The organism is Kineosporia succinea (assembly GCF_030811555.1).
GTDB lineage: Bacteria > Actinomycetota > Actinomycetes > Actinomycetales > Kineosporiaceae > Kineosporia > Kineosporia succinea.
The window spans coordinates 7,803,319-7,858,871 of record NZ_JAUSQZ010000001.1 but is presented as its reverse complement, the minus strand read 5'-3'; the positions used below and the strand labels follow the sequence as shown (position 1 = coordinate 7,858,871).

The window sequence follows — 55,553 nt, the reverse complement described above, 5'->3', positions numbered from 1 at the left end:
TTGGCCAGGGCGGCGTGTGCGTGGCTCTGACGGTCTTCGTCCTCCATGCGCGAGACCTGCACGCACATCGCCAGGCAGGCGGTGATGTTGCCCAGGCACTGCGCCAGCCGGTCCTGCACGAGCTGGTACGAGGCCAGGGGCTTGCCGAACTGCTCGCGTTCGCCGACGTAGCGCAGCGCGGTCTCGTAGGCGCCGATCGCGACGCCGACCGACTGCCAGGCCACGCCGGCCCGGGTCAGGCGCAGGACGGTCGCCACGTCGTCGAAGCCGAGAATGAGCGGCAGCCGGTCGCTCTCGTGCACCTCGACGTTCTCGAGCGTGATGTCGGCGTTCTGCACGATGCGCAGCGACTGCTTGTCGTCGATCTTGGACGCGTGGAAGCCCGGGGTTTCCCGGCGCACCAGGAAACCCTTCACCTGCCGGTCGGCGACGTCGCGCGCCCACACGACCACCACGTCCGCCATCGTCGCGTTGCCGATCCAGCGCTTGGCGCCGTGGAGAACCCAGGTGTCACCGCGGCGTTCGGCCGTGGTGCGCAGACCGCGCGCGGAGTCGGAGCCGGACAGCGGCTCGGTCAGCGCGAACGCCCCGATCAGCTCGCCCCGGCTCATCGGCGGCAGCCAGGTGCGGCGCTGTTCGGGCGAGCCGCCCCGGGCGATCGCGTTCATCGACAGGCCGCTCTGCACGCCGACGAACGTGGCGGTGGACGCGTCGACGCGTCCGATCTCCATCGCCACCCAGCCACGGAACACGGAACTGTTCTCGAACCGGGCGGTCTCGGGGATCTGCATCCCGAACAGGCCGAGTTCGGCCAGCGGCTTGACGATCTGGTGCGGGAACTCGGCACGGGCCCAGTAGTCGTTCGCGATCGGCCGCACCTCGTGCTCCAGGAAATCCCGGATCTGCAGGGCCTTCTCCTGCTCGAGCGGGCTCAGGTCGGCCTGGAAGCCGTAGAAGTCGGCGTGGAGCGTGGAAGGTACCGCCATGATCCCCTCGATCGTCGTCGTCCGAGCCGGGCGTGCATCACTTCGCAGAATGTTGCACCACGCAGGTGTGCGCGGTCTAGAGTCGGTCCATGCCGCTGAGCGACGACCTGGCCGAACTCCCGGGCTTCCACGGCACCTCCCTGGCCCTGATCGGCACCGCGAGCGCACCCTCCTGGCTCTCGCGGCGGCTCGAGAGCGGCGAGCACCCGCACACCCGGGCGGCGTTCCGGGCGGCCCGGGAGACGTTCATCGCCGGTGACCGTATCGACATGGGACGTCTCGCGTCCGGTCTCGGGGTCGACCGGACGTCGCTGTTCCGCTGGGTGGGCAACCGGGACAGCCTGCTGTCCGAGGTGCTGTGGTCGCTGGCGGTGCCGACGTTGTCCCAGGCCGACGGTGTGCCTGCCGCGCCGGGGGCCGAACGGGTGGTGGCGGTGCTGACCTCGTTCGCCCAGAACCTGATCTCGGCCACCTATTTCCGCACGTTCCTGCGCCGTGAACCGGCCCGGGCCCTGCGGTTGCTGACCACCGACGAGAGCGAGATCCAGCGCCGCTACGTCGCGGTGGTCGAGCACCTGGTGCGCTCCGAGCTCGGTGAGCAGCCGTTCGGTGCGGCCATCACCCCGCACGACCTGGCGTATCTGCTGGTGCGGATCTCGGAGTCGCACACCTACGCCGACCTGATCACCGGTGACGAGCCCAGCACCGAGCGGGTGCGGGCGGCCTTCGCGTTCGTGATGAGGCCGGCATGAGCGCCCACGAACAGCTCTTCCCGACCCGCTGGAACGACAACGACCAGTACGCCCACGTGAACAACGTCGTCTACTACGAGGCGATGGACACCACGATCAACACCTGGCTGATCGGGGCCGGGCTGCGGGAGAGCGGAACCATCGCCCTGTGCGTGTCGTCGGGATGTGAGTACCACGCGCCGATCTCGTTCCCCGACGTGATGCGGGTCGTGCTGCGCACGGGCCGGGTGGGCACCAGCAGCGTCACCTGGAACCTGGAACTCCATCGCGGGGGAGACGGGGACCCGGTCGCGACCGGTCGCTTCGTGCACGTCTTCGTCGACCCGGGCACCCGCCGCCCGGTGCCGATCCCCTCGGCCCTGCGGGAGGCCGTCGAGCGGCTCGTCTGAGAACAGGACTCCTCCGCAAACCGACCGCGCGGTATGCTAGCCGGGCGACGACGCGTCCCCAGTTCCACGCGGGAGGATCAAGGATGATCGAAGGCCCGACGCCCGGTCTCGACGTGCCCCTCTTCGAGTCCTGGCTGAGACAGGCCCACCCCGCCCTCGGTGGCGCCGGGCCGCTCGCCGCCACCCTGATGACCGGCGGGCGCTCCAACGTCACCTACGGCATCACCGGCGCCGCGAGACCTCTGGTGCTGCGCCGCCCGCCGCTCGGGCACGTGCAGGCCACCGCCCACGACATGTCCCGCGAGCACCGGGTGATCAGCGCCCTGCGCGGCACCGCCGTGCCCGTGCCCGAGGCGCTGGCGCTGCAGGCCGTCCCCGACGCGTCCACCGGTGTCGACGCCCCGTTCTTCCTGATGAGCCGCGAACCCGGTCACGTCCTGGCCCGGCGTCACCACAACGCCGGCCACACCCCGGAGCAGCTGCGCCGCGTCAGTCTCGAGCTGGTCCGCCTGCTCGCCGAACTGCACCGGCTCGACCCGGCCGCGGTCGGGCTGAGCGACTTCGGCCGTCCCGGCGGTTACCTGGAGCGTCAGCTGCACCGCTGGGGCCTGCAGTACGACGGCTCCCGTTCCCGCGACCTGCCCGCCCTCGACCGGCTGCAGCGGCGACTGCGCGAGCGGGTGCCCGGCACCGTGCGAACCGGTCTGGTGCACGGCGACTTCCGCCTCGACAACACCCTCGTGCAGGTCGACGGCGACGCCTCGCCGATCCGTGCGATCCTCGACTGGGAGCTGTCGTCGCTGGGCGACACCGCCGTCGACATCGGCCTGCTCGGGCTGTACTGGGAGATCAACCTGATCAGCCCGCACGCCGCGTTCAGCGCCGTCGACCCGGAGGCGGGGTATCCCTCGTTCGCCGAACTGCTCGACACCTACGGCGAGATCCTCGGCACCCGCGTCGAGCACCTGTCGTGGTACCGCGCCTTCGCCGCCTACAAGCTCGCCGTGATCCTCGAGGGAGTGCACTTCCGGCACCGGGCCGGCGGCACGGTCGGCGAGGGCTTCGAGACGGTCGGCGACCTGGCCGTCCCGCTCGCCGAGCACGGCCTGAGCGTTCTGTCGCAAGCCTGAGGAGACCAGCGTGGACTTCGCACCGGATCCAGCCAGCCAGGAGATCACCGAGCGGGCGCGCCGTTTCGTCGCCGAGCAGGTGCTGCCCGCCGAACCGGAACTGGAGAAACAGCTCGCCGCCGAACCGGCCCACTGGGGCCGCACCCCGATCATTCACGACCTGCAGGACCGCGCCCGGGAGGCCGGGCTGTGGAACCTGTTCCTGCCCGGTGCGCACGGCGCCGGTCTCACGCAGCTGCAGTACGCGCCGATCGCCGAGCTCACCGGGCACTCGCCCCAGCTGGCCCCGGTGGCGATGAACTGTGCCGCCCCCGACACCGGGAACATGGAGCTGCTGGCCCAGTTCGGCACCCCGGCCCAGCAGGAACAGTGGCTGGAACCCCTGCTCGAGGCCCGGATCCGCTCGGCGTTCTGCATGACCGAGCCCGGTGTCGCCTCCTCGGACGCCACGCAGATCGCGACCCGCATCCGCCGCGACGGTGACGACTGGGTGATCACGGGGCGCAAGTGGTGGTCGACGGGCGCCATGAGCCCCGACGCACGTCTGCTCATCGTCATGGGCGTCACCGATCCGGACGCCCCGCGTCACCGGCAGCAGAGCATGGTGCTCGTGCCCCGCGACGCGCCGGGGGTCCGGGTCGTGCGTCCGCTGAGCGTGTTCGGGTACGACGACCGTGACCACGGAGGTCATGCCGAGGTCGCCTTCGACGAGGTGCGGATGCCCGGTGACGCGATCCTCAGTGCGCCCGGCGAGGGGTTCGCGATCGCCCAGGCCCGGCTCGGGCCCGGGCGCATCCATCACTGCATGCGGGCGCTGGGCGGCGCTGAGCGGGCCCTGGACCTGATGCGCGAACGGGCCTCGTCCCGCTCGACGTTCGGGCGTCCGCTGGCCGACCAGGGGGTGGTGCGGGAGTGGATGGCGCAGGCCCGGATCCAGGTCGAGGCGCTGCGGCTGCTGGTGCTCAAGACCGCCTGGCTCATGGACACGGCCGGGAACCGGGCCGCGATGACCGAGATCCAGGCCATCAAGATCGCGGTGCCCCGGGCCGTTCTGGGCATCCTCGACCACGCCGTGCAGCTGTTCGGTGCCGCCGGGGTCTCGGGCGACGCGCCCCTGGCGGCGCTGTGGGCCGGGGCCCGCGCGCTGCGCCTGGCCGACGGGCCCGACGAGGTGCACCTGTCGTCGCTGGGCAAGGCCGAGCTCCGCCGCGCACCCGTTCTGTAAGGACCCACCCTCAAGGACGAGACAGGGGATCCAAGGATGAGCAAAGACGAAGCCCTGACCGGCCCGGGGCACGGCACCCTCTCGGTCGCCGCGATCCTGGCCGAGACCGCCCGCCGCACCCCCGACCGCACGGCGCTGGTCATCGGCGAGCACGCGGTGCGCTACGGCCCGCTCTGGGACCAGACCCGTTCCTACGCGGGCGCTCTGGCTGCTCGCGGGATCGGGCCCGGAAGCCGGGTGGCCCTGCTGATCCCGAACGTGCCCGACTTCCCGCGGGTGTACTACGCGGTGCTGTCGCTGGGGGCGGTGGTGGTGCCGGTGCACCTGCTGCTCAAGTCGGGCGAGATCGAGCACGTGCTGCGGGACAGTGGCGCCTCGCTGCTGGTGGTGGCCGCGCCGCTGCTGGCCGAGGGCCTGCCGGCGGCCGCGGCGGCCGGGGTGCCGGTGGTGACGGTGATGCTGCCCGACGGGAACCCGGGCCCGCGCCTGGAGGACGAGGCGCGCGAGAGCACACCGATCCGCCATTATGTCTCGGTCAATCCGCTGGCCCCGGCCACGATCCTCTACACCAGCGGCACCACGGGGCGCCCGAAAGGCGCGGTCTCGAGCCATCTCGCGCTGGTCGAGCAGGTGCACGTCGCGCTGATCGACAGCGGAGAGGTGGGGCCGGACGACGTGATCTTCGGCGGGCTGCCGTTCTTCCACACCTTCGGCCAGTCGTCCGTGCTGAACATCGGTTTCCGGCGCGGAGCCTGCGTTCTGCTGCTGCCCCGCTTCGACCCGGACGAGGCCCTGGCGCTGATGGTGCGGCACGGGGCGACGATCTTCACGGCGGTGCCCACGATGTTCCTGGGCGTGGTGCAGGCGGCGGCCCGTACCGAGGCCAGGCCGCCGCTGAAGTATGCGGTCTCGGGCGGTGCGGCGTTGCCGGTGCCGTTGCTGGAGGCCTTCGAGAAGACCTACGGCGCCGAGGTTCACGAGGGCTACGGCCTCACCGAGACCTCCCCGACGGTGTCGTTCAACTACGTGGGGGAGCCGACCCGGCCGGGCACCGTCGGGCGCGCGCTGTGGGGGGTGGACGTGGAGATCGCCGACCCGGTCGTGGAGGACGCGATCGTGTACCTGGAGCGCGGGCGGCTGGGGGAGGTCGTGGTGCGGGGGCACAACCTGTTCAAGGGCTACCTGGGCAACCCGGAGGCGACCGCGTCGGTGCTCGTCGACGGCTGGTTCCGCACCGGTGACCTGGGAACCCTGAGTGCGGACGGCGTGCTCACGATCGTCGACCGCAAGAAGGACATGATCGTGCGCAACGGCTACAACGTGTACCCGCGCGAGGTCGAGGACGTGATGGTGCGGCACCCGGCGGTCGCCCAGGTCGCGGTGTTCGGGGTGCCCGACGACGCGCACGGCCAGGAAGTGCAGGCGGCCGTGGTGCTCGCGCCGGGTGCGGAGGCCACGGCGCAGGAGATTCTGGACTTCACCCGGGAGCGGGTGGCGGCCTACAAGTACCCGCGGGTGGTGCACGTGCGGGAGTCCCTGCCGACCGGTGTGAGCGGCAAGCTCCTCAAGCGCGAACTGGTCGCGCAGTACCTGGCCTGAGAAGAAGCCCCCGGCGCGGGTTCTGGCCCGCACCGGGGGCATCTTCGTGGGGTGGGAGGTGTGACTACGGGGCCGGGACGCCCTCGCCGCTCAGAGGGACGGCCTGCCCGGAGAACGGCTCGACCGGGCCGCCCTCCGCGTCGGTGGTGAACACCTGCCCGTCGACGTAGGCCTGAACCCCCTTGCTGACGACGGTGATTCCCGCTCCGGCGAACGGGTCGTGGTTGTCGGCGGAGAATCCGGCCGGGGTGATGCCGTTCGACATCACCTCACCCGATCGCAGGGCCTCGACGATGCTCTCGCGGGTGGGACTGTCGCCGGCGCGGCTCAGGGCCTCGGCGAAGGTGTAGGCCATCGACATGCCGTAGACGGTGTTGCCGGTGAACGGGGCGTCGGCGTTGTACTCGGTGTTGATCTGCCGGAACAGCTCGACCCATTCGTCGTCGGCGTCGAAGGGCAGGTAGTTCGCCGCGACCAGTCCCTCGAGCAGCTTGGGCCCGATGTCCTCGCCGAGATAGCCCACCAGGCTGGGGTAGTCGCCGCCGGAGGACGAGGCCGCCCACTGGGCGGGGTAGCTCATCTTGGCGGCGGTGCCGAGGGCGATCGCGGTGAACGGGGTGACGGTGGCCAGGAGGTTGACCGTGCAGCCGGCCGCCTTCAGGGCACCGATCTGGGCGGTGAGCGACTCGTTCGAGACCGCGTACTCCTGCTCGGCGGTGAGGTCGCCCAGCACCTGCTTGATCCCGGTGGTCAGGTCGGCGCCGAAGTCGTCGTCCTGGCGCAGCACGCAGAACTTCGCGTCCGGGTTCTTCTCCTTCAGGTAGTGCGCCAGGATCTTGCCCTCGCGCACGTAGTCGAGGTTGAATCCGAAGGTGTAGGGCGACTTCTCGGGCTGGTTCCAGAGGCTGGCGCCGGAGGCGACGAACAGGTCGGGCACCTTCTGCTGGTTGAGGTAGTCGACGACGGCCGAGTGCGTGGGGGTGCCGAGCCCGTTGACGATCGCGAAGACCTTGTCCTGCTGCACCAGTTCGCGCACGACGGTGGACGTGGTGGCCGGGTTGTAGCCGTCGTCGCGCACCACGTACTCGATCTTCCGGCCGTTCACTCCTCCCTTCGCGTTGAGGTAGGCGAAGTAGGCGGACGCGGCCTTGGAGATCGGGGAGTACCCGGCCGCCGCGGGGCCGGTGAGCGGGGTGTGGGTGCCGATCTTCACCGAGGTCCCGGTGATGCCGGGGGTGTCCTGGGTCTGGGCGCCACCGTTCGAGTCGGCGGGCTTGCTGCAGGCGGCCAGACCCGCCCCGAGCAGGCTCAGGGTGATGAGCGCGATGGCCGGACGGCGGACTGCGGACCGTGAACGCGACGTCATTGTCTGTCCTTTTCCAGTGTGGGGATGGGCGTTACGGATGGTTCGGTGGGACTCGTGCGGGACCTTCGGGCGGGTCGTCGGAGCAGGCTGACCAGCCCCGCGGGGGCGGCGAGGGTGAGCCAGATCAGCAGCAGCCCGAAGAGCAGCACGGCGAGGTTGCCGTCGAGTCGCCGGGCGAGCTCGGGCGAGAGGTCGACCGCGGACGTGGCCTGGCCGATGAGCCAGGGCAGCAGCACCACCAGGGCGGCGCCGATCGCGGCCCCGGCGAGGCGGCCGGTGCCCCCGACGACGACGGCGACGACCAGGAGCAGCGACAGGGACACGCCGTAACCGCCCGGCCGGACGCCGGAGTCGACGAAGCACAGCACGCCGCCACCGGCCCCGGCCGACGCGGCGGACACGACGAAGGCCAGCACCTTGGTGCGCCCGGGATGCACACCGGCCAGGGCGGCCGCCACCTCGTCGTCCCGAACGGCCCGCATGCGCACCCCGGTGCGCCCCGCGTCCACCATCGACAGCACGGCCAGGACCACGGCGGCGACGGTGAGTGCGACCCAGGCCTGCCACTGCTCGAGAGCGATCAGGCGGGAGAGGCTTTCGGGAACGGAACGGAAGGCCACCATGAGGCCCTGGTCACCGCCGAGTCCACCGATCTCGTTCGTGAGGGCGGGCAGCGCCATGACGACGGCGAGGGTGAGCCCGGCCAGGTAGGGCCCGTGCAGGCGCGCGCCGGCGGTGCCCAGGAGCAGGCCGACGACGGCGGCGGTGATCACCGCGGCGGCGAGACCCAGCACGGGCTGGAGCGGCCCGGGAACACTGGTCTCGGTGGCGTTGACGGTGAGCGCGTAACCGTAGCCGCCGCAGGCCATCAGGGCGGCGTGCCCGAGGGAGAGCTGCCCGGTGCGGCCGATGAGCAGGCCGAGTCCCGCGATCGCGCACAGGTGGGCGGCGATCAGGGCCAGGAGATAGTTGCGGTACGGGTCGAGCAGGAAGGTGCCGCCGATCGCCAGGACCAGCCCGGCGACGGTGAACAGGAGGATGCGCTGCTTCATACCCGTCGCGCCTCCGCCCCGGCGAAGAGCCCGGCCGGTCTGAGCAGGAGCACGGCGATGAGCAGGGCGAGCACGCCGAGCGGGGCGACGCCCGCGCCCAGGTAGCCGGTGACCAGACTGATGAGGACGCCGACGAGAAGCCCTCCGATCACGGCGCCCTCGGGGGAGTCGAGGCTGCCGATGACCGCGACGGCGAACGCGCTGACGAACAGGGCGTCACCGGCGTGCGGGTGCAGGCCGAGGTCGCCGGGCAGGGCGAGCATGACGGCGAGCGCGCCCACGGCGGTGGCCAGGATCCAGCCGATGGTGCGCATGCGGGCGGCGGGAACGCCGAGCAGGCGGGACATCTCGGGGGCGAAGGCGGCGGCGCGCATCTGCAGGCCGAGGGAGGTGCGGGTGAAGAGCAGGCGCAGGGTGGTCATGAGGAGGACGGCGACGGTGATGGCGAAGAGGTCGTAGGGGGAGAGGGTGGGGACGCCGGCGACGGAAAGGGGGCGGTCGTCGAAGGGGGTGGGGACGGGGCGGTACTCGGGTCCGGCGAGGATGCCGGTGAGGGCCTGGAGCACCATGACGGTTCCGATGGCGAGAATGACGCCGGCGAGGGGGTTCTGGGTGGTGCGCATGATGCCGCGTTCGACGGCGGCGCCGAGGGCGGCACCGGTGAGGACGGCGGTGAGCAGGCCGATCCAGTAGCTGCCGGTGAGGGTGGTGGTGGCCAGGGCGAGGTAGCAGGCGGCGACGGCCATGGCGGCGGCGGCGAAGTTGATGATGCGGGTGGAGCGCCAGATCAGCACGAGGGAGAGGGCGAAGAGGGCGAAGACGACGCCGTCGGCGGTGCCGGCGGCGACCAGGAAGACGAAGCGTTCCATGCGGTGGCCTTTCGGTGGCCGGGTCAGTGATGGTCTATGGCGTGCGGTTGCTTTCGGTGCCCTTTCAAGGCCCTTTCAGTAACCGAGGTAGGCGTGTCGGAGGGCGTCGTCCTGGGCGATGTGGGCGGCGGGGCCGTCGGTGCGGATCCGGCCGAGGTGCAGCACGACGCCCCGGTCGGCGACGGAAAGGGCGCTGGCGGCGTTCTGTTCGGCGAGCAGGACGGTCAGGCCGGTGCGGTCACACTCCTGGCGCAGGGTCTGCATGATGGTGTGAACGACCTGGGGGGCGAGGCCGAGCGAGGGCTCGTCGAGCAGGAGCACGTCGGGGGTGGCCACGAGGGCGCGGGCGAGGGCGAGCATCTGGCGTTCGCCGCCGGAGAGCTGGTGGCCCAGGGCGTGGCGGCGACGGGCGAGGGGTTCGAAGCGTTCGTACTCGGCGTCGATGTGCTGGCGCAGCGTGGTGCGGTCGTGGCGCCACAGACCGCCCAGGCGGAGGTTCTCGTCGACGGTGAGCTCGGTGATGACGCCGCGGCCTTCGGGGACGTGGGCCAGGCCCTGGCGCACGCGCTGCTCGGGGTCGAGCCGGCTGATGTCGCGGCCGCGCAGGTGCACGGAGCCGGTGGTGGGCATGAGGCCGGAGACGGCGCGCAGCAGGGTGGTCTTGCCGGCGCCGTTGGCTCCCAGGAGGGTGACGACCTGGCCGTCGGGGATGCTCAGGTCGAGGTCGTGCAGCACCGGTTCGGCGCCGTATCCGGCGGTGACGGAGCGTATGTCGAGGGCCGCGCTCATCGGTTCACCGTGATCCCGAGGTAGGCCTGCTCGACGGCGGGGTCGCGGCGCACGTCGTCGGGGCGGCCGGTGGCGATGACGCGGCCGAAGTCGAGCACGACGACGCGGTCGCACACGCCCATGACGAAGTCGACGTGGTGCTCGACCAGGAGCACGGCGCAGTCGTCGGTGGCGACGTCGCGGATGGTGGTGGTGAGGTCGTGGACGTCGTCGGGGCCGAGGCCGCCGGCCGGTTCGTCGAGCAGGAGCAGGTGGGGGCGGGTGGCCAGGGCGCGGGCGAGGGCGACGCGTTTCTGCTCGGGATAGGGCAGCGCGCCGACCGGTTCGGCGGCGCGGTGGGTCAGGCCGGCTCTCTCGAGGGCGGCTTCGGCGTGCCCGGGGCGGTCGAGCACGCCGACCAGGACGTTCTCGCGCACGCTGAGGCCGGGCAGGACGCCGAGACCCTGCAGGGTGCGGGCGACGCCGGCGGCGGTGAGCTGGTGCGGGCGGCGGGGAGCGGGGGCGCCGGAGATCTCGATCGTGCCGGTGCGGGGGCGGGTGAGGCCGCACACGGCGTTGAACAGGGTGGTCTTGCCGGCGCCGTTGGGACCGATGAGGCCCACGACCTCGCCGTCGTGGACCTCGAGGTCGACGTCGACGAGGGCGTCCAGGCCCCCGAAACGCACGCCGAGGGCCTGGATCCGCAGGCGGGGCGGGTTTTGCTTCGACACCATCGACACCTCATCGAGTCGGGTGTCGACAGGTTACGACCTAAACCGACCGGACGGTATGTGTTTGTCCGAAGTAGGCGGATCCAGGGCCGGGCGGTCAGTCGGTCCGGATGGAACGCAGGAACATGTCCGTCAGCTGATGGGCCAGTGTCGTCTTGTCCTCCGCGCCGGCCGGGGAGTACCACGACGACAGGTAGTGCAGGTCGGAGAAGAAGTGGGCCGTCATCACGGTCACCGGGACGTCGGTGCGGTACAGCCCCTCGGCCTGGCCCTGGGTGAGCAGACCGGTGAAGACGTCGTGGTAGGCCCGGCGGCGGCGGGTGACCTCCTGCTGGCGCGGTGCCGAGAGCATGTGCTGGCTGCGGAAGAAGACGGTGCCCTCGAGCAGGAAGTCGACCGAGGTCTCGACCACGTCGACACAGACCCGGCGCACCGTCTCCTCGACGCCGAGGTTCTTCTCGACGATGGCGTGCAGGTGCTCGGTCTGGACGGTCAGGATGCGCTCGTAGATGGCGAAGAGCAGGTCGTCCTTGGACTGGAAGTAGTGGTACAGGGCGCCTTTGGTGACACCGGCGGCCTCGACCAGCTGCTGCACCGAGGTGTTGGCGTACCCCTGTTCGGCGAACAGCTCCAGGGCTGCCCGCATCACGTCGTCCACGACGCTCTTCTGCCTCATGGGGACATCGTGCTTCACCGGGGTTCGCGCGGTCCATGCGCCCTCTGCGGGGGTGGCGCGTCCGTGAGACGCTGCTGTGCATCATGAACGAGCACCTGACCACGCGCCGCTCGCTCACGGGCACCGTGGGCGACCTCGTGGTGCGCCACCCCAAGACCCTCCCGGCCGGCATCACGGTCGGTCAGGCGCGGGCGGCGTTCGGTGACCACGTGCACATGCTTCTGCTCACCGAGCACGGGGTCCTGCGGGGCACTCTCGTGCGTGAGGACCTCACCGGTGACGCCGGCTCCCCGGCCCTCGACCGGGCCCGGCTCGAGGGTCGCACGATCCCCGCCGACGTCCCCGCCGACCAGGCCCGCGAGCTGCTCGTGCGCCGGGGCGCACGCCGCCTCGCGGTGGTCGACGACACCGGTCACCTGCTCGGCCTGCTGTGCCTCAAGCGCCGCCTGCACGGGTTCTGCAGCGACGCGGACGTCGAGGCCCGCGCGGCCGACCCGCACCGAACGCCCTGACTGCTGCGGGGAGACCTGGATCACAGCCGGATCGGCGCATTTTCCGTCGCTCGGCCGCCTCCTGTGCCGACGCGCGTCCCGTCGCGTCGCATTCAGAACGTCGCATCCAGGTGACAGGAGACCGAACATGACCGAACAGCAGCCCGCACTGATCCAGGCACTGGGTGCCCGCGGCGTGGTGCGTGAATGGGCCCGCGGCGCGCAGACCCTGGCCGTGGTCGAGGCCGCGCACCGTCTGGGCTGGCTCGAAGCGCTTCGGGAGCCGGTCACGGTGGACGCGCTGGTCGGCCCGGGCTGGTCGGCGAACCGGGTGCGGGTGGTCACCGACGTGCTGGCCGAGGCCGGCGTGATCACGCGGACCGAGGCCGGCCTGCAACTGACACCCCCGTTCGCGGCCTTGCTGAGCGGCCCCTCGGGGGTGGGGCTGGACGTCGTGCTGGCCTCGGTGCGCCAGGACCTGCAGGCCCTGGCCACGCTCGACCGGGACGCGCCCCGGCCCGTCGACGGGGAAGCGGCCCTCGTCGTCGCCCGCGACGCCGGGGTGCGGGCCGACCCGGTGACGCAGGCGCTCTACCGATCCGTCTACGACGCGCTCCCCGAGGTCGCCGAGCTGCTGCGGGGTGGTGGCCCGATGCTCGACCTCGGCAGCGGCGTCGGCGGTGCCCTGCTGACCACGGCCCAGCTCTACCCGAAGCTGAAGCTCGTCGGCGTCGAGATCGTGCCCGAGGTCGCCGCCGAGGCCGAACGCCGCCGTGACGACCTCGGCCTCGCCGACCGGGTCGAGATCCGCTGCGCCGACGCCCGGGACCTGGCCGACGACAACGCCTTCCGCGTCGCGTACTGGGCCCAGTGCTTCTTCCCCGACGACACCCGCGAAGGCACCCTCGCCGCCCTGCGCCGGGTGCTGACCGACGACGGCCTGCTCATCCTGCAGGAGCAGCTGTCCACCCCGTACGACGCCGTGCAGCTGGCCCAGCGGGGGATCAGCGCCGGGCACACGACCTCCGAACTCGCCCGGGAGGCCGAGAAGGCCGGCTTCCGTCTCGTCCGTGAGGTGGCCACCCACCTCGGCAACCTGACCCTGGTGCGCAACCAGTCGTGACCCCGAAGCGGGCGGGCGCCGGACCGGCGCCCGCCTGTACGATCCATGATGTGCAGGCCGGAAAGCTTTACGCATCGACCGGGGATCCGCTGACGGACGTCATCCGCCTCCTCCGGCCCCGCACCGTGATCGACCCGGCCGTCCGCACCGCCGGCCCCTGGGCCGCGCGCTTCGAGCCGTTTCCGCACGTCAAGGTCGGCGGCGTCGTGCACGGCGCGTGCTGGCTCGTTCTCGACGGCGACGATCACGACCCGGTCCGGCTGAGCGCCGGTGACTTCTACCTCCTGGGCAACCCTCCGCCCTACCTGCTGGCCACCGGTCTCGGCGCCGAACCGATGACGGCACAGCAACTGTGGGACCGGCGCGAGCCCGCGACCGGCACCGTGCGCATCGGGTCCGAGGCCGACGAGGACACCCACCTCTTCCAGGGGCTCTTCTCGTTCGACGAGGCGAACTCGCCCCTGCTGCTCGACCATCTGCCGCCGCTGACGGTCGTGCGGGCCGACGACCCCGGGGGAGAGATCCTCACCCACATCACCGCACTGATGCTCGCCGAGGCCCGGGCCGCCACCGTCAGCGGCCCCCTGGTGCAGCAGCACCTGGCCCAGATCCTGCTCGTGCACATGCTGCGGGCCCACGCCGAAAACACCCGCCCGCGCCGCCGGTCCGGCCCCGACCCGGCCGGCGACGCGGCCGGTCTCGTCACCGGGCCGCGCCCGGGGCGGCCGGCGGGATGGCTGGCCGCGCTCAACGACGACGGCGTCGGCGCCGCCCTGCGCGCGGTGCACGCCGACGTCTCCCACCGCTGGACCCTCGGCGAGCTGGCCGCGGTCGGCCACCGGTCCCGCACGTCGTTCGTCGAGGCGTTCCGGCGTCAGGTCGGCACCACACCGCTGGAATACGTGATCCAGTGGCGGATGCTCCTGGCCCGCGACGCCCTCCGGCACGGTACCCACACCATCGGCGAACTCGCCGCGCTCATCGGTTACGAGTCCGAGAGCTCGTTCAGCACGGCCTTCCGCCGGGTGACCGGTCACTCACCCCGGCAGTTCCGCGACCGCGAGGGTGACCACGAGGTCACCCGCCGGCAACCGCCTACTCGGTGATGTCGTCGGCACGCTTCTCGACGAGAACCCCGTCGCGGAAACAGAACACGAAGTGCACCTCGACCGCCTCGGCGCTGCGGGGCTCCACCGACGGGCTCGCCATGTAGTACTCGCAGACCTTCCCGTCGCCCACGTCGTCCTCCGTCCACCACGACGAGCGCGGCGTCATGTCCCGCACGTCGGACTCGGGCGCGCCGACCGCGAACCGGTCGAACTCGTTCTGCGACACCGTGTCCGGCGGGATCGGGACCACGATCGACCCCACGCACGAGCCCAGGCTCAGCACGATCGACGTCACCACCGCCACCGCCCCGATCTGCTGACGGCGGGTGCTGCGTCGCAGCTCACCCGGGAAGTCGCCCTCCGGCTCGGGCGCCGCCTCGGGCACCTCACCCTCGTACGGCAGCACCGCGCCCACCCGGAAGCCGCCCCCGGCGGAAGGTTCGGAGATCAGCGGCCCCGACGACAGCACCCCACCGGCCAGACGCACCCGCTCGGCCAGCCCCGCCAGGCCCTGACCCGTGCTCTGCCCCTCGTAGGCACGGCCCGGCCCGTTGCGCACCTCGACGAACAACGCGTCGTCCTCGTACCGGACCTCCACCCGGATCGGCGCACCCCCGGCGTGCTTGAGCGCGTTCGTGATCCCTTCCTGCACGACCCGATACGCCGCGTGCTCGGCCAGCAACGGCAGCGGACGGGCCTCGCCGACCCGCACCAGATCCACCCGCGTCCCCGTGCCCCGCGCCGAGGCGACCGTGTCCTCCACCTGCGCCAGCGAACGTCCGCCCTCGGGGTCCGCACCGTCCTGGTGCAGGATCCGCAGGATCTGCCGCAGCTCACCCATCGCCTGCGCCGAGGTGTCCCGCAACAGCCCCAGCGCCTGCTGCCGCTCCGGGGCGGGCGCGTCCCCGGCCACCGCCGGAGCCTGCGCCAGACCACCCGCGTACAGCGAGATCAGCGTCAGCCGGTGCCCCAGCGAGTCGTGCAGCTCGGCCGCGATCCGGTTGCGCTCGCGGGTCTGCGCCTGACCCACCGCCAGCCTGCGCTCGGCGTGCAGCTCCAGGTTGCGCTGGTGCATGGTCATCACCAGCAGACGCCGCTGCGCGACCATCGCCGCGACCGCCCCCGGCAGCAGCACGAACGCGCTGAACTCCATCAGGCCCAGCAGGAACGACGTCAGCAGCGGGAAACCCGTCACCCGGTAGATCCCGCCGACGCACCCGACCAGCACCGTCAGATAGGCCAGCACGATCGGCACCGACCGCCACGCCCGGTAGCCCACCGACGCGCTCAACGGCACCAGCGTGAGACTGAACCCGCCCATCGCGACCGACAGCAGGCCACAGATCATCAGCGCGCTCAGCGGCCGCACCAACCGCAACGGCACGAGCGCCACCGAGGCGAAGAACCCCAGCACCGCGAACCCGATCGCCGAGGCCATCGAGTCCTGCGGCGGGTCGTAGGTCAGCTCCAGATGCACCACCGCGGTGCCCAGACCGCAGAACAGCGCCAGCCCGATCTCATAGGTCAGCCGCTGCCAGCTCGCCCCGCGCACGACCAACCCCTGGAACTTGAATCGAATGGTGACGTATAAGGGTATTCACCCCGGCCCGAGGAGTGTCATGCGCGCCCTGGTTCTCGAGGACTTCCACCACCTGAGCGTCACCGAGCGTCCCGACCCGCAGCCCGGGCCCGGCGAGGTCGTGCTCGACCTCGCCTACACCGGCATCTGCGGCTCCGACCTGCACGGATACACCGGAGCCAACGGCCGCCGGCAGCCCGGCCAGGTGATGGGCCACGAAACCGTCGGCCACGTCCGCGCCACCGGCCCCGGCACCGAGGGCGTCCGCCCCGGGCAACTCGTCACGCTCAACCCCGTCGTGCGCCCCGGCACCCCCGGCTGGATCCGGGGCGAGCACCACGACCCCGGCAAGTACGTCCTCGGCGTCCGCCCCGACATCGACGCCGCCTTCGCCGAGCGGATGCTCGTGCCCGCCGCCAACCTCGTGCCCCTGCCGGAGGGCCTGCCCGTCGAGCACGGCGCCCTCGTCGAACCGCTCGCCGTCGCCGTTCACGCCGTCGGCCGCGCCGGCGCCGAGGGGGCGAGCACCGCCCTGGTCGTCGGCGGCGGCCCGATCGGCCAGTCCGTGGTGCTCGCCCTGCGCCGCGCCGGGGTGCAGCATGTCCTGGTGAGCGAGATCGACCCGGCCCGCCGCGAACTCACCGAGCACCTCGGTGCCGTCGCCATCGACCCCGCCACCGGCCCCCTCGCCGAACGCGTCGAGGCCCGCTTCGGGCGCCTCGCCGACATCGCCGTGGACGCCGTCGGCATCGACGCCAGCCTCGCCGACGCCCTCACCTCCACCCGCGTCGGCGGCACCGTCAGCCTCGTCGGCATGGGGAAACCGGCCGTCCAGATCGACGCCTACGCCATCAGCACCATGGAGCGCTCCCTCGTCGGCAGCTTCACCTACTCCGACGACGACTTCCGTGCCGCCGTCGACCTGGTCGCCTCCGACCCGGCCGTCTCGGCCGCCCTGATCAGCCGCATCGTCGCGCTCGACGAGGCCCCGCAGGCCTTCGCCGACCTCGCCCGGGGCGACGGCACCCCCGGAAAGGTCCTGGTACGACTGTGAAAGCGTTCGTCATCACCGCTCCCGGCCAGGCCGAGGTCCAGGAGGTCCCCGACCCGGTCGCCGCCCCCGGCCAGGTCGTCGTCGACGTCGAGCGCGCCGGTGTCTGCGGCACCGACGCCGAGTTCTTCTCCGGCCACATGTCCTACCTCGCCACCGGCCACGCGTCCTTCCCCATCCGCATCGGCCACGAATGGTGCGGCCGCGTCAGCCAGACAGGCCCCGGTGTCGACGAAACCTGGCTCGGCAAACGGGTCTCCGGCGACACCATGCTCGGATGCGGCACCTGCCCCCTGTGCTCGACCGGCCGCCAGCACCTGTGCGCCGACCGCCACGAGATCGGCATCCGCCGCGGCTGGCCCGGTGCGCTCGCCGAGAAACTCCCCGTGCCCGCGTCCGCCCTGGTCGAACTGCCTCCAACGGTGGACGAGGTGGCCGGCGCCCTGATCGAGCCCTCGGCGAACGCTCTGCGGGCGGTCCGGGCCGCGGCGGCCGGGCCCGGCACCCGGCTGCTCGTCGTCGGCCCGGGTGCGATCGGCCTGCTGTCGGCGATGATCGCGCGGGCCGCCGGGGCCACCGTCAGTCTGCTCGGCCGCACCCCCGAATCCCTGAAGTTCGCCGTGGACCTCGGTTTCCAGCACGTCTGGACCGGACCCGACCTGGGTGCCGGCCCCTTCGACGCCGTGATCGACGCGTCCAACGACCACACCGTGCCCGCGGCCGCCGCCGACCTGGTCGTCCCGGGCGGCCGCCTGGTGTTCATCGGCCTGTCCACGACCCCGAGCCTGCTCGACACCCGCGCCCTGGTGCTGAAAGACGTCTCCGCCGTGGGCGTCCTGTCCGGCTCCGGCGCCCTGGCCGGGGCCGCCGGCCTGATGGCCGACGGCACCCTCGACGCCCGCCCCCTGGTCGCGGCCACGGTCGGTCTCGACGGCGTCGCCGGGATCCTGGCGGGCCGCCGCCCCGCCGACGCGACCGCCGGCCCGAAGATCCACGTCGATCCCCGCCGCTGAACCGAGAAGCCCCTCCGGGCAACGGACTTCGGCCGGACTCCGGACGAACGGGTGAGACATCGCCCACATTGACCGTGACGGCACCGGTACCTAGCGTTACGGTCACGAAACGGACAAGCCGGACCAGGTTCAAAGGGGTATCACGTGCGATTCAGATCGTTGGCCGTGGGTGCGCTCGCCGCGTCGACCGCGGTGCTCGCCTTCGCCGCTCCGGCTGAGGCGGCCTACACCTACGTCAAGGGCACCAGCTGCAACGAGAACCCCAACAACAGCCTGTGGGTCGAGGCCACCTACTCCGACCAGAACGGCCGCTCGCAGACCGGTTTCACGGTGGAGGCCGAGAAGGCCATCCGGGTCTCCGAGTCGAAGATCTGGATCATCTACCGGGACGGCTCGAGCGGCCCGAACCTGTCGCTCACCAAGAAGAGCTCGTCGCCGCTGGTCTACGAGAACGCGGTCAACCACAACAACGTCGCCAAGGTCGTCACCTGGATCTGGACCGGCCCCGACACCGGCACGAAGTACCTCTGCAACGAGGTGTTCAAGAGCGACTGAGCCCTGCGACGACGCGGTGCTGCGCCCGGCCCGAGTCTCAGGCTGCGCTCAGCACCGCCACGACGAAGTCCGCGTCGGGCGTGAAAGGCCGCAGGTCCCAGGTGCTCAGCAGCAGGTCGGCCACCAGGTCGGCCCGGTTCGCGTCACCGAGGAAGTCGTCGAACTCGTAACCGCGCCCGGCGCCGAAACCGACCACGGCCCGGCCTCCCGGTGCCAGGTGCTGCCGGAAACGGCGCAGGATCTCGCCCCGCGTGGAGGGCGCGCAGAACGTCATCACATTGCCGGCGCAGACGATCACGTCGAAGCCCGCACCCGGCAGCGAGAGCTGCGACAGGTCACCCACCCGCCAGGCCGGGCCCGGGAAGTCCTGCTCGGCCGCCGCGATGAGCGCGGGGTCGATGTCGACCCCGGTGACCTCGTGGCCGAGCGAGGCGAGATGCCCACCCAGACGTCCCGGACCACACCCCGCGTCCAGGATCCGCGACCCCCGGGGGACCATCGCGTCCACCATGCGCGCCTCGCCGTTCAGGTCGGCCCCCTGGGCCGCCATCGCGCGGAACCGGTCGATGTACCACTGCGAGTGACCGGGGTTGTCCTCGATCCGGCGCAGCCAGAGGTTCTCCTGCATGGACGCCATCCTAGGACCGGGCCGTCGGTCACAGGGGACCCAGGACCTGCGTCCCGGACGCGTCCAGCGTCAGGCCCTCCAGCACGGTGAGCAGAGCCCGCTCCTCGTAGCGGAAGTGGTTCTCCATGATCGGGGCCACGCTCCGCAGGTGCCGCCGCAGCTGTTCCGGTGAGGCCGAACGGTCGACCGCGCTCTGCAGGCCGGACAGCAGGTGCGCGATCATCGAGTGGTCCTGCTCGAGATTGCGCAGGGTGTCTTGCAGTTCGGGGTGCGCCGCCGCGATCGCCGGGAACAGGGTGCGGTCCTCGCCGCGATGATGCCCGTCGAGCGCCGAGCAGAACCCGTGACAGAACAGCAGCAGGTCACGGGGATCCGAGGTGGACAGCGTGACGCTCAGAGCCTCACGCAGCCGGGCGTGCACCCGGCGTAGTTCCTGACCCCAGGCCACCAGCCTGGTCTTCTCGCCGCCCTCAGACACGGAGGGAGGGCGAAGGGAGTGACGCCATCGACGTCGACCTCCTTCTGGCTCCGGCACCTCCACGCCTGACACGGACTGCCACCGGCGCGCGATGCTGTGCCCGAGACTACCCCACCGGGTGCACGCCAGTGAAAGAACAGTGAAAGCGTCCTGAAAGCCGCCCTGCGTAGGTTCATTCACGTCAGCAGGAAGGGAACGGCCCGGAAGGAGAGCATGATGAAGAGCGCGAAGGTCCCGACGATCTATCCCGGCGTCGACACCATCCGCGAGGTCCAGGAACTGCTGGTTCTCGCGTCCATGCTGCCCTCCGACGGCGAGATGGCCCGCGCCCTGCGCCTGGCCCTCGACGTCCCGGCCGAGACCGTGACCCCACGGGTGAACCCGGTGCCCGACACCCACCCGCACACCATGAAGGGCTGGCTCGAGGAGATCTGGCTGGGCGGCCACGCCGGCCTGGCCGAGCGTCACCTCCTGCGGTTCCAGGGCACCAGCGAGAGCATGGCCGCCGCCATGGACGAGTTGCGCGCCGTCGAGCGCGCGTCCGGATTCCGGCTGGCGGCCGAAAAGGTCTAGCCGCACCTGCGGTTAGTGGTACGACCCGTTTCGCGATCGAGGAGGCACACATGAACACGACGCTTCTCCAGCAGGCCGCTGTCGACAGCGAGTTCCGCGCCCTCATCGAGGCCGACCCGGTGAGGTTCGGTGCCACCGCGGGCGCTCTGCCCGCCGAGGTCGAGGCCCCGGACCAGAAGTCGCTCGACTTCTTCACCGAGGGGGTTTCCTCCCTGGAGATCTACGCCTGCCAGACCAGCTGCAGCTGGGGCCCGATCACCGCCATCTGTGACGGTACGACCAAGTAACACCTCGGGCAGTCAGGCAACTCCGCCAGTTGTCCGGTGGGCCGGTCGTCATCCGGCCGGCCCACCGGTCCCGGACGTCTCGACAGGAGAGGAAGAACCATGACGGCCACCGCGGTCCGCAGTACATCAGGAACTGACCGGGGCCTGCGTCTCGCGGCCCGTGCCGCCAATCTCGCCGAGCGCACCGCCGTGATCGAGCGCCTGGAACGTGACGGCTGTCTCGGAATGCTCGAAAGTGCGCCCGGGCCGGATGCTTTCGAGTCCTGGTGGACCGAGCGCACGTCCACCCGCATCGCGGCCAAGTTCGCCCAGGAGGCCCTGCACCGTAACCACCCGCCCCGTCGTGACAGCGAGGGCATCACCCGGGTGCTCGATCTCTACCGTCGTTTTGAGGCCCGAACGGCGGACGCGCCGGTCGCCCACCTCGAGGAGGTGCACCAGAGCTGGTTGCCCACCTACCGGGCCGCGCTCAGCGGCTACCGGCCCCCGGCCCGCCCGCGCTACCAGCGCCTGGCGATCGTGGCCGCCCCGTTCCTCGACCTGCTCGAGCGAGAGCTCCGCGACGCCGTCACCGGCACCACGCTGGACTTCGCCGACGAGGTGGTCGAGACCCTGCGCGACACCCTGCTCGACCGGTTCGAGCTGCCCCTGGCCTGGGCGATGGAGACCGAGGCCAAGGTCTGTCTCAGCCGGCACGGCGAGAACCCGCCCGACTACCTGGACTTCCTGCGCGACACCTTCCGCGACGAGGAGGCCTACCACGAGTTCTACCTGCGCTACCCGGTGCTCGGGCGCTGGCTGGCCCGCGCCACCCACCTGGCCGCGCGCAACGGCCGCGACCTGCTGACCCGCCTCGACGCCGACCGCCCGGTCCTGGCCACCCTGACCGGCCCGATCCGGCAGGTGAGGGCGGTCCGTCCCGGCCAGTCCGACCACCACGCCGGTGCCCGCACCGTGGTCATGGTCGACCTGCTGACCGACAGCGGCCCGTCGTCCATCGTCTACAAGCCCCGCGACATCAGTGCCGAGGCCGCCGTGCAGGAGCTGCTCACCCGCCTGGCCGCGGAGGCCGGCACCGGCTCGGCCGGGCGCCGCGTGATCCTGCGCCCCGGGTACGGCTACGAGGAAATGGTTCCCGGCGGCCGCAACCACGCCCGCGACGAGCACGAGGTGCGCCAGGTCTACCGCGACCTCGGCGCCCACCTGGCCGCGTTCTACGTGCTCGGCGGGGGAGACCTGCACCTCGAGAACATCATCGTCGCCGACGGTCACGCTCACGTGTGCGACTGCGAGACCGTGCTCGGCGTGCTCCCGACCGGCCAGCACCGTCCCGAGGGCACCCTGCTGGACTCGGTGTTCAAGACCGCCCTGCTCGAGTGGCCCACCGCCGGCCAGCCCGCCGAGGGCACGATGCGCATCAGCGGCTACGCCGGGGGCGAGGCCTACGACATGCCCGTGCCGGTCGCCCGGATCACCGGCAGGGCGCTGAGTTTCGAGACCGCGGTGACGCACGAGGCCGGCATCCGGGTCGAGCCCGACGCCGCGAACCGGGTGTTCCTCGACGGTGAGCTGGTCCGGCCCGAGGACCACGTCGACGACATCCTGGAGGGCTTCGGGCAGGTCTACGACTGGTTCGGCGCCGAGCCCGCGCGCACCCAGGGCATCGTGCGGGACCTGTTCCGGGACGCACCGATCCGGTTCATCAACTGGGGCACCCAGATCTACACCCAGCTGATCGCCCAGGCCCGGCACCCGCGCTGCCTGATCGACCCGCTCGAGGTCGACTGGCTGTTCGGCACCGTGCGCACGTTCCCGCGCACCTGGGACACCGGCGGGGTGCTCGCCGACCGCGAACTGGCCTCGATGTGGCAGCTCGACGTGCCCATCTTCACCGCCCGCGGCGACGCCCACGCCCTGGTGCACGACCACGCCGAGCCCCTCGACAGCCCCCTCGACGTCAGCCCGGTCGAGTTCGCCGCACGCCGCATCGCCCGCCTGGACCACCACAACCGCGAGCAGCAGCGGCGTTACATCACCGCGAGCCTGTCCGCGGCCGAGATCAGCAACCCGGCGTTCGTGGACACCTGCACCGACTACGCCGCCCGCATCGGTGAACACCTGCTCGAGCAGATGCGCACCGACGGTGCTCCCTGGGCCTCGTGGGACATCGCCGGCCCGGACGGGCTGAGCAAGGTCGACGTCGACGGCGACCTGTATCACGGCTCGGCCGGAATGGCCTTCTTCCTGGCCCATCTCGACGCGGCCCGGCCCGATCCACGGTTCCGCGCGGCCGCCCGGCGGGGTCTGGAACACGCCCTGCGCACCACCGACCTGAATCAGCCCGGCGCGTTCCAGGGCATCGGTGGGCTGATGTACACGCTGAACCACCTCGGCCGGCTCTGGGACGACGAGCACCTGACCCGCACGGCCCTCGAGCTCGGGAACCGTCTGGAGCCGCTGATCGAGCGCGACCGGCGGTTCGACATCCTCGGCGGCTGCGCCGGTCTGGTGCCGGTGCTGCTGGGCCTCGGTCAGCACGACCTGGCCCGTCGGTGTGGGGAGCGCCTGCTGGACGCCGCCATCCCCGGTGACGGCGGCGTGCTCAGCTGGCCTCTGACCGACCCGGACGAGGCCTCGGCGAGCCTGACCGGATTCTCGCACGGCGCCGGAGGCATGGGCTGGGCCCTGATCCTGCTCGGCCGCACCCTCGGTGAGGAGCGCTGGATCGCGGCCGGCAAGCAGGCGTTCGCCTACGAGGCAACCCGTTACGACGGCGACGAGCAGGACTGGTACGACCTGCGGCGCAGCGGCGGCGGGCTGGAGAAGAACGGCCGCCACTACGCGAACGCCTGGTGCAACGGCGCCGCGGGCATCGGCCTGAGCCGTATCTCGGCCTGGGACCTGCTCGGTCGCGACGACGAACCCCTGCTGCGCGAGGCTCATCAGGGCCTGGCCGCGACCATGCGCAACTTCCCGCAACTGCGCAACGACACGTTGTGCCACGGCCGTTCCGGAAACGCCGAGCTGCTGCTGCGATTCGCCCTGCTGAACGACGAGCCCGCGTTCCAGCTCGAGGCCAACGTGCAGGTGCAGAGCCAGTGGCGCAACGTCGACGAGGCCCTGGCCGGCACCTCCGAGGGCACGGCCGGGTTCTTCCCCGGGCTCATGCTCGGTCTGTCCGGTTTCGGGATGCACTTCCTGCGTCTGGCCCGCCCCGGTCAGGTGCCGTCGGTGCTCCTGCTCGATTCACCTGGTACTGACAACCGATAAGGAGAAACCTCATGTCCGTCCAAGCATCCGAGGCCTTCCTGAAGGTTCTGAACGGAACCCCCTCGGTGGCGCAGCAGCTCAAGGCCGTCACCGGTATCGAGGAGGTGGTGCGCCTGGGCCACCGGCACGGGTTCGACTTCACCGCCAACGATTTCCGCGAGGCGTCGACGTTCTACCGGCCCGCGGCTCAAGCGCCCGAAGCGCCCGTCACGACATCGCCGCAGCCGAGGAACACCACCTTCCTCCACCACGAGTACAGCCTGGAGGACATCCCCGGCTTCGAGGCCGTCATCGACGAGCTGCCCCGCCTGAAGGTGCGCCCGCCCACGGTCGACCTGGCCGAGTTCGACCGCAGCTACCGTCCCGACGACGCCGCCTCCACCAACCGCTCCCCGGCCGGCCCGGAGTACCAGGAGTGGCACCGCACGATGATGGAGGAGGGCTACCTCGACCCACAGGGCAACCAGCACACCCTGCGCCGCGACTTCCACCTGGTCAACCTCGACGACCACACCGAGTACCCGGGCTACGACGAGTACTTCGACGCCAAGACCCGCACGATCGGCGCGCTGGAGAACCTGTTCGACTCCGAGATCCGGTTCTCCGGCAGCATGTGGTACCCGCCGCACAGCTACCGCCTGTGGCACACCAACGAGACCCAGCCGGGCTGGCGGATGTACGTGGTCGATCTCGACGAGCCGTTCGAGAACGAGCACGACACCTCGTTCTTCCGCTACCAGAACCCGCAGACCGGCCAGATCGTGACCCTGCACGAGAAGCCGCGCATCGTGCGGTTCTTCAAGGCCGAGCAGGACCCGGACCGGTTGTTCTGGCACTGCATCGTCAACCCGACCGACCGTCACCGCTGGAGTTTCGGGTTCGTCGTGCCGGACGACTGGCAGGACAAGATCCGGGTGCGCTGATGAGTGCGCCGGCCATCCTCGTCGAGGACCTGCACAAGTCCTACGGCACCACGCACGCGGTGCGGGGCATCGACCTCGCCGTCGGGCCGGGGGAGACCTTCGGGTTCCTCGGCCCGAACGGCGCGGGCAAGTCCACCACGATCTCGATGCTGACCACGCTGGTGCGCCCCACCGCGGGCCGCATCGAGATCGCCGGGCTGGACGTGCAGAAGGTGCCCACACGCGTCCGTAAGCTCTTGGGTCTGGTCTTTCAGGAGAGCACGCTCGACGGTGAGCTGACGGCGGCGGAGAACCTGAGATTCCACGCCGACCTGTACGCGGTGCCCCGCGCCCAGGTGAAGCAGCGGATCACCCAGATGCTTCAGCTGGTCGGCCTCCTCGAGCGCGAGCATGACGTGGCCGGCACCTTCTCGGGCGGCATGCGGCGCCGCCTGGAGATCGCCCGGGGCCTGCTGCACCGGCCCCGGGTGCTGTTCCTCGACGAGCCCACGGTCGGCCTCGACCCGCAGACCCGTAACGGCGTGTGGGAACACCTGCGCCGGGTGCGTGAGAGTGAGGGCACCACGCTGTTTCTCACCACGCACTACCTCGACGAGGCCGAGCAGTGCGACCGCATCGCGATCATCGACGACGGCCGCATCGTGGCCCAGGGCACTCCGGACGCGCTGAAGGCCGTGATCGGGGCGGATCTCGTGCAGCTGCGCACCGGGGACGACGGGTCGGCCGTCCGGGCCGTTCGTGAGAAGTTCGGTCTGGACGCTGAACTCGCCGGAGAACGGCGGGCCGGGTTGCGGATCCGGGCGAAGGACGGCGCCCGCCTCGTGCCCCGTCTGTGCGCCGGGCTCGACGTGCCGGTGTTCGAGGTGTCCGTGACCCGGCCCAGCCTGGACGACGTGTTCATGCACCACACCGGCCGGCGTATCCGTTAGGACATGATTTCCATGACCCTGCTCGGCGAAAGGGAGAACGGGGGCCTGCGTCACGAACTGCGCGCGGCCCGGATGATCTGGACCCGCGAGATGATCCACCTGGCCCGCGACCGCACCCGGGCGGTGATGTCGCTGCTGCAGCCGTTCCTGTTCCTGCTCGTGCTCGGGGTCGGGCTGTCGCGGTTGCTGGCCTCGGTCGGTGGTGACAGCGCCACGGGTGAGGCCTACCTGGTGTTCCTCTTCCCGGGGGTGCTGGTGATGGCGTCGCAGGCACCGGCGATCTCGGTCGGGGCCTCGATCGTCTGGGACCGCCAGAGTGGTTTCCTGCGCGAGATGCTCGTGGCCCCGGTGCGCCGCAGCACGGTGCTGGTCGGCAAGTGCCTGGGCGGCGCCACGGTCGCGGCCGTGCAGGGCGCGGTGGTGCTGGCGGCGGCCGGTCTGGTCGGGGTTCCCTACCGGCCCGATCTCTTCGTTCTCCTGTTCGCGGAGCTGCTGCTGGCGTCGATGGCGATGACCGTGACCGGTGCGGTGGTGGCCGTCACGATCCGGCGCCTGACCACGTTCAACACCGTGCTCGGGGTGATCGTGACGCCGCTGCTGTTCCTGTCCGGCGCGATGTTCCCGCTGGCCGCGATGCCGGCCTGGATGGCGGCCCTGGCCCTGGTCAACCCGCTGACCTACGTGATCGACGCGATGCGGCGCACCGTGGGCGTTTTCGTGGACGACGCCGGGCTCGCCGAGCCGGTCTCCTGGGCCGGGTGGGTGCCGCCGGTGCCGCTGGAGCTCGGACTGGTGGCGGGGTTCGTGGTGGTGGTGCTGGCGGTGGCCGCGCACCGCTTCTCCCGCACCGAGTGATCACCGTGGTTCGCTGCGCAGGATGGCCAGGTGCAGTCGCTGCAGGTCGTCGCCCGGGTCGACGCCGAACTCGGCGCGCAGGTGGTTCGTGAGCCGCCCGTAGGTCTGCAGGGCCTCGACGGTGCGCCCGCCCCGGTAGAGGGCGAGCATGAGTTGATGCCAGAGCTTTTCGCGGTAGCGGTGCCGGTGGGTGAGGGACTTCAGCTCGGCGACCACGTCGTCGTGGTGCCCGAGCTCGATGGCGACCTCGTTGCGGCGCTCGACGACCTGCAGGCGTTCTTCGTGCAGGGTGGGCAGGACGTCGCGGCGCAGGGAGTCGGAGGTGATGTCGGGCAGGAGCGGGCCGTGCCACAGGTCGAGGGCGGCCTCGAGCAGGTGGGCCTCGGTGTCCAGGTCGTGGCGCCGGTCGGCGCGTTCGGCCTCGGCCGAGAGTTCGCGGAAGCGCAGCAGATCCAACTCGTGCGCGTCGGTCTCGATGAGGTAGCCGCCCGCGGTGGTCTCGACCGGAGGCAGTGGTTCCAGTGAGTGCCGCAGCCGGGTGACGTAGGTGTGCAGGGCGGCGCGGGGCCGCTGGGGTGGCCGCTCGCCCCAGACCCGGTCGACGATCTCGTCGACCGAGACCACCCGGTTGGGGTTGAGCAGCAGGGTGGCCAGCAGGGTTCTCTGCCGTCCGGCGGGTACGTCCAGGCGGCGTGAGCCGAGTCGTACGTCCAGTGGCCCGAGAATCGCGTACCGCCGGGCATCGTTCGTCATCAAGCAACCCCCATGGTGCCGGGCCGGGCCACGTCCCGTGTTTCCCCACCGTGGCCGGCATGAACTCCCGATCGCCCGATCACGTTAACGGATGGCTCACGGTCGGCAAGTCGGTTGCTATTGATGTGGATTCAAACAATGGACGGTGCGGTCAGCGGCCGCTCGCACGAACCGGATTGCTCCGCAACTGATTTGATCGGTCCCACTGGTCGCGCCGGTCGTTGAATGCCCTGGTGGCAAGGTATTCCGGTGAGTATTTCGGGACGGTGAAGAAAGAATTACTCCCGCGTTTGCGCGAAGACGCGTCCGCGCATGTGGGCAACGGTTCCCGAAAGGGCGAGAACGGCGGCGGTGACGCTGGCGGCGGTGGTGTCGGCGGGCTGGGTCATCCAGGTCAGGACCTGCAGGACGTGGCTGTCGGTGGCGCCGCCCCAGACGGCACCGACGACGCTGATCAGGACGGGCCCGAACCAGGCGCGCGAGGGGCCCAGGGCAGCGGCGCCGAAGGCGGCCAGGCCGAGCAGCCCGGCGGTGTCGCGCACCAGGAAGTCGGCCGGCCCGAAGTCGACCGGGGTCGCGGCGAACGCGGTGAACAGGCACGACAGGAGCACGAAGGCGGTCAGCAGGTGCAGGCCGCGCACCCGTGACCAGGGCCGGGCACCGCTCTCCTCGAGGGACTCGTCGTAGCGGGCCAGGGTCACCGAGACGATCGCACAGGCCAGGGCCACGGTGACGCTCGCGACCTTCTCACCGATCCGGCCGGCGTCGGAGAAGGCGTTCCAGCCGAGCCAGACCAGCCCGGTGACGCCGATCGCGAGCCCGGCGGCGGCGGGGGTGTGCCGGGCCCGCAGGTGCAGGGCGAGGCCGTTCATACCAGCGTGTCCAGCCCGGCGTCGCAGCCCTGGGCGCGGAACGCGGCGACCCGCTCTTCCTGCGTCGCGGCGGGCAGGGCGGAGAAGACGGCCCAGGCCCGGTCGAACGTCTCCTGGTAGTACACGAAGTTCGGTTCGACACCGGCCCGGTCGGTGAGCCAGCGGGTGGCGAGGTCCCCGGCCACCGAGCGTCCCTCGTCGGCGGGGTCGCGCAGGTCGACGTCGCAGTCGGTGGGGCTGGCGACGTCGGCCAGGGACATCGCGACCATCTGGTCGGGGTCGTCGAGGTGGCCCCGGGCGTCGAGGTAGAGCGAGATGGGCACGACCCGGGGGTCGCCGGTGCCCTCCCCGGCCGGGACCTCGCGGGCCGAGGTCGGCGCGTCCGGGAGCACCGAGGCGGTCTCCAGGATCCGGCGGCCCAGGTCGGTGACCTCGGGCAGCAGCCCGGAGTGCACCCGCATGACGCACACCCGGGGGGTGTCGCCGGTGGCGTCCGAGCAGACGGGGCTCATCGCCTCGGCGTCGCGGGCGTAGTGCCCCTGCGCGTCCATGGCGTTCGCGGCCGGCAGCGTCGGCACCAGGATCACGGCGGTGGCCAGCGCGGGCACGGCGGCCAGCAGTTTCGTGCCGCGGCGCCGGGCCACGGCCAGGCCGTACCCGGTGACGGCGAGCGCGGCCAGCCAGATCGCCTGCTTGCCGCTGAGGACGAGCGGCAGTTCGACCCAGTCCATCTGGAACGGGGCGTGCAGGCCGGGCAGGAGCAGGCCGGCGTCGGGGCCGCCGCGGAGCATGCTGAGTTCGGGCAGCAGGGTGGTCAGGGCGAGGGCGAGCACGGTGACCATCGGCGCGGTGAAGCGGGAGGGGGCCAGGGCCCCGGCGGCCAGGCCCAGCCAGGTGGCGGCGACGAGGGAGAGCGCGCCGACGGCGGTGGCGACGAGGGCGGGTCCGGTCAGGTAGGCCTCGGCGGGGGACAGGTACAGGCGCACGGTGCCGGCCAGCAGGCTGAGCAGGTACGCGGTGACGACGCCGAGGGCCAGGCAGACGGCGACGGGCACGAGTCGGCGCGCGGGTGGCCGGGGGCTGGTGCCGGTGAGTTCGCCGAGGCCGGCCATCTGCTCGCGGCGGGCCTGCCAGGCGCCGGCGCCGACGGCCAGCGGCCACATCATGACCAGGGCGTCGCGCAGGGTGTAGGCGAGTGCGGCCCAGCCGGCCGGGTTGCTGGAGTTGCCGCCGCCGAAGAGGCTGAACAGGCCGACGGCGAGCAGGAGCAGAGTGAGCCCGGCGGTGACCGAGCGGCGCAGTTCGATCCGCAGGGCGCGCATCAGTTCCAGCCCCCGGCCCGGCCCAGCAGGGCGCTGTAGCCGCGTTCGGTGGGGCTGTCGCCCGGGTCGCTGTCCTGGCCGGCGGCGGCCAGTTCGTCGGGGGTGCCTTCCCAGACCTTCTGCCCGGAGGCCATGAGCACGACGTTGTGGCAGGCGGCGGAGACGTCCTCGACCAGGTGGGTGGAGACGAGCAGGCAGGCGTCGTGGCCGAGTTCGCGCAGCAGGGTGCGGAATCCGACGCGCTGGGCCGGGTCGAGGCCGACGGTGGGTTCGTCGAGCAGCAGGAAGCGGGGGTCGTGCACGACGGCCTGGGCGATGCCGGCGCGGCGCAGCATGCCGCCGGACAGGGCCTTCATCTTCTGGCCGGCCTGGTCGGCGAGCCCGACGCGCTCGATGGCGCGCTGGGCGGCGGCGGGGATCTCGCGGTCGGGCATCTCCTTGAGCCAGGCCATGTACTCGACGAACTCGCGAACGGTGAACTTCGGGTAGAAACCGAACTGCTGCGGCAGGTAGCCGAGTTCGCGGCGGATGTCGCGCAGGTGGCTGCCGCGGGCGGCGTCGTGACCGAGCAGGGTGAGGTCACCGCCGGTCACGGGCAGCACGGTGGCCAGGGCGCGGATCAGGGTGGTCTTGCCGGCGCCGTTGGGGCCGAGCAGCCCGTGCACGCCGGTGCCCAGGCGCAGGGTCAGGCCGTCGACGGCCAGGGTGCGCCCGGCGCGGACCTTCAGGTCGCTCGCCTCGACGGTCCAGGCGTAGCGGGTCGGGGCGGTCTCGGCGGAGCTGAGGGTGCGCATGCGGGGGAGTCCCTTCGTCATTCGAAAGAGGTTCACAGGCGCGCGAAACCGCGGGCGCGCACGGCCACGGTGGCGGCGGCGATCACGGTGGCGGCGGCCCACACGGGGGTGGCGGACGCGGTGAGCACGGTGGGCACCTCGGCGGTCACGACGCCGGGGACCAGGACGCCCGCGGTCCACAGCGCCCAGACGCTCAGGGCGGAACGGACGACGCCGAACCGGTCGCTCAGGGCCAGGGTGGTGAGCGTGAGGGCCAGGCAGGGCAGCAGCCACAGGGCCGGGGCCAGACCGACGATCCAGCTCGCGGCCAGGAGTACGGGGATGACCAGCAGCAGCGCGGCGACGCTGCGGCGCAGGAGCATCCACAGCCCGGTGCGCGGTGAGGTGCCGAGCAGTTCCCAGGCCGGGTCGCTGTACCGGGTCCAGCTGCCCGCGACCGGCAGCAGCGGCAGCACCGGGGCCAGCAGCAGCACCGGTGAGGGGTGCTCGGGGGCGAACGCGCCCAGGCCGAGCGCGGCCGCCAGGATGCCGAACGTCATGGCCAGCCAGGGCATCAGCGACCACACCGCCCAGCGGCGGCGCGCGGCGAGGCGGGGGACCGGCTGGGGGCCGGGACCGGTGGCGATGCCCTCGTCGAGGGCGGCCGCGACCCGCTGGAGGATGTCGTCACCCGTGGTCCGGAAGACGGAAACCTGCTGGGCCCGGCACTGTTCGCACGACTCGAGGTGGGCCTCGAGCGACCAGACGCTCACGTCGTCCAGCGTCGGGTCGCCCGTGGTGTAGCGATCGATGAGGGTGGCGTCGGGGTGAGGGGTGTTCATGACAGTGCCTCCCTGAGGGCCAGGCGTGCCCGCCGGACCCGGGTCTTCACCGTGCCCTCGGCCACGCCGAGCATCACGGACGTCTCTCGTGCGGTCAGGCCGTCGAGCACCATGTGGGACAGGACCTGCCGCAGTTCCGGCGGCAGCGCGAGCAGCGCCTGTTCCATCTCGCCGGACACGTGGCCCCGGAGCACCACGTCCTCGGCCGCCGGTTCGGTGGCGACCAGCGGCTCCTCCTCGGTCGGGGTCTCGGCCGCGTGCCGCGCGCGCCGCCGGAAGGCGTCGACGAGCCGGTGCGAGGCGATCGTCCACAGCCAGCCCGCCGAGGTGTCCTCGCCGTCGGACCGGCCGGAGAAGGACCCCGCCGCCCGCCAGACGGCCAGGTAGGTGTCCTGCAGGACCTCCGCCACCAGGTCGTCGTCGCTGCAGCGCCGGCGCAGCCGCACCAGCAGCCAGGGGGAGGTGCGCCGGTACAGCTCGTCGAAGGCCGCGCGGTCGCCCCGGCTGACGCGACGGAGCAGCGCCGCGTCGCCCATCGCTCCAGGTTGCCGTTTCACCTCCCGCCAGACGAGGCGACGGTGCCGGAGGGATTGCGATCCGGATGTGATGTGGCACACATCCGGCTGTGGGTGGTGGCCATCAGGGGCGCCATCAGCAGGCAGGCGTCGGTCGCGACCGTCGCCCCCGAGTCGTTGACCAGCGAACCGATCACCGCGAGGACCCCGAACGCGATCAGCCCGGCCCGCAACGCCGGCGGCCCGGCCGGCAGCATCCGGTGGCCCCGCGCCAGCCGGTGCGCCACGAGCACCACCACGGCCGGCACCAGCACCACCAGGTATGTCGTGAGCAGGATGTGCAGGTTCAGCTCGGCCTTGCGCGTGATCACCGGCAGCGCCCCGCCGTCGATCACCGTCTGCGCGAACCGGCCCAGGTGCGTACGGCTGCCCGGTTCCCGCATCCAGTCCGCCCCCGCGGCGACCGTCACCAGCCCGAGCGTGCCCACCCCGACCAGCAGCAGCCGGCGCCCGGTCACCCGCACCCCGGCGACCAGCAGGCCCAGCACGGCGAACGCGGGCACGAGCGCCGGCGGCCCACCGAAGTCACTGCCCAGACCGGGAGCACCGTCCACGACCACCGCCGCGATCCCGACCGCCCCCACCGCGAGCACCCGGCCCCGCCTCGTCGGCAGCACGTCGGCCAGCGCGACCGCGCTCACCAGGGCCGCGGTCGCGAACACCGCGAACGCCGGATTGCCGAAACCGTGGAAGCGGCCCCCGATCACCGGCTGCAGACCCAGCAGGCTCGAGAGCGCCAGCGGCGAACCACTCAGCGCGTCCCGGGCCAGCACCAGCGCACTCATCGCCGCCACCACGCCGGGCGGCCCCAGCAGCGTGTGCCGCCAGGGCCCGGCCAGGGCGATGACGGCCATCGGCAGCACCCAGACCAGAACCGCCAGGCACAGGGCCAGGCTCGGCACCGGAAAGCGCCACCAGGCAATCTCGTTCGCCAGGAACGTCGCGGCCGGAACGCAGGCGAACGCGATCGCCGTCCGGTACGGCACCCGGCGCCCGCGCCACCACGCCAGGCCGTAGACCAGCACCTGGGTACCCACCAGCCCGGCGAAGAACGGCACCACCACCGGGCCGATCGCCTCCGACGCGGCGTCGAGGTCGGCGAGCGTGCGCGGTGCGGCGTTTACCGGGCGCATCGGCGCCCCGACGGCACTCACGGGCACCGGCACCCCGGCCAGCTCCAGGATCGTCGGGAGCAGATCGGTGGTCTGCACCAGAGCGTCCTGCCGGGTCGAGGCGCTGCCCAGCAGCGAATTCCCGTAGCTGCCGCCGGTCACCGACACGAGCCGGAGCCGGGACGAGGTGCCCGCGTCGTGCGGGGACGCCACCATCACGGTGGCGTTCGTGGGCAGCGCGTTCAGGGTTGCCGAGAGCCGCTTCTCGAGCGCCGCGACCGGAGTGCTGCCCTCCGGGGCCAGATCCACCACCAGCACGTCCGGATCCGTGGCCACGGCGGCCGGCACGTCGCGCATCACGTGCGGCACCCGGCCGTCCGCGTCCGCCAGTGCGACGGCCGCCCCCGGCCCGACGGCTGCCGTGCTCACCCCGTGGGCGGCCAGCGTCTCGCCGAGAAGGCCCGGCCGGGCGTCGTAGTCGTCGCGGGCGGCCTGGTCGAGGTAACGCGGCCAGCCGGTCACCCGCCCCGGCCCGCCCTCGGACGGCACCCGCACCTGCGGCTGCCCGCACTCCGCGTCCGCCGCCCGCGACCCGGCCGAGATCGCCAGCCAGCCGTCCACCGGGCAGGTGACGGCGCGCACACTCCGGACCACCATCCACCCGCTGGAACCGTTCTCCCGCAGCGTGTTCAGCGTCGGCTGGGCGGCCGTGACCTGGTCCCAGCGCAGGCTCCCGGTGCCGATCAGCACCACCGGCCCGGGAGACGGCTCGGCCCGGGCCGAACCGCCCCCGGTCAGCAACAGCCCGAGCGTCACCCCGAGAACCCCGAGCCACCTCATGCGGTCTGCAGCACCAGCAGCCGTCCGGTGCGGCGCAGCATCCACAGCCCCGCCCCCAGCGCGAGCACCGCTGCGGCGTAACCGATCCCCAGGCTCACGCCCCCGGTCACGAACGGCGGCAGCACCATCGCCGTCACCGCGCTGAAGATCACCAGCGGACGCGCGGCCCGGTCACCGGCGGCGCTCGCGGCCAGCGGCAGCAGCGCCCACAGCAGGTACCAGGGCTGCACCACCGGGCTGGCCAGCAGCGTGACGACGAACAGCAGGCCGATGCCGCGCACCGGGTCCATCCCGTCCCGCAGGCCCAGCAGGAGCCGGATCACGACCGGTGTGGCGATGATCAGGCCGAGCAGGTTGGCCGCGGAGACCGCCGAGGCGGTGAGCCCGGAGTGGAAGAAGCCCACGAGCAGGCCGGTCAGGGTGGTGGGCGACATCCAGCTGTAGACCGACGTGGTCGCGGTGAACGGGGCCGTCACCCAGCCGAAACCGGTCAGGGCCGAGAGGATCACGGTGACGGCCGCGAACACCGAGACCATCAGCGCGATCGCGGGCACCGGCCGGGCGCAGCGGCGCACGGCCACCAGGCACAGGCCCAGCAGGGCGGCGGCGGCGACGATCTTGACCGAGGCGGCGAGCGTGATCATCCCGGCCCCGGCGGCCAGACGGCCGTGGGCGGGCCGGGTTTCGAGACCGGTGAGCACCAGGCGCATTCCGGCCAGCATGAGACCCAGCATCAGCGCGTCGTTGTGCACGCCGGCGACGAGGTGCCACAGCACGAGCGGGTTGGCCAGGCCCAGCCAGAGGGCCGTTCCCGCAGCGGTTCCCGAGCGCCGCGCCAGGAAGGGCAGCGACCAGGCGATCAGCACGACCCCGGCCACCACCAGCAGCCGGTACAGCACCACGCTCAGCACCAGGTTCTCGCCCGCGACCAGCCCGGCCAGCCGCGAGAGCAGCATCCAGGCCGGGCCGTAGGGCGCCGGGGTGTCGAGCCAGTAGTGACTCACGTGCCCGACCACCTCGGACGAGGGGTCCAGCGCCTGCGCCGGGCCGAGGCGGTAGGGGTCCAGGCCCCGCGCCGCGGTCAGGCCCTGCGCGACGTAACTCCACACGTCGTTGCTGAACAGCGGTCGCGCGGCGAGCAGCGGAACCGACCAGGCGGCCGTGATCGCGTACAGACGGCGGGTTGTCAGGTGCTGGAGGTCGCGGCCCAGGCCCAGCCAGGCCAGCACCAGCAGGCCCATCGCGACGACGCTCACGGCCGTCGTCAGGGTCGGGCCGGGCAGCAGGCCGGAGGTGGCGAGCGTCAGCACAGTTGTTGCGGCACAACCGGTCGCAGCCATGACGAGCCAGCGGCGCACCGGCGCCTCGCGGCGGGTGGTGTCGTGGACGGCAGTGGTCTCGTACCCGAGTTCGAGCAGCATGGTTCTCAAGACGCCGGCCACCGGCGCCAGGGATTCCCGAAGCGATGTGACCTGGGTCACCCTGGTCGAGTTCTCGCGCTCGCCTGGGCAGGGGCACCCGGCCCGGGCACTCGCACCCGTCGGACGCTGCCCTCGGGTGAACTACCCTCCTGGTCATGAATCGCCCGAAACGGACGACGGCCGTGCTCGTCGCCGTCGTGCTGGCCGCCGGGCTGGCCGCCTGCTCGGACAGCCGCGACGGCCAGATCCAGCCCGGTGACGCCTCGCCCATCGGCCCGGTCGCGGTCTCGGCGGCCCCCGAAGCCGAGTTCCCGGTGACGTTCGAGGGCCGGTACGGCGACGTCACCGTGAAGCAGCAGCCCCGGCGGGTCGTCGCGCTCGGCCGCGGCGACGCCGACGCCCTGCTGGCCCTCGGGGTCACGCCGATCGCGATGACGGCCTGGGAGGAGCTCGGGAACCTGGGCACCGGGCCCTGGGCCGAGGACCGCCTCGAGTCCCGGCCCACGCTCATCCCCAGCCCGCAGATGGACGCCGACTACGACCAGGTCGCCGAGGTCGCCAAGCTCAGGCCCGACCTGATCGTCGAGACCGGGCTGCACGACGATTCCGAGCGCTACCAGGGCCTGTCGAAGATCGCGCCGGTCATCGCCGCCCCCAGGGGCGCGGGCGAGTTCTACGTCCCGACCATGGCCGAGCAGACCCTCACGGTCGCCCGCGTGCTCGGGATCCCCCAGCAGGGGCAGAAGCTGCTCGACGACCTCGAGGCGACCCGCGCGTCCACCGTGCGGGACCACCCGGAGTTCAAGGGCGCCATCGTCTCGGTCGGTCAGCGCATCGAGACCACCTGGTTCGGGCAGATCTTCGCGATCGACCGGCTGAAGTTCTTCCTCGACCTGGGGTTCCGGCCCAACCCGGCCTTCCAGGACCTGGCCAGCACCGCCGACACCGATCTGGGCTACGAGCCCGACCAGGTCGAGGTGCCGGCCCGGAACCTGAAGGTCTTCGACGCCGATCTGGTCGTGGTGGACGAGACCAACGCCCGGCGGCCCGTTCTGGAGGACAAGAACTTCCTGGCCGTGCCCGCCGTGCGCGACGGCCACGTGATCACGCTGTCCCCGGACCCCGAGAAGCCCTACCTGCAGGCCCTCGACCGGCCCAGCGTGCTCTCACAGACCTGGCTGCTCGAGACGCTGGTGCCGGAAGTGGACGGCAAGCTCGGCTGAGGGCACGAGCAGACGCGCGATCGGGCAGGAATCAGCTCACCGCAGGCTCTCCGCCGCGGCGACCAGGTTGGCCAGCGACGCCTTCACCTCCGCCTCGTCGCGCGTCTTCAGCCCGCAGTCCGGGTTCACCCACAGGCGCCCGGCCGGAACGTGCTCCAGCGCCCGGCGCAGCATCCCGGTGAGCTCGGCGCGGTCCGGCACCCGGGGGGAGTGGATGTCGTAGACACCCGGCCCGACCCCCGAGGGATACCCGGCCCCGGACAGGTCGGCCGCGATCGACAGGTGCGAGCGGGCACCCTCCAGGCTGATCACGTCGGTGTCGAGATCGATGACGGCGGAGAGGATCTCGCCGAACTCGGCGTAGCACATGTGGGTGTGCACCTGGGTGTCGTCGCGTACCCCGCCGGTCGCCAGCCGGAACGCGGCCGTGGCCCAGCGCAGGTACTCCGGCCGCTCGGCCGCCCGTAGCGGCAGCCCCTCGCGCAGCGCGGGCTCGTCGACCTGAATCACCGCGGTACCGGCGTTCTCGAGATCGGTCACCTCGTCGCGCAGGGCCAGCGCGACCTGCCGGGCGGTCTGCTCCAGCGGCTGGTCGTCCCGCACGAACGACCAGCACAGCATCGTCACCGGGCCGGTGAGCATGCCCTTGACCGGCTTCGGCGTGAGCGACTGGGCGTACGACGTCCACTCCACCGTCATCGGGGCGGGCCGCGAGACGTCACCGACGACGACCGGCGGACGCACGTAGCGGGTTCCGTACGACTGCACCCAGCCGTGCTGCGTGGTCACGAAACCGGTGAGCTGCTCGGCGAAATACTGCACCATGTCGTTGCGTTCGGGCTCGCCGTGCACGAGCACGTCCAGGCCGAGGGTCTCCTGCAGGCGGATGACGTGATCCACCTCGGCCCGCATCCGCGCGGTGTACCAGGCCCGGTCGAGGTCACCGCGGCGGAACCGGGCCCGCGCCGAGCGCAGCGCCGGCGTCTGCGGGAACGAGCCGATCGTGGTCGTCGGCAGGTTCGGCAGCCCGAGGCGCTCGGCCTGCCGCGGCGCCCGGTCGGCGTAGGGCGTGGCCCGGTGTTCGTCGTCCCCCGTCGTGGCCCTGACCCTTTCGCGCACGGCCGGGTCGTGGGTGATGGGTGAGGCCGCCCGGTGGGCGAGAACCTCGTCGTTGTCCCGCAGTTCGGCCTCGATGGTGGCCGTCCCGGCGGTGATGCCCCGGGCCAGGGTGGCCACCTCGTCGATCTTCTGGCGGGCGAAGGCGAACCAGCGGCGGACGTCGTGGTCGAGCCCGGTCTCCAGGCTCACGTCGAGCGGCACGTGCAGGAGCGAGCAGGACGGCGCGACCACGATCTCGTCGGCCAGGGCGTGCAGCGTGGCCAGCCGGGCCAGCTGGGCGCGCAGGTCGGCGGCCCAGACGTTGCGGCCGTCGATCACCCCGGCGACCAGCCGCTTGCCGGGAAGCCCACCCACGGCGGCGAGTTCGTGCAGGTTCGCCTCGGCCCAGTCCCCGGACAGGTCGAGGGCGATGCCCTCGACGGGCGCCTCGCGCAGGATCGGCAGGGCCTCGCGCACCAGCCCGAAGTAGGTGGCCACCAGGATCTTGGGGCGGTTCGTGGCCTCCCCGAGACGCTGCAACGCGGTGCGGGCGGCCGCCAGCACCGCCGGCGGCTGGTCCTGCACCAGAACCGGTTCGTCGAGCTGCACCCAGTTCACCCCGGCGGCGGCCAGCTCGGCCAGGGCCTGCTCGTACACGGGCAGCAGACGGTCGACGAGCGAGACCGGGTCGAAGCCCCCGGCCACCCCGGGCGCGGCCTTGGCCAGGCGCAGGAACGTGAGCGGCCCGACGAGCACCGGCCGCGCGTCCAGCCCGAGCGTGCGGGCCTGGCGGTACTCCTGCAGCGGTTTGGCCGCATCGAGGGTGAACTCGGTGTCCGGGCCGAGTTCGGGCACCAGGTAGTGGTAGTTGGTGTCGAACCACTTGGTCATCTCGAGCGGCGCCACGTCGGCGGTGCCCCGGGCCATGGCGAAGTAGGTGTCCAGGTCGTCCAGGCCCAGATCGCGGTGCCGGGCGGGCACGGCGCCGACCATGACGAGGGTGTCGAGCACCTGGTCGTAGAGCGAGAAGTCGTTGCTGGGAACCTCGGTGAGCCCGGCCGACTTCAGGGTCTCGAACACCGCGCGGCGCTCGTCGACGACGGTGCGACGAAGGTTCTCGGCGCTCAGCTCGCCGCGCCAGTAGGCCTCGATCGCCTTCTTCGTCGCGCGGTTGCGACCGATCCGGGGATGGCCGAGAAGGGTTGCGGGCAGGGGACTGCCACGGAAACTGCTGCTGGTCACGTGCTCTCTCCTCGCGAGCTCGGTCTTCACCGGTGACCGGGCAGGAGGGGGCGCACGCACGGCGGATCGCCGTCTCGCCGACCGTCCCACGGGGTCACCGGAAACCCGAGGGCACGGTGGGCCCACGGCATCACTGGCAGGTCTTCGGACTCGTGGGCCCGCGCTCTGACGAACGCACCTACTGGCCGTCGCTTCCCAGGTGCCCACGGGCGCCCAGTGCTGATGACGGCGGTCGTTCCCACTCACCGCTGCGGGGCAGTCCCGGATTCACACCGGGTTCCCTCTTACGGCGCCCTGCCTGGATGGCAGGGAGAACCAGCGACGTGGCCAGCCTAACCGACGCCTAGTCGGAGTCCGAGTCCTTCTTGGTCGTCGCCGCCGCGTACGCCTGGCTGGGGGTCATCGGCACACCGTTGTACTTCACCGTCCTGTAGGTGCTCACCGGCACGCACCCGGAGTTCTTGGCCGTGGAGGCGTGCGAGTCGGCCAGCGCCTCCTTGCGGGTCTTGGCGGTGGTCCGGGGGTAGGTGTCGCCCTCGGACCAGTCCTTGCCGATCGCCAGCGTGACGTCGTCGACGTCGGTGCTCTGCCGCAGCAGCGAGGAGGGGATCTTCAGGTCGGCGGCCAGCTGCCGCGCCTGGTCGACCTGGCCCTGGGCGTAGAGCACGGCGGTGCGGGTCTCCAGGTCACCGGCGGACGCGTCGGTCACCGCCCGGTCGTAGCCCGCCTCGGTCAGGACCTGGGTGATCGAGCCGGCCCGGCCGTCCACGCCGCCGTGGTTCTGGACCTTCACCGTGAAGTCGGTGGCCACGCCGGCGGACGCGGTGGTCGCGGCCGCGGACGGGGTGGCCGTCGCGGTGGCCGGGTCCTTCGACAGTGACTCGTCGGCGGCGATCGTGGAGAACAGCTTCTGCGCGGCCTCGGCCGGCACCACGCGGTTGGAGTTGTTCGGGTCGGCCGCGGTCTGCATCGTGGTGAAGGTGATGCGGTCGGTGTCGACCTTGTTGAACTCGGTGGCGAGGTCGACGAGCTTGGGGATGCTGTTCAGGCCCTCGTCCACGGTCAGGGCCTTGGTCGCGGCGTCGGCCACGCCGTAGAGCTTGGTCGGGTTCAGCAGGGTGCCCTTGTCCTTGAGCGACTGGATGGCCGCCGAGAGGAACGCGTGCTGGCCGTACGTGCGTCCCAGATCGCTGCCGTCGCCGAAACCGTGCCGCGTGCGCACGAACTGCAGGGCGCCCTCACCCTTGAGCGTGTGCTTGCCCTCGGAGAGCTTCAGGTGCGAGTACGTGTCGTAGATGTCGGCGCTGACGCACACCTGCACACCGCCGGTGGCGTCGGACATCGCGATGACCCCGGCGAAGTCGACCATGACGAAGTGGTCGATCGTGACGCCGGTGAGCTGGTGCACGGCCGCCACCGAGCAGCCCGGGCCGTAGCTGAGGCTGGAGTTGATCTGGCCGTAGTGGGCCTCGCTGGTCGCGCCGGTCGTGGCGTCCTTGCAGCCGGGCATGTCGGTCATCGTGTCGCGCGGGATGCTCATCGCGGTGATGTTCGAGCGGTCGGCCGACACGTGCACCAGCAGCTGGACGTCCGCGTTGCCGACGGCGTTGTCACAGGCGCCGCCCAGCTTGCAGTTCTCCTCCGACGAGCGCGAGTCGGTGCCGATCACCAGCACGTTGATCGGGAAGCGGCCCTGCTCGTCGGCCTTGCGCACCCCGGCGCTGCCGGTCGTGCCGCTGAACAGCGCCGACGAGGCGATGTTGCCGTTCAGGTGCTGGTAGACGTACGCACCGCCGCCGAGCGTGCCGCTGACGAGCACCACCACCGTGCCGAGCACCACCTTGCCGAGGCCGGTGGTCCTGCGTGCCCGGGAGTGACGGACCGGTCTCGGTGCGTCGATCGGCCGGCTCCGGGCACGGCGCTCACTGGGTCCCACCCTCGCATGGTGCCTCCCGGAGGCTGAACCGGGCCTGAACCGGGCTGAGGGAATCGGTCTCGGGCCCCGAACCCGGCCCGGGCACGGCTCGCTCAGGGCCTCCGCAGCGCCTGCGGCACGGTCGTCGCCCTGAACTCCTCGCGCTCGTACGGGTTCTGGGCGTACGCCCAGAGACTCACGAACCCCTGCGGCTCGGCCGGGATCCGCCCCTCCCGGCTGGGACAGCCGTTGCTCACGGCCCGGCAGGTCTCGCGGTCCGACAGCGCGGGAACGGTTTCCGGCCCGTCGAACCCGGTGGCGCGGTAGGCGTCGGCCGGCGACGGGACCCGGGCGCGGTGGCCGGGAACGGCGGTGAGGTGACGTTCGCCGGAAGCGACCGGCGCGTCTTCAATACATGAAACCGACACCGCCGCACCGATTCCCGGGAGCGCGACGACCAGGGCGCTGCGGTGGGCGGGTGCGCCCGAGCGACTGGCGCAGAGGTGGAAACGGCCGGGCTCGGCGCCACCGGGACGAGGGTGGCCGGGAATCCGGCCGCCCGGACTGAATCGGTTCGCTGGATGGTTCCGGCCTGGGCCATGTCCGCCTCCGACGCGCTGGTCGCCTTCCCGTCACGCTGACAAGGCCGTCCCGCAAAGTCGACTGGATCAGTAGACTTCATGCGGGCGGTGCCACGACCACGGTGAACGTCGGCCGCCACCGGACCTCGAAACCCAGGTACTCGTACAGCCGGATCGCGGTGGTGTTGGAGGCGCCGGTGTGCAGCATGGGTACGTCACCGCGTTCGCGAATGGCGTGGGCGACCGCCCGGATCAACCGCCCGGCCAGCCCCTGACCCCGGTGCGCGGCATCCGTGCAGACGGCGCTGATCTCGGTGTGGCCGGGCGGGTGCAGGCGCTCGCCGGCCATGGCCACGAGCTTGCCCTCGCGCCGGATTCCCAGGTACGTGCCGAGTTCCACGGTGCGGCGCTCGAACGGCCCGGGCTCGGTGCGGGCGACCAGGTCGAGCATGTCGTCGACGTCGTCCGCGCCCAGTCTGACCGCTTCCGGCTCGGGGGCGCTGACCAGTGCCTGGGTCGAGACCATCTGGATGCCCGGGATGCTCATCGAGATCGTCCAGCCGTCCGGCAGCCGCTCGGCCAGGTCGGCCGGCCCCGGGAAGAACGCGGACCGCCCCGGCCCGACCAGCTCGGCCAGATCGGCCCAGGCCGCCGGATCGTCGTAGTCGGCGATGGCACTGATCGGCGAGATGTCGGCCGGATAGCGCCGGGCCCGCCCGGTGCCGATCGCGAGGGCGGCGTGGGCACCGGTGAGGGACGCCCAGCTGGGGTTGTCGAGAAGATGGGTCACGTCACTCATGGGGTTCGCCTCTGGGGAGGATCGCTGACGGGCCGCACGAGTGCACCACGCCGGGGCCGGCAAAGGCAACCAGTTTGATCGAGAAGGGCCGGTGGTCGGCCCCGAGGCGGGCCTACGTCGGCAGCCGCATCTCCAGCCGGGCCCCACCCAGGGGTGAGTCGTCCAGCCGGGCCGAGCCACCCGCGTCCCGCGCCGCCTCGGCGATGATCGCCAGACCCAGCCCGGCACCGCCCTTGTCGCGGGTACGGGCGTCGTCGAGCCGCACGAAGCGCCGGAACACGCGCTCGCGGTCCTCCACCGGCACACCCGGGCCGTCGTCGTCCACGCGCAGCACCGCCTGCGTGCCGTCGTCGTGCAGCGAGAAGGCCACCGCCGAGCGGGCGTGGCGCCGCGCGTTGTCGGCCGCGTTCCGCACCGCCCGCGTCATCAGGGCGATGTCCGCGACCACCCGCGCCGGCCCCACCCCGGTGGCGTCCACCTTCACACCCAGCGCCCGCAGCCGCGTCCCCTCGCTGAGCACCAGATCGTCCAGATCGATCTCCTGGCGGTTCACCGAACGCCGCTCGTCCACCCGGGCCAGCAGCAGCAGGCCGCTGACCAGCTCCTCCAACCGCGCCGCCTCGGTGTCGACGACCTCGGCCAGCCCGCTCAGCGTCGTCGCGTCCGGATGCATCAGCGCCACCTGCGCGTGCTGCCGGATCGCGGCCACCGGCGAGCGCAGTTCGTGCGAGGCGTCCGAGACGAAACGCTGCTGCACCACCCGCGCCTTCTCCAGGCGCTCCAGCATCCGGTTCATCGTCTCGGCCAGCCGCGCCACCTCGTCCCGGCCCGGCGGGGGCAGCACCCGGCCCGAGGGGTCGTCGCCGATCTTCTCCACGTCCGAGCGGATCCGCTCCACCGGCCGCAGCGAACGCCCGACCACCGACCAGGTCAGCGCGGCCACGAACAGACTCACCGCGGGCACCCCGGCCCCCAGCAGCAGCCCGGCCGAGCGGGTCGCGTCGTCCACCCCCTCCAGTGAGCGGGCCACCACCACGTACTGCTTCGTCCCCCCGAGCGTCACCGGGCTCGACCGCACGGCCCAGCGTTCGCCGAGCAGCTTCACGATGCGGGGCTGCGCGCTGACGGGCAGGGGCGGGACCTCGGCGAAGTCGTCGTCGGCGACCGTCATCACCTGCCCGTCGCGCTGCAGCTGGATGATCACCTCGTCGGCCTCGAACGGCGGCAGGGCTCCGGCGGCCTGGGTCTCGCGGGCGATCTGGGTGGATTGCTGACGCGCGGTCGTGGACTGCGCGCGGGTCACCTGCGAGCGCAGCAGGAGGACGAAACCGGCCGCGCCGAGCAGCAGGACGACCAGGACGATGAACGTCGTGATCGTGGTGATGCGGACGCGCAGGGTCCAGCGGCTAGACATCGGCGACCAGGCGGTACCCGGCGCCGCGCACGGTCACGACCGTGTCCACCCCGAACGGGCGGTCGATCTTCGCGCGCAGATGGGCGATGTAGACCTCGACGATGTTCGGGTCACCCTCGAAGTCGTCGTCCCAGACGCCGCCCAGGATGTCGAGCTTCGACATCACCGTGCCCGCGCGCCGGGCCAGGAAGGCCAGCACCGCGAACTCCCGGCTGGTCAGCGTGATCGGCGTCCGGCCGCGCCGCACCTCCCGCGAGGCCGGGTCGACCACCAGGGTCCCGACGGTCAGAACCGTGGGACGTTCGGGTCGGCCCCGCCGCACCAGCGCCCTCAACCGGGCCACCAGCACGGGGAACTCGACCGGTTTGACCACGTAGTCGTCCGCGCCCGTGTCGAGCCCCTCGACCTGGTCGGACGACCCGTCCAGGGCCGTGAGCACGAGGATCGGGGTCCAGTTCTCCTCCTCGCGCAGGGTGCGGCACACGTCGAACCCGCCCAGCCCCGGCATCATCACGTCGAGAAGGATCGCGTCGTACCGCACCTCGCGGGCGCGCCAGAGCCCGTCGATCCCGTTCTCGGCCACGTCTACCGAGAATCCCTCGGCCACCAGCCCCCGGCGGATGCCTTCGGCGAACCGCGCCTCGTCGTCAACCACCAGGACTCGCACGGGCACAGTCTGCTACGCCGGGGTTGAACGGGCGCTGAAGGGGCCCGGGCGGGTCCTGATGGTGGACGCGGTGGCCGGGTGGGACGGTCGGCGGACGGACGCGGTGGTCGGGTGGGCGGTTCGCGGACGGATGTGCGGGTCGGCTCCGGCGGAACGGGTGGGCCGCAGATAGGCCAGCCCGTACAGGCCGCCCACGATCACCGCCCCGCCGACGAGGTTGCCGATCGTGACCGGCAGCAGGTTGTGGGCGAAGGCGGTCCAGCTCACGTGCGCGAACTGCTCCGGGCCGGCGCCGATCGAGGTCCAGAACGACTCCGGGGCCAGGGCCTTGACCAGCGTGGCGACCGGCAGGAAGAACATGTTGGCGACGCTGTGCTCGAAACCGGCGGCGACGAAGGCGGTCACCGGCGGGATCACGGCCATGATCCGGTCGGCGGTGGTGCGGGCCGAATAGGTCAGCCACACGGCCAGGCAGACCAGCACGTTGCACAGCACCCCGAGCACCAGCGCCTCGCCGAAGCCGAGTTCCCCCTTGCCCTCGGCGATCTTCAGCGCGGCCAGCCCGACTCCGCCTCCGCCCGAACGGTACTCACCCGAGACCGCGACGAGCCCGGCCACGCTCACCGCGCCCGCGAGGTTTCCGGCGTAGACGATCGCCCAGTTGCGCAGCACCCGGGCCCCGCTGATCCGTCCCTGCGCCCAGGCCATCACCAGCAGCACGTTGCTGGTGAACAGTTCCGCCCCGCCGACCACGACCAGGATCAGCCCGACCGAGAAGGCCAGACCCATGAAGACTTTGGTCACGCCGTAGGGGAGGCCGACCGACCCGGGCGCGGTGGAGGAGGCGATCGTGGCGAAGAGGGCGCCGAACGCGATGAACCCACCGGCCAGCACCGCGAGCACGAACGTGGTCAGCGGCGGACTGCCGGCCTTGGCCACGCCCACGGCGACGGCCTTGAGGGCCATCTGCTGCGGCGGCAACGACCCCGGGGCCGACGCCCCGGCGGACTGCGCTCCGGAGGAGGGCTCGGCTTCGGAAGAGGGCTCGGCTTCGGGGGGCGGCCCGGCCGCAGGTGAAACCGCGGGCCGGGCCGGAATCGTGGACGAGGTGGACATCGGGGCTCTCCGCACTCGGGTACTGAAACACCCGAGTCTCCCGCGTCCGCACCCGCCGGATCCCGGCGAGACGTCCCGCGCGCGGGCACGAAAATCCCGCTCCCGCAGGACTCCCGGCCCTCGACGAATTGACCGGTCACCCACGCAGAACGGTCACGGCCGGGGGAGGGATCCCGGCCGTGACCGTTTGCCGTGCGCATGAAGCAGATGGTGCAGTGCAGGTGCTGCCGGGCTACCCCAGACCGCTGGAGACGGCCTTGGTCAGCTCGGCGGCGCTGGTGTCACCCGACAGCTCCCAGGCGAACGCCCCACCCAGGCCCTGGTTCTTGGCGTAGGTCATCTTGCCGGCGATGGTGGCCGGGGTGTCGTAGCTCCACCAGTTGCTGCCGCACTTGGCGTAGGCGGTGCCCGCCACGGTGCCGGTCGACGGGCAGGACGTCTTGAGCACCTTGTAGTCTTCGATGCCCTGCTCGTAGGTGCCCGGTGCCGGTCCGGTGGCCGAACCGCCCGGGGCCGCCTGCGAGACCCCGGTCCAGCCGCGGCCGTAGTAACCGATGCCCAGAAGCAGCTTGCTGCTGGGGATTCCGAGGCTCTTCAGCTTCGCGATCGCCGTGGACGAGTCGAAGCCCGGGTTCGGGGCGCCGGCGTAGTCGGTCAGCGGCGAGTGCGGGGCGGTCGGGCCGTCGGCGTCGAAGGCACCGTAGAAGTCGTACGTCATCGGCAGGTACCAGTCGACGTACTGCGCGGCCCCGGCGTAGTCGGCCTTGGAGATCTTGCCGCCGGACGTGCCGTCGGCCGTGATCGCGGAGGTCACCAGGTCTTTGCCGAACTCGGTGCGCAGTGCCTGCATGAGCTTGCGGTACGCGTCGAAACCGCTGGTGTCGGTGGTGAGCCCGGTGGCGTTCGGGTACTCCCAGTCGATGTCGATGCCGTCGAACACGTCGGCCCAGCGCGAGTCTTCGACCAGCGCGCGGCACGACTTGGCGAAACCGGCCGGGTCCTGCGCGGCCTGGCCGAAGCCGCCCGACCAGGTCCAGCCGCCGAACGACCAGATCACCTTGAGGTTCTGGTGCTTCTTCTTGAGCTGGCGCAGCTGGTTGAAGTTGCCGGCCACCGACTGGTCCCAGGTGTCGGCCACACCGCTCACGGAATCGGCTGCGGTGAAGGTCTTCTGGTAGTCGGCGTAGGCGTCGCCGATCACGCACTTGCCGCCGGTGACGTTACCGAAGGCGTAGTTGATGTGCGTCAGCTTGGCCGCGGCGCCGCTGGTGTCGAGCGCCTTGACCTGGAAGTTGCGCTGGTACGTGGACCAGTTCGTGTAGTACGCCACCAGCTTCTTGCCGCCGGTGGTGGGCGGGGGAGTGGTCACCGGGGGCGTGGTGGGAGGAGTGGTGGGCGGCTGGGTCGGGTCGGTTCCGCCGCAGGCACCCCCGTCCGTCCACACGTCCTGGGCGTTCGCTCCCGGAACATCGCCGTACGTCCACCATTTCGCTGTCCACGAATGGTTGTTGTACGTGACGACGGCGCCGCCGTTGTAGGCGACGTCCTTGACCCAGGCGGCGCCCGAGCAGGTGACGGCGGCGGCCGAGCGCGGGACGGCCTGCGCCCCGGTCGGTGCCGTGAGTGTTGCGACGAGGGCGATCGCTGCCGCGGCGGACAGGCCGGCGGCGAGCATGCGGGCACGTTTCATGGCATTCCCCTTCAGGGCGGGAGTCATGATTAGTGAAGAGTCTTTACCAATTGCTGTCTAAAAAGATACCCACACAGGCGACTCAAAGGGAAGCCTTAACAAAGCCGTCCGGCGCGATTACACACAATTGAAATGAAGGCCGACCGGCGCGTCCTCAAGCCGTGAGATCTCCGCCCCGGAGCGACATCAGCTCGGCGAGCCAGAGGGAACCACGTCGGCGGCCGTCCGGCAGCTGGTCGTCACGATCCCAGCGCCAGGTGATCACCAGGGCGAGCGCGAGCATCCGGCAGGCGCGCAGCATCGCGGGGTCGGCCCCGGGGTAATGCGTCTCGACGGCGGGCGGTGCGTGCGCGATGTCGAACTCGACGGGACCGGTGCAGCACGTCTCGAAATCGATGAACAGCGGGCCGTGCGCCGTGGCCAGCAGATTGCCCTCGTGAGGCTCGCCGTGCAGCAGCTGCTCGGCGCCTCCTCTCGCGCCGATCACCGAGAGCGTGTGGCCGATCACGTCCATCAGGAGTTCACGGTGTGCCGCAGGCAGTTCCGGGGTGCGACCGGGGTCGTCGAGCAGCCGGCGGGCCGAGCTCACGCGGTCACGGAACGAGGGGGCCTCGACCGGGATCTCGCGCATCGACCGGTGCAGCCGGTGCAGGGCATCCGCGTAGGCCTCCGGGGAGATGGGGGACGCGGGGGTGTAGTGGGTCCAGAAGGTCACCTCGCGTCCGTCGAGAGGGTGCGGACGCGGCTCGGCGCGCGGATCGAGCCGGGCCACCGGGGCGTCCAGTTCGCCCAGGCGCCGGGCGATCTCGATCTCGAAGGCGGCCACGGACGGCACCGGCGCGACCTGGGCCAGGGTGTCGCACGGGAGCAGGTGCAGGGTCAGGCGGTTGGAGTTGGACAGGACGAGCGCGTCGGTGGCGGCCAGGCCGATCGACGAGGCGACGCGCAGGGCGGTGGTGATCGCGTCCAGGTGCACGGGGTGCTCCCGCCGTCAGGAGGCCAGGCCCGCCAGCCCCGCGTGGATGAAGGTGGTCAGGGTCTCGATCGCCTCGTCGTCACCGGTGTTCGGGAGCGACGTCGAGGCGAACGACCACATCAGACGGCTGATGATCGCAGCCGCCACGAGCGGGTCGCCCCGCAGGTCGAGACCGGTGAGATGGGTGGCCAGGTGGTGCAGATCGGGGTCGAGCATCTCGTCCTGCCGACGGGCGAACGACTCGTCGACCGTGGCGGCCTGCTGCAGGGCGACCATCACGGTGCGGTGTCGCTGGAAGAACCGCCAGAAGTGCTCGACGTGGAAACGCACGGCCTCGCGGTCGCGGAAGTCGCTCGGGTGGGGCTCGGCGCGCCCGTGCAGATCGTCGTCGGTCTCGGCCAGCAGGTCGGCCAGCAGTGCCTCGAGCAGTTTCTCCTTGCCGGTGAAGTGCTTGTAGAACGACCCGGTCGCGCGCCCGGCCTCGGCGGTGATGTCGGTGATCTTGGTGTTGAGATAGCCCACCCGCCCGAAGACCCGCACGGCGGCGGCCTTCAGCTCGGTCTCGGTCTGCGCCGCCTGCTGCCTGCGCACGCCCACTGCTGCCACCTCGTCACCCCTTCGGTCTTGACGGGACCCTACCTCGCTTCCTACGGTGAACTCATGTTCAGTGAATCCAAGTTCACCGTAATTGTGGGAGCCGGCCCGACCGGCCTGACCCTGGCCCGTCAGCTGCAGCGCCACGGCGTCCCCTTCCGCATCGTCGAGAAGGCCTCCGCCCTCTTCGACGGCTCGCGGGGCAAGGGACTTCAGCCCCGCACGCTCGAGGTGCTCGACGACCTCGGCGTGCTGCCGCGGTTCCTGGAGCACGGCGGCGAGTACCCGCCGATGCTCGTGCACCGGCCCGACGGCGAGACGATGACGTTCCGGATGGACGAGCACCACGAGCCCACCCCGTCGGTGCCCCACCCCAACAGTCTGATGGTGCCGCAGTGGCGCACCGGGCAGATCCTGGCCGAGGGCGTCCCGGTCGAGTTCGGCGTCGAGCTGGAGTCGCTCACCCAGGACGACCGGGGCGTGCACCTGACGCTCGGCACCGGTGAGCGCGTCACCGCCCGGTACGTGGTGGGGGCCGACGGCGGACGCAGTGCTGTACGTCGCGCTCTGGGTGTGGGTTTCGAGGGGGAGACCCGGGAGGGTGAGAAGGTGCGCCTGGCCGACGTCGAGCTGGAGGGGCTCGACCGCGAGCACTGGCACGTGTGGCCCGGGGCCGATCAGGCCGTGCGGCTCGGTCTGTGCCCGCTGGCCGGCACCGGCCAGTTCCAGCTCCACTCGCAGATCCTCGACCGGCCGCTGGAGGAGCTGGTGCCCGGGATCGCCCCCGGGGTGACGGTGAAGAACGTCAGCTGGACCTCGGTCTGGAGGCCGAACATCCGCATGGCGTCACGGTTCCGGGTCGGGAACGTGTTCCTGGCGGGTGACGCGGCTCACGTGCACACCCCGGCCGGTGGGCAGGGGCTGAACACCGGGATCCAGGACGCCTACAACCTGGGGTGGAAACTGGCCACGGGCGACGACGCGCTGCTCGACACCTACGAGGCCGAGCGCCTTCCGGTCGCGGCCGCGGTGCTGGGCATCAGCACGAAGCTCTACCAGAAGATGGCCGACCGCTCGCACGACGGTATGCGCCGCGACGACCCGGTGCTCAAGCAGCTCTCGCTGAGCTACCGGGGTGGGCCCCTGGCGAGCGAGCACCGGCCCGAACCCGGTGCGCTGCAGGCCGGTGACCGTGCTCCCGACGCGCCGCTGAACGACGGGCGACGCGTTTTCGACCTGCTGCGCGGCGCCCACGCGACCCTGCTCACGGTGAACTGGACCGCCGCTGCGCCCGATCTGGGCGTGCCGGTGCATGCGGTCGACGAGGCCGCGGAGATCTACGACGTGCGGGGCCCGACGCTCTTGCTGGTGCGCCCGGACAACTATCTGGGGTGTGTGACGTCCTCGGTGGAGGACGTCACCGCGTACCTGAAGGTGCTGGCCGGCTGAGCCTTTGGCTCAGACGAACTCGGGGATCGGGCCGGTCGCCGGGGAGGCGGTGGTGGCCGGCCGGTTCGCGAGGCGGGCGGCCCGGCGCTCCCACAGGGTGGTGACCACGGCGTGGGTGCCGATCGCGGCCCAGAGGAGATTGGAGACCGCGCTGGGCCAGGCGCCGTAGAGGGCGCTGGCGATGCCGCCGGCGAGACCGCCGAGGGCATTGAAGAGTGAGTAGCGCAGGGACGTCGCCGTCCAGCGCCCCCGGCTCAGGAGGACGTAGGCGCCGAAAGTGCCCATGGTGCCCAGCCAGCCGAGCATTGCCGCCATCGGAGCAGCCTTCTTTCACTTGAGAGCCAGGGAGCCGGATCGCCGTCTCCCGCGCATGATGATGAGCCTTCCGCGGCTTCAGCACAATTGCACTTCACTGGATCGGCCGTTTAGCGTTGCTGAACATGAGGATCGACCCCCGCCGGCTCCGGTTCCTGCTCGCCATCGCGCGGGAGGGAGGGGTGCTCGCGGCGGCCGACGCGCTGGGGGTCACGCCGTCCGCCGTTTCCCAGCAGCTGGCCCGACTTGAGGCCGAAACCGGTTGCGCCTTGGTGACTCGCACCACTCACGGCATTCTCCTGACCGACGCCGGGCAGGCCCTGGCCGAGGCCGCCGAGGAGATCGAGCGGGCGCTGAACCTGGTGCGCGCCAAGCTCCTGGAGGACGAGGTCGACCCGGTCGGCACCGTCCGGGTCGGGCTCTTCCACTCGTTCCTGCGGGTCGGGTTCGCGCCGCACCTGCCGGAGTGGAAGAAGCGCCACCCCCGGCTGCGCCTCGAGATCCGCGAGGACGACCAGGAGGAACTGCTGCGGATGCTCCGCTCGGGCGACCTGGACATCGTGATCCTGGAGTTCGACGCCCAGCAGAGCTCACCGCGCCTGGCCAAGAACATGACCGAGATCCCTCTGCTCGACGAGCCCTGGCGGCTGGTCGTGCCCTCCGCCGCGCACGGCGTCGACGTCGTCGACATCGCCCGCCAGTCGCTGCCGTCGCTGCCCTGGCTCGGGCTCGACGCCTCGGCCGCCGGCAGCGAGGCCACCCGCCGGGTGCGGCGCGCGCTCGGGGTCTCCGACGACACCGTGCACCTCTACCAGGACATCAACACCGCCCTGGCCCTGGTCGCGGCCGGGGAGGGAATGGCGCTCGTGCCCTCCCTCGCGCTGATCGGCACCTCGCACCCGGGCGTCACCCCGCTGGAGATGCCCGGTCTCGGCACCCGCCGCATCGTGGCGCGCCGCTACGAGGGCCGCAACGTTCCCGAGGCGCAGGACGTGGCGATGGGCCTGATCCGGGAGGCCGCGGCCGCGGTCAGCCTGGAGGAGGCGGTCAGCTAGGAACCCGGCGCGGTCCTCGCCCGGTTGCCCGGCCCGGCCGGTGGCCGGGACCGGGTGGCAAAGGTGCGCGCAGGTCACCCGATCACGGGTCGGCGCCGGGGCCGATCCGGGAGGAGGGCGTCGGCCGAGACCCGGGCGACCGGCGTCATCACCCGCAGTGCCTAGCGCAGCACCTGGGCGACCGCGGTGTCGATCACGTCGTCGACCTGGTCGGGGGCCAGCATGCCGACCCGGGTGATCGCGGCGATGCCGTGCATGGTCGCGAACAGCGCGATGCCCACCCGCTCGGTCGATCCGGGCTCGAGGTGGCCCTCGGCCTCGCCCTGCTCCATCACCGAGAGCATGAGGGCCACCGACGGCTGGGCGGCCTGTGCGACCGCGCCGGAGTTCTCGTCGTGCTTACGGCTGTGCATGAGATCGAGCAGGGCGCTGTCGTCGATCGCGACGTGAACATAGGCGCTGACCATCGCGCGCAGCCGCGCGGCGAATCCGGGCCCGGCCGCGGCGTCGGCCTCCTCGAGTTCGGCGTGGGCCCGCTCGAACCCGTCGATCACCAGGGCGTCGAGAAGGGCCTGGCGGTCGGGGAAGTGCCGGCGCGGGGCCGCGTGACTCACCCCCACCCGACGGGCCAGGTCACGCAGCGACAGCGCCCCGGCCCCCTCTTCACGCATCGTCTCGCGGGCCGCCTCCAGGAGCGCCGTGCGCAGATTGCCGTGGTGATAGCGCTCGTCGGTCACCGGTCCAGGCTACCGCAGATGTAGGCGTTGACTACATAAGTAGTCGATGCCTACATTGTTGTCCGTGACTACATTCACCGCTCATGACGTTCCTTCCCAGGCCGGCCGCACCGTCGTGGTGACCGGCGCCAGCAGTGGCATCGGCCGGGCGGCCGCCGAGGTCTTCGCCGCGCGCGGTGCCCGGGTGGTGCTCGCCGTGCGCAACCCGGCGAAGGGGCAGCAGGTCGCGGCCCGCCTGCCCGGCCGCACCGAGGTCCACCGCCTCGAACTCGGTGACCTGTCGTCGGTGCGCTCGTTCGCGGACGGTCTCGAGGGACCTGTCGACGTTCTCGTGAACAACGCCGGGATCATGATGCCGCCGCTGGGCCGGACCACCGACGGGTTCGAGTCGCAGTTCGGCGCGAACCATCTGGGCCACTTCGCCCTGACCAACCTGCTGCTGCCACGCATCACCGGCCGGGTGGTCACGGTCTCCTCGGGCGGTCACCGCCGGGGCACGATCGCGTTCGACGACCTGGACTGGACCAGGCGCGACTACCAGCCGCTCGCGGCCTACGGCCAGTCGAAGCTGGCCAACCTGCTGTTCACGCTCGAGCTGCAGCGACGGCTCGAGGAGGTGGGCTCGCCGGTCAGCGCCACGGCGGCGCACCCCGGGCTGGCGATGACGAACCTGGGGCACTCGTCCGAGGGGACCAGCCGGCGCGCCGACCTGATGCTCTCCGTGGCCCGGCGCCTGGCCCGGACCGAGGAGGCCGGGGCCCTGCCCACGCTCTACGCGGCGACGGCCGACATCCCGGGAGGCAGTTTCGCCGGGCCGGGCGGGCTCCTGCAGCGGGGGCCGGTCAGGCTGGTCGGCCGGTCGCGGGCCGCGCGCGACGCCGACGTGGCCCGCCGCCTGTGGTCGGTCTCGGAAGAGCTGACCGGCGTCCGGTTTCCGCTGGGCGCGGCCCGGCGGCCGTGACCGCGGCACGCCCGGGCCCTGTGGAAGTGTCGAACGGCCCGGCCCGGGCCATGATCGTCGCATGTCGTTCGACCGGGTGGTCCTGATCTTCAACCCCAACAGCACGGGCGACGCCCCGGCCCGGGCCCGCGAGCTCGAGGAGGAGCTCGGGCGGGTGCACCCGGACCTGGCGGTGGAGCTCCTGCCGACCGCCCACGCCGGCCACGCGCAGACCCTCGCCCGCGAGGCCGCGGGCACCGGGCGTCCTCTCGTGGTCTCGGTCAGCGGCGACGGCGGTTACAACGAGGTCGTGAACGGGATCATGGACGCGGGGAACACCGGTGAGCAGGGCGCGGTGGCCGCGGTGGTGGCGGCGGGCAACGCCAACGACCACCACCGGGTCACGGCGCCGCGCCCGCTGCCCGAGGCGATCGGCGTCGGGGAGGTGCGGCGGATGGACCTGATACACCTGGCCGTCAGCGGGCCCGGCGGCGAGATCAGCCGCTACGCGCACTCGTACATCGGCATCGGGCTGACGCCGGTGGTCGCGGTCGACCTGGAGAAGGGCACCAAGGGGTCGCTGCGCGAGATCGTCACGGTGATGCGGTCGTTCAGCAAGTTCCGGCCGCTGCGCATCCAGCTCGACGACGGTCGCCGCGTGCCGATCGACAGCCTGGTGTTCTCGAACATCCCGCAGATGGCCAAGGTGCTCAAGCTGAGCACCAACGGCGACCCGGAGGACGGCGAGTTCGAGGTCACGCTCACCCCGCACGAACCGCGCTGGCGGGTGGCGACCGTGTTCCTGCACGCCGCCACCACCGGGCTCGGGCCGCAGCCGGCCGTCACCGAGTACCGCTTCACCGCACTGAAGGCGGCGCCGCTGCAGATCGACGGTGAGGTGCTCGAGATCGCCGGCGGCGACCGGGTGACGGTGACGATCGCACCGGGGGCGCTGGGCGTGCTGCGCTGACCGGCCGGCGGGCTCAGCAGGTTCGACGGGCTCAGCAGGTTCGACGGGTTCGGCGGGCTCAGTGGGTGAAGAGCAGCCGGGCCACCTCGGCGTGACGCTGCAGGCCCTGCTCGGCCAGGCCGGGATGCCGGCGGTACCACTCCAGGTGGGCCTGCTGGATCTCGGTGTCGGGCACGGTCTTTCCGTGCACCTGCCAGTTTGTGGTCTCCTCGCCGTCCAGGCCCAGGGCCTCGAGGGTCGGGCCCGCGAGCGGGGCGTGCACGCTGTCGAGCAGCACCCGGCCCGGATCGCGCGGGTCCCAGGGCAGGCCGAGGGCCTCGAGCATCCGGTGGGCCGTGCCCCGCAGCACCTCGTTGCCGGGATGGTTGATCACCTGGCAGGCGCGAGAACCGGCGTCCAGCAACAGGTCCACCACGTCGATCGTGCCGTGCCGCCGTTGCCGCTCGACGAGCTCGCGCACGCTGATGTCCCGCACCGCCCGCACGAACCCCCCACTGAAGGCCGGAACGGCCCCGGTCGCCCGGCCCATCGTCCTCAGATCGTGGTAGGGAACGACCGGGGGATCACCGGCCTGCGGTGACCGCACGATGACCTGGAACGGGTGCAGGGCCGCCCAGCGGATCACGGGCACCATCACCAGCCGGGTGCCGGGCGCGGTCGCGGCCATCACGTCGGCGGTGCCCAGCGGGAGGCCCCGGTAGCCCGCCCGGATCGGCTGCGAGACCACGGCGTCCGCCTGCCCGAGAAGCTTCTCCAGACAGGGCAGGTCGTCGCCGGTCAGCTCGTGCACGGGCGGCATCCGCACCGTGCGCACCGGGGAGCCGGGGGAGTCCGCGAGCACGCGCAGCGACTCGGCCTGGCAGTTGCCGTGCACCAGCACCAGGGGACGCCCGTCGTCGCCGGGTGCCGGGGCCAGTCCGTAGAACGCCCCGTAGTGCCGTCTGCGCGCTTCTCTCACGGCCCGACCATAGGTGCGGCGGGGCACCCGTGCAGGTCAGGGCGCGTAAATGCCGCGTGCCCGTTCATACCGACCGCCTGTCCTCGAACGCACCAGGCACGCAGCCGTCACCGTCACCCCCGTCCAGTTGCCCGAGATCCTGCCCCACGTGGCCGTCACCCGGCCGAGGACGAGGCACGGGGGATCGGCCCTCGCCTGGCCGCGGTTCTCGACGACGCCCGGGCGCGCGGGATCACTCCGCTGCGCGCGGCCCGCGGCCTGGTGGATCTACGCCTGAGGGCAGGCGTTCAGGCAATGCCTCAGGAATTGTTGTGCGATCAGCGGTCGGAATTTCTTCCATAACATCGTGACGGGTGATTCCGCGCGGTCTAAGTTCGTGACTGGACGTTGCATTTCGAATGCTTGACGCATCCGGTGTGAACAGCGACACTCCTGGCACGAACCGACCGGCGGTCACGTGATTCAGGTGAATTCCCGGGGGTGCATGACGGCCGGTCATGTGTGTTCGCAGACAATCCGAAGACATTTTTTCCCGCACTGCCGTGACCATAATTGTGAACGTTAACAACGGGGTTGGCGTGGTGCGTCAGGAGGTTGGGATGTTCAGAAAGCGGGCCGGGGTGCTGCTTGCAGCGGCACTGCTCGTCACGACGCTGGCCGCGTGCGGCGACGACGAGGGGGACGGGGGCAGCGGTGGCGGCGACGACAAGCTGACCATCGGTTTCGCCCAGGTCGGGGCCGAAAGTGGCTGGCGCACGGCGAACACCAAGTCGATCCAGGAGTCGGCCGCGGAGGCCGGGGTCGAGCTGAAGTTCTCCGACGCGCAGGGCAAGCAGGAGAACCAGATCAAGGCGATCCGCTCGTTCATCACCCAGCGGGTCGACGTCATCGCGTTCT

The 55,553-nt window shown here is 71.6% G+C and carries 54 protein-coding genes and 1 riboswitch (2 of these 55 only partly in view); of the genes, 23 read left to right on the top strand and 31 right to left on the bottom strand.

Features of this window, described 5'->3' with window-relative positions; genetic code table 11:
- Positions 1-986 carry the 5' portion of an acyl-CoA dehydrogenase family protein gene (locus J2S57_RS34315; protein WP_307250602.1) on the bottom strand. The gene continues 196 nt to the left of window position 1, outside the view, so the window shows 986 of its 1,182 coding nt (coding positions 1-986); the start codon lies at positions 984-986; its stop codon lies off the left edge, out of view.
- 89 nt (positions 987-1,075) lie between these two features.
- Between J2S57_RS34315 and J2S57_RS34310 the strand changes: the two genes are divergently transcribed.
- The 5 genes from J2S57_RS34310 to J2S57_RS34290 all read left to right on the top strand — a co-directional run bounded on the left by J2S57_RS34310 (position 1,076) and on the right by J2S57_RS34290 (position 6,081).
- Positions 1,076-1,738, top strand: a complete 663-nt coding sequence (locus J2S57_RS34310) for a QsdR family transcriptional regulator (RefSeq protein ID WP_307250600.1) — start codon at positions 1,076-1,078, stop codon at positions 1,736-1,738.
- The gene (locus tag J2S57_RS34305) at positions 1,735-2,127 is read left to right on the top strand and encodes an acyl-CoA thioesterase (protein WP_307250598.1); all 393 of its coding nucleotides are present in this window, start codon (positions 1,735-1,737) and stop codon (positions 2,125-2,127) included. The genes J2S57_RS34310 and J2S57_RS34305 overlap by 4 nt, the downstream gene beginning before the upstream one ends.
- An 83-nt stretch (positions 2,128-2,210) precedes the next feature.
- The gene (locus J2S57_RS34300) at positions 2,211-3,257 is read left to right on the top strand and encodes a phosphotransferase family protein (protein ID WP_307250595.1); all 1,047 of its coding nucleotides are present in this window, start codon (positions 2,211-2,213) and stop codon (positions 3,255-3,257) included.
- Between the two features lie 10 nt (positions 3,258-3,267).
- The gene (locus J2S57_RS34295; protein ID WP_307250593.1) at positions 3,268-4,482 is read left to right on the top strand and encodes an acyl-CoA dehydrogenase family protein; all 1,215 of its coding nucleotides are present in this window, start codon (positions 3,268-3,270) and stop codon (positions 4,480-4,482) included.
- A 36-nt stretch (positions 4,483-4,518) separates the two neighbouring features.
- Complete coding sequence (locus tag J2S57_RS34290) at positions 4,519-6,081, top strand: long-chain-fatty-acid--CoA ligase (protein WP_307250591.1); 1,563 nt, start codon at positions 4,519-4,521, stop codon at positions 6,079-6,081.
- A gap of 64 nt (positions 6,082-6,145) precedes the next feature.
- Here J2S57_RS34290 and J2S57_RS34285 read toward each other — a convergent pair whose 3' ends face one another.
- The 6 genes from J2S57_RS34285 to J2S57_RS34260 all read right to left on the bottom strand — a co-directional run bounded on the left by J2S57_RS34285 (position 6,146) and on the right by J2S57_RS34260 (position 11,543).
- On the bottom strand, positions 6,146-7,447 hold the full coding sequence (locus J2S57_RS34285; protein WP_307250588.1) for an ABC transporter substrate-binding protein: 1,302 nt from the start codon (positions 7,445-7,447) through the stop codon (positions 6,146-6,148).
- On the bottom strand, positions 7,444-8,499 hold the full coding sequence (locus tag J2S57_RS34280) for a branched-chain amino acid ABC transporter permease (RefSeq protein ID WP_307250586.1): 1,056 nt from the start codon (positions 8,497-8,499) through the stop codon (positions 7,444-7,446). Before J2S57_RS34280 ends, J2S57_RS34285 begins: the two co-directional genes overlap by 4 nt.
- Positions 8,496-9,368 (bottom strand): branched-chain amino acid ABC transporter permease, encoded by an 873-nt coding sequence (locus tag J2S57_RS34275; RefSeq protein WP_307250584.1) that lies wholly within the window; start codon positions 9,366-9,368, stop codon positions 8,496-8,498. Before J2S57_RS34275 ends, J2S57_RS34280 begins: the two co-directional genes overlap by 4 nt.
- Before the next feature lie 75 nt (positions 9,369-9,443).
- Positions 9,444-10,157 (bottom strand): ABC transporter ATP-binding protein, encoded by a 714-nt coding sequence (locus J2S57_RS34270; protein ID WP_307250583.1) that lies wholly within the window; start codon positions 10,155-10,157, stop codon positions 9,444-9,446.
- A complete protein-coding gene (locus J2S57_RS34265; RefSeq protein WP_307250582.1) occupies positions 10,154-10,870 on the bottom strand; it encodes an ABC transporter ATP-binding protein in 717 nt (238 codons plus the stop codon). Before J2S57_RS34265 ends, J2S57_RS34270 begins: the two co-directional genes overlap by 4 nt.
- A gap of 94 nt (positions 10,871-10,964) precedes the next feature.
- Entirely contained in the window at positions 10,965-11,543 is a 579-nt protein-coding gene (locus tag J2S57_RS34260; protein ID WP_307250581.1) for a TetR/AcrR family transcriptional regulator, read from the bottom strand.
- A gap of 35 nt (positions 11,544-11,578) precedes the next feature.
- Between J2S57_RS34260 and J2S57_RS34255 the strand changes: the two genes are divergently transcribed.
- From J2S57_RS34255 to J2S57_RS34245, 3 genes are all read left to right on the top strand, one after another.
- The gene (locus J2S57_RS34255; RefSeq protein ID WP_307250579.1) at positions 11,579-12,055 is read left to right on the top strand and encodes a CBS domain-containing protein; all 477 of its coding nucleotides are present in this window, start codon (positions 11,579-11,581) and stop codon (positions 12,053-12,055) included.
- Between the two features lie 127 nt (positions 12,056-12,182).
- Entirely contained in the window at positions 12,183-13,157 is a 975-nt protein-coding gene (locus tag J2S57_RS34250; RefSeq protein ID WP_307250577.1) for an SAM-dependent methyltransferase, read from the top strand.
- Positions 13,158-13,207: 50 nt separating this feature from the next.
- The gene (locus tag J2S57_RS34245; protein WP_307250576.1) at positions 13,208-14,263 is read left to right on the top strand and encodes an AraC family transcriptional regulator; all 1,056 of its coding nucleotides are present in this window, start codon (positions 13,208-13,210) and stop codon (positions 14,261-14,263) included.
- Here the strand turns inward: J2S57_RS34245 and J2S57_RS34240 are convergent.
- Complete coding sequence (locus tag J2S57_RS34240; RefSeq protein WP_307250574.1) at positions 14,253-15,818, bottom strand: sensor histidine kinase; 1,566 nt, start codon at positions 15,816-15,818, stop codon at positions 14,253-14,255. The genes J2S57_RS34245 and J2S57_RS34240 overlap by 11 nt on opposite strands.
- A 67-nt stretch (positions 15,819-15,885) precedes the next feature.
- Here J2S57_RS34240 and J2S57_RS34235 point away from each other — a divergent pair, with 67 nt between their 5' ends.
- From J2S57_RS34235 to J2S57_RS34225, 3 genes are all read left to right on the top strand, one after another.
- Complete coding sequence (locus J2S57_RS34235) at positions 15,886-16,899, top strand: zinc-dependent alcohol dehydrogenase (RefSeq protein WP_307250572.1); 1,014 nt, start codon at positions 15,886-15,888, stop codon at positions 16,897-16,899.
- Positions 16,896-17,909 carry a zinc-dependent alcohol dehydrogenase gene (locus J2S57_RS34230; RefSeq protein WP_307250570.1) on the top strand — a complete coding sequence of 338 codons (1,014 nt, stop codon included), beginning with the start codon at positions 16,896-16,898 and terminating at the stop codon, positions 17,907-17,909. Before J2S57_RS34235 ends, J2S57_RS34230 begins: the two co-directional genes overlap by 4 nt.
- A gap of 144 nt (positions 17,910-18,053) precedes the next feature.
- Complete coding sequence (locus J2S57_RS34225; protein ID WP_307250569.1) at positions 18,054-18,464, top strand: hypothetical protein; 411 nt, start codon at positions 18,054-18,056, stop codon at positions 18,462-18,464.
- Positions 18,465-18,501: 37 nt separating this feature from the next.
- Here the strand turns inward: J2S57_RS34225 and J2S57_RS34220 are convergent, their stop codons facing one another.
- Entirely contained in the window at positions 18,502-19,092 is a 591-nt protein-coding gene (locus tag J2S57_RS34220; protein WP_307250566.1) for a class I SAM-dependent methyltransferase, read from the bottom strand.
- A 28-nt stretch (positions 19,093-19,120) separates the two neighbouring features.
- Positions 19,121-19,570: a hemerythrin domain-containing protein gene (locus J2S57_RS34215; RefSeq protein ID WP_307250565.1), complete on the bottom strand. Its 450-nt coding sequence runs from the start codon at positions 19,568-19,570 to the stop codon at positions 19,121-19,123.
- A 216-nt stretch (positions 19,571-19,786) separates the two neighbouring features.
- Here J2S57_RS34215 and J2S57_RS34210 point away from each other — a divergent pair, with 216 nt between their 5' ends.
- The 6 genes from J2S57_RS34210 to J2S57_RS34185 all read left to right on the top strand — a co-directional run bounded on the left by J2S57_RS34210 (position 19,787) and on the right by J2S57_RS34185 (position 26,407).
- On the top strand, positions 19,787-20,143 hold the full coding sequence (locus tag J2S57_RS34210; RefSeq protein WP_307250563.1) for a DurN family substrate-assisted peptide maturase: 357 nt from the start codon (positions 19,787-19,789) through the stop codon (positions 20,141-20,143).
- A gap of 50 nt (positions 20,144-20,193) precedes the next feature.
- On the top strand, positions 20,194-20,430 hold the full coding sequence (locus J2S57_RS34205; protein ID WP_307250561.1) for a cinnamycin family lantibiotic: 237 nt from the start codon (positions 20,194-20,196) through the stop codon (positions 20,428-20,430).
- Positions 20,431-20,529: 99 nt separating this feature from the next.
- The gene (locus J2S57_RS34200) at positions 20,530-23,700 is read left to right on the top strand and encodes a type 2 lanthipeptide synthetase LanM family protein (protein ID WP_307250559.1); all 3,171 of its coding nucleotides are present in this window, start codon (positions 20,530-20,532) and stop codon (positions 23,698-23,700) included.
- A gap of 11 nt (positions 23,701-23,711) precedes the next feature.
- Positions 23,712-24,623: a Nif11-like leader peptide family natural product precursor gene (locus J2S57_RS34195; RefSeq protein WP_307250558.1), complete on the top strand. Its 912-nt coding sequence runs from the start codon at positions 23,712-23,714 to the stop codon at positions 24,621-24,623.
- Positions 24,623-25,552, top strand: a complete 930-nt coding sequence (locus J2S57_RS34190) for an ABC transporter ATP-binding protein (RefSeq protein ID WP_307250557.1) — start codon at positions 24,623-24,625, stop codon at positions 25,550-25,552. Before J2S57_RS34195 ends, J2S57_RS34190 begins: the two co-directional genes overlap by 1 nt.
- 3 nt (positions 25,553-25,555) lie before the next feature.
- Positions 25,556-26,407, top strand: coding sequence for an ABC transporter permease (locus J2S57_RS34185; protein WP_307250556.1), 852 nt, complete (start codon positions 25,556-25,558; stop codon positions 26,405-26,407).
- On the opposite strand, the gene J2S57_RS34180 is transcribed toward J2S57_RS34185, so the two are convergent.
- The 8 genes from J2S57_RS34180 to mptB all read right to left on the bottom strand — a co-directional run bounded on the left by J2S57_RS34180 (position 26,408) and on the right by mptB (position 34,977).
- A complete protein-coding gene (locus J2S57_RS34180; protein WP_307250555.1) occupies positions 26,408-27,160 on the bottom strand; it encodes an AfsR/SARP family transcriptional regulator in 753 nt (250 codons plus the stop codon). It lies immediately after the preceding gene.
- A gap of 278 nt (positions 27,161-27,438) precedes the next feature.
- Entirely contained in the window at positions 27,439-28,032 is a 594-nt protein-coding gene (locus tag J2S57_RS34175) for a hypothetical protein (protein WP_307250552.1), read from the bottom strand.
- Positions 28,029-29,354, bottom strand: coding sequence for a hypothetical protein (locus J2S57_RS34170; protein WP_307250550.1), 1,326 nt, complete (start codon positions 29,352-29,354; stop codon positions 28,029-28,031). Before J2S57_RS34170 ends, J2S57_RS34175 begins: the two co-directional genes overlap by 4 nt.
- Positions 29,354-30,148: an ABC transporter ATP-binding protein gene (locus J2S57_RS34165; protein WP_370882739.1), complete on the bottom strand. Its 795-nt coding sequence runs from the start codon at positions 30,146-30,148 to the stop codon at positions 29,354-29,356. The genes J2S57_RS34170 and J2S57_RS34165 overlap by 1 nt, the downstream gene beginning before the upstream one ends.
- 32 nt (positions 30,149-30,180) lie before the next feature.
- A complete protein-coding gene (locus tag J2S57_RS34160; RefSeq protein ID WP_307250546.1) occupies positions 30,181-30,969 on the bottom strand; it encodes a hypothetical protein in 789 nt (262 codons plus the stop codon).
- The gene (locus J2S57_RS34155) at positions 30,966-31,505 is read right to left on the bottom strand and encodes an RNA polymerase sigma factor (protein WP_307250544.1); all 540 of its coding nucleotides are present in this window, start codon (positions 31,503-31,505) and stop codon (positions 30,966-30,968) included. Before J2S57_RS34155 ends, J2S57_RS34160 begins: the two co-directional genes overlap by 4 nt.
- Positions 31,506-31,522: 17 nt before the next feature.
- Complete coding sequence (locus J2S57_RS34150) at positions 31,523-33,496, bottom strand: hypothetical protein (RefSeq protein ID WP_307250542.1); 1,974 nt, start codon at positions 33,494-33,496, stop codon at positions 31,523-31,525.
- Positions 33,493-34,977: a polyprenol phosphomannose-dependent alpha 1,6 mannosyltransferase MptB gene (gene mptB / locus J2S57_RS34145; RefSeq protein WP_307250540.1), complete on the bottom strand. Its 1,485-nt coding sequence runs from the start codon at positions 34,975-34,977 to the stop codon at positions 33,493-33,495. The genes J2S57_RS34150 and mptB overlap by 4 nt, the downstream gene beginning before the upstream one ends.
- Before the next feature lie 95 nt (positions 34,978-35,072).
- On the opposite strand from mptB, the gene J2S57_RS34140 reads away from it, so the two are divergent.
- Positions 35,073-36,140 carry an ABC transporter substrate-binding protein gene (locus tag J2S57_RS34140; RefSeq protein ID WP_307250538.1) on the top strand — a complete coding sequence of 356 codons (1,068 nt, stop codon included), beginning with the start codon at positions 35,073-35,075 and terminating at the stop codon, positions 36,138-36,140.
- Positions 36,141-36,176: 36 nt separating this feature from the next.
- Here the strand turns inward: J2S57_RS34140 and metE are convergent, their stop codons facing one another.
- The 10 genes from metE to J2S57_RS34090 form a co-directional block, all read right to left on the bottom strand.
- The gene (gene metE / locus J2S57_RS34135) at positions 36,177-38,480 is read right to left on the bottom strand and encodes a 5-methyltetrahydropteroyltriglutamate--homocysteine S-methyltransferase (RefSeq protein ID WP_307250537.1); all 2,304 of its coding nucleotides are present in this window, start codon (positions 38,478-38,480) and stop codon (positions 36,177-36,179) included.
- Positions 38,481-38,598: 118 nt separating this feature from the next.
- A riboswitch (cobalamin riboswitch) is annotated at positions 38,599-38,815 on the bottom strand.
- 8 nt (positions 38,816-38,823) lie between these two features.
- Positions 38,824-40,416, bottom strand: a complete 1,593-nt coding sequence (locus J2S57_RS34130) for an LCP family protein (protein WP_307250536.1) — start codon at positions 40,414-40,416, stop codon at positions 38,824-38,826.
- A gap of 92 nt (positions 40,417-40,508) precedes the next feature.
- Positions 40,509-40,823, bottom strand: coding sequence for a hypothetical protein (locus J2S57_RS34125; RefSeq protein ID WP_307250535.1), 315 nt, complete (start codon positions 40,821-40,823; stop codon positions 40,509-40,511).
- Between the two features lie 250 nt (positions 40,824-41,073).
- Positions 41,074-41,775: a GNAT family N-acetyltransferase gene (locus J2S57_RS34120; protein ID WP_307250533.1), complete on the bottom strand. Its 702-nt coding sequence runs from the start codon at positions 41,773-41,775 to the stop codon at positions 41,074-41,076.
- Positions 41,776-41,887: 112 nt separating this feature from the next.
- Positions 41,888-43,189 (bottom strand): ATP-binding protein, encoded by a 1,302-nt coding sequence (locus J2S57_RS34115; protein ID WP_307250531.1) that lies wholly within the window; start codon positions 43,187-43,189, stop codon positions 41,888-41,890.
- Complete coding sequence (locus J2S57_RS34110) at positions 43,182-43,856, bottom strand: response regulator transcription factor (RefSeq protein WP_307250529.1); 675 nt, start codon at positions 43,854-43,856, stop codon at positions 43,182-43,184. The genes J2S57_RS34115 and J2S57_RS34110 overlap by 8 nt, the downstream gene beginning before the upstream one ends.
- A 12-nt stretch (positions 43,857-43,868) precedes the next feature.
- On the bottom strand, positions 43,869-44,972 hold the full coding sequence (locus J2S57_RS34105; protein WP_307250527.1) for a formate transporter FocA: 1,104 nt from the start codon (positions 44,970-44,972) through the stop codon (positions 43,869-43,871).
- A gap of 232 nt (positions 44,973-45,204) precedes the next feature.
- Complete coding sequence (locus tag J2S57_RS34100; RefSeq protein WP_307250526.1) at positions 45,205-46,662, bottom strand: glycosyl hydrolase family 18 protein; 1,458 nt, start codon at positions 46,660-46,662, stop codon at positions 45,205-45,207.
- 154 nt (positions 46,663-46,816) lie between these two features.
- The gene (locus J2S57_RS34095) at positions 46,817-47,638 is read right to left on the bottom strand and encodes an aminoglycoside phosphotransferase family protein (RefSeq protein WP_307250524.1); all 822 of its coding nucleotides are present in this window, start codon (positions 47,636-47,638) and stop codon (positions 46,817-46,819) included.
- A gap of 15 nt (positions 47,639-47,653) precedes the next feature.
- A complete protein-coding gene (locus J2S57_RS34090) occupies positions 47,654-48,244 on the bottom strand; it encodes a TetR/AcrR family transcriptional regulator (RefSeq protein WP_307250521.1) in 591 nt (196 codons plus the stop codon).
- Positions 48,245-48,298: 54 nt separating this feature from the next.
- Here J2S57_RS34090 and J2S57_RS34085 point away from each other — a divergent pair, with 54 nt between their 5' ends.
- Positions 48,299-49,681 (top strand): FAD-dependent monooxygenase, encoded by a 1,383-nt coding sequence (locus J2S57_RS34085; protein WP_307250520.1) that lies wholly within the window; start codon positions 48,299-48,301, stop codon positions 49,679-49,681.
- 9 nt (positions 49,682-49,690) lie between these two features.
- Here the strand turns inward: J2S57_RS34085 and J2S57_RS34080 are convergent, their stop codons facing one another.
- The gene (locus tag J2S57_RS34080) at positions 49,691-49,996 is read right to left on the bottom strand and encodes a CBU_0592 family membrane protein (protein ID WP_307250518.1); all 306 of its coding nucleotides are present in this window, start codon (positions 49,994-49,996) and stop codon (positions 49,691-49,693) included.
- A gap of 125 nt (positions 49,997-50,121) precedes the next feature.
- Here J2S57_RS34080 and J2S57_RS34075 point away from each other — a divergent pair, with 125 nt between their 5' ends.
- Positions 50,122-51,051: a LysR family transcriptional regulator gene (locus tag J2S57_RS34075; protein WP_307250516.1), complete on the top strand. Its 930-nt coding sequence runs from the start codon at positions 50,122-50,124 to the stop codon at positions 51,049-51,051.
- Between the two features lie 161 nt (positions 51,052-51,212).
- Here the strand turns inward: J2S57_RS34075 and J2S57_RS34070 are convergent, their stop codons facing one another.
- A complete protein-coding gene (locus J2S57_RS34070) occupies positions 51,213-51,788 on the bottom strand; it encodes a TetR/AcrR family transcriptional regulator (protein ID WP_307250514.1) in 576 nt (191 codons plus the stop codon).
- A gap of 64 nt (positions 51,789-51,852) precedes the next feature.
- Here J2S57_RS34070 and J2S57_RS34065 point away from each other — a divergent pair, with 64 nt between their 5' ends.
- On the top strand, positions 51,853-52,749 hold the full coding sequence (locus tag J2S57_RS34065; RefSeq protein ID WP_307250512.1) for an oxidoreductase: 897 nt from the start codon (positions 51,853-51,855) through the stop codon (positions 52,747-52,749).
- Positions 52,750-52,810: 61 nt separating this feature from the next.
- Entirely contained in the window at positions 52,811-53,698 is an 888-nt protein-coding gene (locus J2S57_RS34060) for a diacylglycerol/lipid kinase family protein (RefSeq protein WP_307250510.1), read from the top strand.
- A gap of 58 nt (positions 53,699-53,756) precedes the next feature.
- Here the strand turns inward: J2S57_RS34060 and J2S57_RS34055 are convergent, their stop codons facing one another.
- The gene (locus J2S57_RS34055; protein WP_307250508.1) at positions 53,757-54,656 is read right to left on the bottom strand and encodes a WcbI family polysaccharide biosynthesis putative acetyltransferase; all 900 of its coding nucleotides are present in this window, start codon (positions 54,654-54,656) and stop codon (positions 53,757-53,759) included.
- Between the two features lie 599 nt (positions 54,657-55,255).
- Here J2S57_RS34055 and J2S57_RS34050 point away from each other — a divergent pair.
- On the top strand, positions 55,256-55,553 hold the beginning of the coding sequence (locus tag J2S57_RS34050) for an ABC transporter substrate-binding protein (RefSeq protein WP_307250506.1). The gene runs 686 nt beyond the window's last position; only the first 298 of its 984 coding nucleotides appear in the window; the start codon lies at positions 55,256-55,258; its stop codon lies beyond the right edge, outside the window.

Excerpts from the sequence above, each read along its gene's own strand:
- J2S57_RS34310 (WP_307250600.1), top strand. The coding sequence starts at position 1,076 with ATGCCGCTGAGCGACGACCTGGCCGAACTCCCGGGCTTCCACGGCACC.
- J2S57_RS34305 (WP_307250598.1), top strand. The coding sequence starts at position 1,735 with ATGAGCGCCCACGAACAGCTCTTCCCGACCCGCTGGAACGACAACGAC.
- J2S57_RS34300 (WP_307250595.1), top strand. The coding sequence starts at position 2,211 with ATGATCGAAGGCCCGACGCCCGGTCTCGACGTGCCCCTCTTCGAGTCC.
- J2S57_RS34290 (WP_307250591.1), top strand. The coding sequence starts at position 4,519 with ATGAGCAAAGACGAAGCCCTGACCGGCCCGGGGCACGGCACCCTCTCG.
- J2S57_RS34285 (WP_307250588.1), bottom strand. The coding sequence starts at position 7,447 with ATGACGTCGCGTTCACGGTCCGCAGTCCGCCGTCCGGCCATCGCGCTC.
- J2S57_RS34280 (WP_307250586.1), bottom strand. The coding sequence starts at position 8,499 with ATGAAGCAGCGCATCCTCCTGTTCACCGTCGCCGGGCTGGTCCTGGCG.
- J2S57_RS34275 (WP_307250584.1), bottom strand. The coding sequence starts at position 9,368 with ATGGAACGCTTCGTCTTCCTGGTCGCCGCCGGCACCGCCGACGGCGTC.
- J2S57_RS34270 (WP_307250583.1), bottom strand. The coding sequence starts at position 10,157 with ATGAGCGCGGCCCTCGACATACGCTCCGTCACCGCCGGATACGGCGCC.
- J2S57_RS34265 (WP_307250582.1), bottom strand. The coding sequence starts at position 10,870 with ATGGTGTCGAAGCAAAACCCGCCCCGCCTGCGGATCCAGGCCCTCGGC.
- J2S57_RS34260 (WP_307250581.1), bottom strand. The coding sequence starts at position 11,543 with ATGAGGCAGAAGAGCGTCGTGGACGACGTGATGCGGGCAGCCCTGGAG.
- J2S57_RS34255 (WP_307250579.1), top strand. The coding sequence starts at position 11,579 with ATGCGCCCTCTGCGGGGGTGGCGCGTCCGTGAGACGCTGCTGTGCATC.
- J2S57_RS34250 (WP_307250577.1), top strand. The coding sequence starts at position 12,183 with ATGACCGAACAGCAGCCCGCACTGATCCAGGCACTGGGTGCCCGCGGC.
- J2S57_RS34235 (WP_307250572.1), top strand. The coding sequence starts at position 15,886 with ATGCGCGCCCTGGTTCTCGAGGACTTCCACCACCTGAGCGTCACCGAG.
- J2S57_RS34220 (WP_307250566.1), bottom strand. The coding sequence starts at position 19,092 with ATGCAGGAGAACCTCTGGCTGCGCCGGATCGAGGACAACCCCGGTCAC.
- J2S57_RS34210 (WP_307250563.1), top strand. The coding sequence starts at position 19,787 with ATGAAGAGCGCGAAGGTCCCGACGATCTATCCCGGCGTCGACACCATC.
- J2S57_RS34205 (WP_307250561.1), top strand. The coding sequence starts at position 20,194 with ATGAACACGACGCTTCTCCAGCAGGCCGCTGTCGACAGCGAGTTCCGC.
- J2S57_RS34200 (WP_307250559.1), top strand. The coding sequence starts at position 20,530 with ATGACGGCCACCGCGGTCCGCAGTACATCAGGAACTGACCGGGGCCTG.
- J2S57_RS34195 (WP_307250558.1), top strand. The coding sequence starts at position 23,712 with ATGTCCGTCCAAGCATCCGAGGCCTTCCTGAAGGTTCTGAACGGAACC.
- J2S57_RS34190 (WP_307250557.1), top strand. The coding sequence starts at position 24,623 with ATGAGTGCGCCGGCCATCCTCGTCGAGGACCTGCACAAGTCCTACGGC.
- J2S57_RS34185 (WP_307250556.1), top strand. The coding sequence starts at position 25,556 with ATGATTTCCATGACCCTGCTCGGCGAAAGGGAGAACGGGGGCCTGCGT.
- J2S57_RS34180 (WP_307250555.1), bottom strand. The coding sequence starts at position 27,160 with ATGACGAACGATGCCCGGCGGTACGCGATTCTCGGGCCACTGGACGTA.
- J2S57_RS34175 (WP_307250552.1), bottom strand. The coding sequence starts at position 28,032 with ATGAACGGCCTCGCCCTGCACCTGCGGGCCCGGCACACCCCCGCCGCC.
- J2S57_RS34170 (WP_307250550.1), bottom strand. The coding sequence starts at position 29,354 with ATGCGCGCCCTGCGGATCGAACTGCGCCGCTCGGTCACCGCCGGGCTC.
- J2S57_RS34165 (WP_370882739.1), bottom strand. The coding sequence starts at position 30,148 with ATGCGCACCCTCAGCTCCGCCGAGACCGCCCCGACCCGCTACGCCTGG.
- J2S57_RS34160 (WP_307250546.1), bottom strand. The coding sequence starts at position 30,969 with ATGAACACCCCTCACCCCGACGCCACCCTCATCGATCGCTACACCACG.
- J2S57_RS34155 (WP_307250544.1), bottom strand. The coding sequence starts at position 31,505 with ATGGGCGACGCGGCGCTGCTCCGTCGCGTCAGCCGGGGCGACCGCGCG.
- J2S57_RS34150 (WP_307250542.1), bottom strand. The coding sequence starts at position 33,496 with ATGAGGTGGCTCGGGGTTCTCGGGGTGACGCTCGGGCTGTTGCTGACC.
- J2S57_RS34140 (WP_307250538.1), top strand. The coding sequence starts at position 35,073 with ATGAATCGCCCGAAACGGACGACGGCCGTGCTCGTCGCCGTCGTGCTG.
- J2S57_RS34120 (WP_307250533.1), bottom strand. The coding sequence starts at position 41,775 with ATGAGTGACGTGACCCATCTTCTCGACAACCCCAGCTGGGCGTCCCTC.
- J2S57_RS34115 (WP_307250531.1), bottom strand. The coding sequence starts at position 43,189 with ATGTCTAGCCGCTGGACCCTGCGCGTCCGCATCACCACGATCACGACG.
- J2S57_RS34105 (WP_307250527.1), bottom strand. The coding sequence starts at position 44,972 with ATGTCCACCTCGTCCACGATTCCGGCCCGGCCCGCGGTTTCACCTGCG.
- J2S57_RS34100 (WP_307250526.1), bottom strand. The coding sequence starts at position 46,662 with ATGAAACGTGCCCGCATGCTCGCCGCCGGCCTGTCCGCCGCGGCAGCG.
- J2S57_RS34085 (WP_307250520.1), top strand. The coding sequence starts at position 48,299 with ATGTTCAGTGAATCCAAGTTCACCGTAATTGTGGGAGCCGGCCCGACC.
- J2S57_RS34080 (WP_307250518.1), bottom strand. The coding sequence starts at position 49,996 with ATGGCGGCAATGCTCGGCTGGCTGGGCACCATGGGCACTTTCGGCGCC.
- J2S57_RS34075 (WP_307250516.1), top strand. The coding sequence starts at position 50,122 with ATGAGGATCGACCCCCGCCGGCTCCGGTTCCTGCTCGCCATCGCGCGG.
- J2S57_RS34060 (WP_307250510.1), top strand. The coding sequence starts at position 52,811 with ATGTCGTTCGACCGGGTGGTCCTGATCTTCAACCCCAACAGCACGGGC.